Source organism: Streptomyces altiplanensis, assembly GCF_053591575.1.
In genome coordinates this window covers 57,375-115,045 of sequence record NZ_JBSFUB010000004.1, presented here as the reverse complement: position 1 = coordinate 115,045, position 57,671 = coordinate 57,375, and the positions used below count along the sequence as shown (strand labels likewise).

The 57,671-nt window shown below is 72.1% G+C and carries 46 protein-coding genes and 1 pseudogene (2 of these 47 cut by a window edge); 22 read left to right on the top strand and 25 right to left on the bottom strand.

What is annotated here, in order from left to right; translation table 11 throughout:
* From ACWD0Y_RS02995 to ACWD0Y_RS02970, 6 genes are all read right to left on the bottom strand, one after another.
* Positions 1–102: the beginning of a hypothetical protein gene (locus ACWD0Y_RS02995; RefSeq protein ID WP_450258726.1), read on the bottom strand. It extends 162 nt beyond the left edge of the window; 102 of the gene's 264 nt are visible here — the first part of the coding sequence; the start codon lies at positions 100–102; its stop codon lies beyond the left edge, outside the window.
* Between the two features lie 150 nt (positions 103–252).
* Positions 253–1,029, bottom strand: a complete 777-nt coding sequence (locus ACWD0Y_RS02990; RefSeq protein WP_450258725.1) for an endonuclease — start codon at positions 1,027–1,029, stop codon at positions 253–255.
* The gene (locus ACWD0Y_RS02985) at positions 1,026–1,367 is read right to left on the bottom strand and encodes a DUF3140 domain-containing protein (protein ID WP_450258724.1); all 342 of its coding nucleotides are present in this window, start codon (positions 1,365–1,367) and stop codon (positions 1,026–1,028) included. The genes ACWD0Y_RS02990 and ACWD0Y_RS02985 overlap by 4 nt, the downstream gene beginning before the upstream one ends.
* 155 nt (positions 1,368–1,522) lie before the next feature.
* Positions 1,523–1,975 carry a YchJ family protein gene (locus ACWD0Y_RS02980; protein ID WP_450258723.1) on the bottom strand — a complete coding sequence of 151 codons (453 nt, stop codon included), beginning with the start codon at positions 1,973–1,975 and terminating at the stop codon, positions 1,523–1,525.
* Positions 1,976–2,054: 79 nt separating this feature from the next.
* Entirely contained in the window at positions 2,055–5,354 is a 3,300-nt protein-coding gene (locus ACWD0Y_RS02975) for an NACHT domain-containing protein (RefSeq protein ID WP_450258722.1), read from the bottom strand.
* A gap of 235 nt (positions 5,355–5,589) precedes the next feature.
* Positions 5,590–6,582, bottom strand: a complete 993-nt coding sequence (locus ACWD0Y_RS02970) for a helix-turn-helix domain-containing protein (protein WP_450258721.1) — start codon at positions 6,580–6,582, stop codon at positions 5,590–5,592.
* Between the two features lie 52 nt (positions 6,583–6,634).
* Here ACWD0Y_RS02970 and ACWD0Y_RS02965 point away from each other — a divergent pair, with 52 nt between their 5' ends.
* The 3 genes from ACWD0Y_RS02965 to ACWD0Y_RS02955 all read left to right on the top strand — a co-directional run bounded on the left by ACWD0Y_RS02965 (position 6,635) and on the right by ACWD0Y_RS02955 (position 9,927).
* On the top strand, positions 6,635–7,057 hold the full coding sequence (locus tag ACWD0Y_RS02965) for a cupin domain-containing protein (protein ID WP_450258720.1): 423 nt from the start codon (positions 6,635–6,637) through the stop codon (positions 7,055–7,057).
* A 309-nt stretch (positions 7,058–7,366) separates the two neighbouring features.
* On the top strand, positions 7,367–8,689 hold the full coding sequence (locus tag ACWD0Y_RS02960; protein WP_450258719.1) for an MFS transporter: 1,323 nt from the start codon (positions 7,367–7,369) through the stop codon (positions 8,687–8,689).
* An 8-nt stretch (positions 8,690–8,697) separates the two neighbouring features.
* Positions 8,698–9,927, top strand: a complete 1,230-nt coding sequence (locus tag ACWD0Y_RS02955) for an anhydro-N-acetylmuramic acid kinase (RefSeq protein WP_450258718.1) — start codon at positions 8,698–8,700, stop codon at positions 9,925–9,927.
* Between the two features lie 142 nt (positions 9,928–10,069).
* Here ACWD0Y_RS02955 and ACWD0Y_RS02950 read toward each other — a convergent pair whose 3' ends face one another.
* Together ACWD0Y_RS02950 and ACWD0Y_RS02945 are read right to left on the bottom strand one after the other, a co-directional pair.
* Positions 10,070–12,871, bottom strand: coding sequence for a hypothetical protein (locus ACWD0Y_RS02950; protein WP_450258717.1), 2,802 nt, complete (start codon positions 12,869–12,871; stop codon positions 10,070–10,072).
* Positions 12,872–13,045: 174 nt separating this feature from the next.
* Positions 13,046–13,960 carry an IS982 family transposase gene (locus tag ACWD0Y_RS02945; RefSeq protein ID WP_450258716.1) on the bottom strand — a complete coding sequence of 305 codons (915 nt, stop codon included), beginning with the start codon at positions 13,958–13,960 and terminating at the stop codon, positions 13,046–13,048.
* A gap of 313 nt (positions 13,961–14,273) precedes the next feature.
* On the opposite strand from ACWD0Y_RS02945, the gene ACWD0Y_RS02940 reads away from it, so the two are divergent.
* Positions 14,274–15,140 carry a GNAT family N-acetyltransferase gene (locus tag ACWD0Y_RS02940; protein WP_450258715.1) on the top strand — a complete coding sequence of 289 codons (867 nt, stop codon included), beginning with the start codon at positions 14,274–14,276 and terminating at the stop codon, positions 15,138–15,140.
* A 69-nt stretch (positions 15,141–15,209) separates the two neighbouring features.
* On the opposite strand, the gene ligA is transcribed toward ACWD0Y_RS02940, so the two are convergent.
* The gene (gene ligA / locus ACWD0Y_RS02935; protein ID WP_450258714.1) at positions 15,210–17,303 is read right to left on the bottom strand and encodes an NAD-dependent DNA ligase LigA; all 2,094 of its coding nucleotides are present in this window, start codon (positions 17,301–17,303) and stop codon (positions 15,210–15,212) included.
* 69 nt (positions 17,304–17,372) lie between these two features.
* On the opposite strand from ligA, the gene ACWD0Y_RS02930 reads away from it, so the two are divergent.
* The gene (locus tag ACWD0Y_RS02930; RefSeq protein ID WP_450258713.1) at positions 17,373–18,593 is read left to right on the top strand and encodes an ROK family transcriptional regulator; all 1,221 of its coding nucleotides are present in this window, start codon (positions 17,373–17,375) and stop codon (positions 18,591–18,593) included.
* 6 nt (positions 18,594–18,599) lie between these two features.
* On the opposite strand, the gene xylA is transcribed toward ACWD0Y_RS02930, so the two are convergent.
* Positions 18,600–19,772, bottom strand: a complete 1,173-nt coding sequence (gene xylA / locus ACWD0Y_RS02925) for a xylose isomerase (RefSeq protein ID WP_450258712.1) — start codon at positions 19,770–19,772, stop codon at positions 18,600–18,602.
* Positions 19,773–19,901: 129 nt separating this feature from the next.
* Between xylA and xylB the strand changes: the two genes are divergently transcribed.
* A complete protein-coding gene (gene xylB, locus ACWD0Y_RS02920) occupies positions 19,902–21,380 on the top strand; it encodes a xylulokinase (RefSeq protein ID WP_450258711.1) in 1,479 nt (492 codons plus the stop codon).
* Positions 21,381–21,566: 186 nt separating this feature from the next.
* On the opposite strand, the gene ACWD0Y_RS02915 is transcribed toward xylB, so the two are convergent.
* From ACWD0Y_RS02915 to ACWD0Y_RS02905, 3 genes are all read right to left on the bottom strand, one after another.
* Positions 21,567–22,376, bottom strand: a complete 810-nt coding sequence (locus ACWD0Y_RS02915; RefSeq protein WP_450258710.1) for an SAM-dependent methyltransferase — start codon at positions 22,374–22,376, stop codon at positions 21,567–21,569.
* A 61-nt stretch (positions 22,377–22,437) separates the two neighbouring features.
* A complete protein-coding gene (locus tag ACWD0Y_RS02910; RefSeq protein WP_028815506.1) occupies positions 22,438–22,674 on the bottom strand; it encodes a DUF397 domain-containing protein in 237 nt (78 codons plus the stop codon).
* Positions 22,674–23,534 carry a helix-turn-helix domain-containing protein gene (locus ACWD0Y_RS02905; protein WP_450258709.1) on the bottom strand — a complete coding sequence of 287 codons (861 nt, stop codon included), beginning with the start codon at positions 23,532–23,534 and terminating at the stop codon, positions 22,674–22,676. The genes ACWD0Y_RS02910 and ACWD0Y_RS02905 overlap by 1 nt, the downstream gene beginning before the upstream one ends.
* Before the next feature lie 207 nt (positions 23,535–23,741).
* Between ACWD0Y_RS02905 and ACWD0Y_RS02900 the strand changes: the two genes are divergently transcribed.
* The 3 genes from ACWD0Y_RS02900 to ACWD0Y_RS02890 all read left to right on the top strand — a co-directional run bounded on the left by ACWD0Y_RS02900 (position 23,742) and on the right by ACWD0Y_RS02890 (position 26,057).
* Complete coding sequence (locus ACWD0Y_RS02900) at positions 23,742–24,182, top strand: ATP-binding protein (protein ID WP_450258708.1); 441 nt, start codon at positions 23,742–23,744, stop codon at positions 24,180–24,182.
* Between the two features lie 8 nt (positions 24,183–24,190).
* A complete protein-coding gene (locus tag ACWD0Y_RS02895) occupies positions 24,191–24,685 on the top strand; it encodes a hypothetical protein (protein WP_450258707.1) in 495 nt (164 codons plus the stop codon).
* A 121-nt stretch (positions 24,686–24,806) separates the two neighbouring features.
* Complete coding sequence (locus ACWD0Y_RS02890) at positions 24,807–26,057, top strand: SGNH/GDSL hydrolase family protein (protein WP_450258706.1); 1,251 nt, start codon at positions 24,807–24,809, stop codon at positions 26,055–26,057.
* A gap of 62 nt (positions 26,058–26,119) precedes the next feature.
* Here ACWD0Y_RS02890 and ACWD0Y_RS02885 read toward each other — a convergent pair whose 3' ends face one another.
* Positions 26,120–26,980, bottom strand: a complete 861-nt coding sequence (locus tag ACWD0Y_RS02885; protein WP_450258705.1) for an alpha/beta fold hydrolase — start codon at positions 26,978–26,980, stop codon at positions 26,120–26,122.
* 241 nt (positions 26,981–27,221) lie between these two features.
* On the opposite strand from ACWD0Y_RS02885, the gene ACWD0Y_RS02880 reads away from it, so the two are divergent.
* The gene (locus ACWD0Y_RS02880) at positions 27,222–28,496 is read left to right on the top strand and encodes an MFS transporter (RefSeq protein WP_450258704.1); all 1,275 of its coding nucleotides are present in this window, start codon (positions 27,222–27,224) and stop codon (positions 28,494–28,496) included.
* A 69-nt stretch (positions 28,497–28,565) separates the two neighbouring features.
* Here the strand turns inward: ACWD0Y_RS02880 and ACWD0Y_RS02875 are convergent, their stop codons facing one another.
* The 11 genes from ACWD0Y_RS02875 to ACWD0Y_RS02825 form a co-directional block, all read right to left on the bottom strand.
* The gene (locus tag ACWD0Y_RS02875) at positions 28,566–31,196 is read right to left on the bottom strand and encodes an ATP-binding protein (RefSeq protein WP_450258703.1); all 2,631 of its coding nucleotides are present in this window, start codon (positions 31,194–31,196) and stop codon (positions 28,566–28,568) included.
* A 133-nt stretch (positions 31,197–31,329) separates the two neighbouring features.
* Positions 31,330–32,646, bottom strand: coding sequence for an MFS transporter (locus ACWD0Y_RS02870; RefSeq protein WP_450258702.1), 1,317 nt, complete (start codon positions 32,644–32,646; stop codon positions 31,330–31,332).
* Positions 32,647–32,837: 191 nt separating this feature from the next.
* Entirely contained in the window at positions 32,838–33,404 is a 567-nt protein-coding gene (locus ACWD0Y_RS02865; protein ID WP_450258701.1) for a cysteine dioxygenase, read from the bottom strand.
* Positions 33,405–33,498: 94 nt separating this feature from the next.
* A complete protein-coding gene (locus ACWD0Y_RS02860; protein ID WP_450258700.1) occupies positions 33,499–34,404 on the bottom strand; it encodes a LysR family transcriptional regulator in 906 nt (301 codons plus the stop codon).
* Positions 34,405–34,557: 153 nt separating this feature from the next.
* Positions 34,558–35,622, bottom strand: a complete 1,065-nt coding sequence (locus tag ACWD0Y_RS02855) for a LacI family DNA-binding transcriptional regulator (RefSeq protein WP_450258699.1) — start codon at positions 35,620–35,622, stop codon at positions 34,558–34,560.
* A 300-nt stretch (positions 35,623–35,922) separates the two neighbouring features.
* A complete protein-coding gene (locus ACWD0Y_RS02850) occupies positions 35,923–38,661 on the bottom strand; it encodes an exo-rhamnogalacturonan lyase family protein (protein WP_450258698.1) in 2,739 nt (912 codons plus the stop codon).
* Between the two features lie 67 nt (positions 38,662–38,728).
* Positions 38,729–39,292: a hypothetical protein gene (locus tag ACWD0Y_RS02845; protein ID WP_450258697.1), complete on the bottom strand. Its 564-nt coding sequence runs from the start codon at positions 39,290–39,292 to the stop codon at positions 38,729–38,731.
* Between the two features lie 6 nt (positions 39,293–39,298).
* A complete protein-coding gene (locus ACWD0Y_RS02840) occupies positions 39,299–40,168 on the bottom strand; it encodes a carbohydrate ABC transporter permease (protein WP_450258696.1) in 870 nt (289 codons plus the stop codon).
* On the bottom strand, positions 40,165–41,169 hold the full coding sequence (locus tag ACWD0Y_RS02835) for a carbohydrate ABC transporter permease (RefSeq protein WP_450258695.1): 1,005 nt from the start codon (positions 41,167–41,169) through the stop codon (positions 40,165–40,167). The genes ACWD0Y_RS02840 and ACWD0Y_RS02835 overlap by 4 nt, the downstream gene beginning before the upstream one ends.
* On the bottom strand, positions 41,169–42,461 hold the full coding sequence (locus ACWD0Y_RS02830) for an ABC transporter substrate-binding protein (RefSeq protein WP_450258694.1): 1,293 nt from the start codon (positions 42,459–42,461) through the stop codon (positions 41,169–41,171). Before ACWD0Y_RS02830 ends, ACWD0Y_RS02835 begins: the two co-directional genes overlap by 1 nt.
* Positions 42,462–42,651: 190 nt before the next feature.
* Complete coding sequence (locus tag ACWD0Y_RS02825; protein ID WP_450258693.1) at positions 42,652–43,725, bottom strand: glycoside hydrolase family 43 protein; 1,074 nt, start codon at positions 43,723–43,725, stop codon at positions 42,652–42,654.
* A 488-nt stretch (positions 43,726–44,213) separates the two neighbouring features.
* On the opposite strand from ACWD0Y_RS02825, the pseudogene ACWD0Y_RS02820 reads away from it, so the two are divergent.
* The 12 genes and pseudogenes from ACWD0Y_RS02820 to ACWD0Y_RS02765 all read left to right on the top strand — a co-directional run.
* Positions 44,214–45,437: pseudogene (locus tag ACWD0Y_RS02820) on the top strand (immunoglobulin-like domain-containing protein); the annotation flags it as partial.
* A gap of 141 nt (positions 45,438–45,578) precedes the next feature.
* Positions 45,579–46,223, top strand: a complete 645-nt coding sequence (locus ACWD0Y_RS02815; protein ID WP_450258692.1) for a GntR family transcriptional regulator — start codon at positions 45,579–45,581, stop codon at positions 46,221–46,223.
* Positions 46,220–47,131 (top strand): dihydrodipicolinate synthase family protein, encoded by a 912-nt coding sequence (locus ACWD0Y_RS02810; RefSeq protein WP_450258691.1) that lies wholly within the window; start codon positions 46,220–46,222, stop codon positions 47,129–47,131. Before ACWD0Y_RS02815 ends, ACWD0Y_RS02810 begins: the two co-directional genes overlap by 4 nt.
* Positions 47,128–48,852 (top strand): L-arabinonate dehydratase, encoded by a 1,725-nt coding sequence (araD, locus tag ACWD0Y_RS02805; RefSeq protein ID WP_450258690.1) that lies wholly within the window; start codon positions 47,128–47,130, stop codon positions 48,850–48,852. Before ACWD0Y_RS02810 ends, araD begins: the two co-directional genes overlap by 4 nt.
* A 149-nt stretch (positions 48,853–49,001) precedes the next feature.
* Positions 49,002–49,934, top strand: coding sequence for a carbohydrate ABC transporter permease (locus ACWD0Y_RS02800; RefSeq protein WP_093797933.1), 933 nt, complete (start codon positions 49,002–49,004; stop codon positions 49,932–49,934).
* Complete coding sequence (locus ACWD0Y_RS02795) at positions 49,931–50,857, top strand: carbohydrate ABC transporter permease (RefSeq protein WP_450258689.1); 927 nt, start codon at positions 49,931–49,933, stop codon at positions 50,855–50,857. The genes ACWD0Y_RS02800 and ACWD0Y_RS02795 overlap by 4 nt, the downstream gene beginning before the upstream one ends.
* Positions 50,854–52,017 (top strand): Gfo/Idh/MocA family protein, encoded by a 1,164-nt coding sequence (locus tag ACWD0Y_RS02790; protein WP_450258688.1) that lies wholly within the window; start codon positions 50,854–50,856, stop codon positions 52,015–52,017. Before ACWD0Y_RS02795 ends, ACWD0Y_RS02790 begins: the two co-directional genes overlap by 4 nt.
* Entirely contained in the window at positions 52,014–52,868 is an 855-nt protein-coding gene (locus ACWD0Y_RS02785; protein ID WP_450258687.1) for a DUF6807 domain-containing protein, read from the top strand. The genes ACWD0Y_RS02790 and ACWD0Y_RS02785 overlap by 4 nt, the downstream gene beginning before the upstream one ends.
* Positions 52,865–54,412 (top strand): family 43 glycosylhydrolase, encoded by a 1,548-nt coding sequence (locus tag ACWD0Y_RS02780; protein ID WP_450258686.1) that lies wholly within the window; start codon positions 52,865–52,867, stop codon positions 54,410–54,412. The genes ACWD0Y_RS02785 and ACWD0Y_RS02780 overlap by 4 nt, the downstream gene beginning before the upstream one ends.
* A gap of 92 nt (positions 54,413–54,504) precedes the next feature.
* Positions 54,505–55,845: an ABC transporter substrate-binding protein gene (locus ACWD0Y_RS02775; RefSeq protein ID WP_450258685.1), complete on the top strand. Its 1,341-nt coding sequence runs from the start codon at positions 54,505–54,507 to the stop codon at positions 55,843–55,845.
* The gene (locus ACWD0Y_RS02770) at positions 55,824–56,588 is read left to right on the top strand and encodes a rhamnogalacturonan acetylesterase (protein ID WP_450258684.1); all 765 of its coding nucleotides are present in this window, start codon (positions 55,824–55,826) and stop codon (positions 56,586–56,588) included. The genes ACWD0Y_RS02775 and ACWD0Y_RS02770 overlap by 22 nt, the downstream gene beginning before the upstream one ends.
* On the top strand, positions 56,588–57,671 hold the 5' portion of the coding sequence (locus ACWD0Y_RS02765; protein ID WP_450258683.1) for a pectate lyase family protein. It continues 230 nt past the right edge of the window; 1,084 of the gene's 1,314 nt are visible here — the first part of the coding sequence; its start codon is at positions 56,588–56,590; its stop codon lies off the right edge, out of view. The genes ACWD0Y_RS02770 and ACWD0Y_RS02765 overlap by 1 nt, the downstream gene beginning before the upstream one ends.

Genomic DNA, 57,671 nt, shown 5'->3' with positions numbered 1-57,671 from the left:
CACGTCGCTGCCCGCGACGGCGTCCGTGTCGCCCTTGCCGGTCCGGGGCCGCGGTCCGCGCCGTTCCTCGCGGGCGTCGTCGTCGCGTTCCTGGCGTCTCATCGCTGCGCTCCTCTCCTGCGGCTTTGCCCGTGCGGACCGGCCTGGAGGTTCTCGTCGGCGTGCCGGTCGGGTACGCCGCCGTCCTCGGCCGCCTTCCGTGGCCGGGCCCGCCGGGTGACGTACTTCCCGCTGCCTGGCCGGGGCCCGTACTCACCTCTCCCGTCGGTCCCCGGACTCGTCCCGTACCCCACGCGCCCCGGCCGTAACAGCGCGCCCGCTGCGGGCTCGGCCGGCGCGCCCCTCCCCCGGGCCGTCCCGCAGTCCGTCCCGCAGCGTGTCCGCGCCGCGCCGGTCGAGTGAGACCCGTACCAGCGCCGCCGCCAGCGGGGCGTGCTCTCCCTCGCCGACGAGCCGGGACAGCTCGGCCGGGTCGGCCGGGAGACCGAGGCGTTCCGCGCCCTGGAGGGCCTTCCCGTCCAGGTACGGCGCGACCTGGGGCCACACCGCCTGCGCTTCGCGCAGAAAGATGTCCGCGCCGGCGGGCCCAATCCCCGGCACCTCCCGCAGCAGGCTCCGCAACGCCTCCGTGTCGCCGCCGGCGGCCTCGCGCATGCGGCGCAGGTCGCCGCCGTATTTGTCGAGCACCAGCCGCGCCCCTTCACCGAGCTGGGTGGCGGTCCGTTCGTCGTAGCGGCGGTAGCCGCCCGCGCCGAGGGCGTCGACGCGCTGCTGCCACGTGGCGGTCTCCATGCGGCGCGCGTCGCGCAGCCCCGCGTCGTGGAGCGCGCGGGCGGCCGCCACGGCGGTGGAGGCCCGGATCCGGGCGCTCAGCAGGCAGGACAGGACGAGGAGGCGGTAGAGCGGCTGCGGGGTGTCGCGCAGCCGGATGCCCGCCTCGGCGGCGTACGTCCGTCCGTACGCGTCGAGGAGTGTCCGCACCGTGCGCTCGTCCTGGGAACGGTCGCGGGTCCGGGCTCCGGAGGTCATGCCGGCTTGAGCGGGTCGTGTCCCAGCCGCATCAGCCGGTACCGCCAGGTCTGATCACCGGCCGTCGGCTCCAGGTCCTCGCGCCGCTGCGCGGTGACGGTGTCCACCACCTGCCGCATGACCGCGATGTCGCCGTCGGTCAGGTCCGTGCGCCGCTTGCTCAGGATCGAGAGCACGTGCCGTCCCGCCTCGGTCCCGGCGTGCTCGGGCAGCGGCTCGGCGTCCTCGTCCGCGTCGCTGGTCCGGAGCCAGGTGGCCAGTTCCTGTGACGTCATGTTCACCACACGGTGGAATTCGTCCCAGAGCGTTTCGAGTTCCGGGCCGGTGAGGTCGTCCATGGTGTGCCTTCCGGGCGGTTCGGGGGCGGTTGCCGTGTACGTCGGATGTGGATCGGGCGGCATGATCCGGACCGCCGCGATCCCGTCCGCAGTACCCCGCCCGCCACGGCACGAAACAGCACGTGAGAGGAGGAACCGGGCACCTCGGCGTGGTCTCAGCGCGTGAAGACCGCGTCCAGGTAGACCCACGCGCCCTCGTGGCGGGCGAAGCGGCTCTGCTCGTGAAGGCCGCCCGGCTCGCCCTGGTGGATGTAGTGGGCGCGGAAGGTGACCGTTCCCGTGGTGTGGAAGGCGCTGCCTTCCGTGGTCGCCAGGATGTCCAGGCCCTGCCAGCGCATGTCCGCGTCGAGGTCGAGGGTCCGCGGCCTGGTGCCGGGATGCCACGAGCGCAGCAGGTACGCCGCGTCCTGGACGGCGAAGGCGCTGTAGCGGGAGCGCATGAGGAGCTCGGCGGTGGGCGCGGCGGCCGCGGCGGAGTGGAAGCGTCCGCAGCACGCGCCGTAGGCGGCGGGGAGGCCGCAGGGGCAGGGCGATGCGGCGGAGAGGGGCGCGGGGAGGGACCGGCTCCGGGGATGGCGGCTCATGGCGCGTGAACTGCGTCGGGACATGTCCCCATTGTGCCCGCGCCCGGCGGGGCCCTTCCGCGCCGCTGATGCGGGGCGCCGGACCGCCGATGCGGGGCGCCGGTCAGGGTGGGCCGCCGGGTGAGCCCCGGTCGTGCGCGGCGATCAGGTCGCGCAGCCGGGCCACGGTCTCCGGCGCCACGTCGCGCAACTGGTGCTCGTTCATCCGGTCCAGCACCGGACGGACGGCGGCAGCGAACCACCCGCTCGCCCGGTGCGACGCGCCGGTCCGGATCCAGAGAGCCAGGACACGGTCGAAGGCGCGCCGCCCCAGGAGGGCTTCGACAGCCAGCTCCCAGCAGGCCCGGAGATCGTCGGCGTCCTCACCGGTGGCGCCCGACTCCAGTGCCGCCGACGCGGACCGCACCACCAGCTCCAGCATGGAGGGGCCGAGGATCTCCAGGGTCAGCGCGTCCAGCACGCTCTTCACCACGGACGCCGGCAACCGGGTGGCGTCCTGGGCCAGTTGCCCCAGGACCAGCCGGGCCGCGCGGTCGTGGGTGTCGTGATCGAGACGGGAGAACGGCTCCAGGAACGCCGCGCAGTGCTCGTACAGGGCGGCCAGGTCGCCGTCCGGGGCTTCGAGACCGCCGGCCAGCCACAGGTCCGTCAGGCTGTGCGCGACCGAAGTGGCGATGCCCCCGGGCGTACCGAAGAACGTGGTCACGGCGGATCCCATCCGGCGGAAGACGGGGTCCACGGCGTGCAGGACGACCGCGTCGTTGGTCCCGCCGGACACCGCCATCTTGTGCCGGATCTGGTCCGGGTACGGGCGGGACCAGCAGACCCTGGCGGCGCGGTCCGCGTGGCCCGGCGGGCGGCCGTACAGCCAGTACGCGTCGACCGGTTCGGGAACGAGGACATCCTCCGCCGGCCGGATGTCCAGGTCGCGCCGGTCGCCGTTCCAGATGTGGCGGAGGTCGAGGGCGATCGCGAAGTCCGTCCACTCCGGTTCGGTGAGGGCCGACCGCCACAGCAGCACGTGCCGGTGCCAGGTCCCGGCCGGGTTGGCGTCGCCGGGGAACGCTTCGCTCGCCCTGACTCCGTCCCTGACCAGCACCGTCAGCATCATGAGGTTCGCGCCGTAGAGGCCGTGCCGTGACGAGGTCGCGCGGACGGCCGGCCGGTACCCGGGGAACCGGTGCTCGGTGCGGTTGCGGTGGTCGGCCATCACGGTGAAGAGGAGTTCACCGAGCCGCTCACGGTCCTGCGGGGCGATGTGGCGGATCCGGGCACCGACGAAGCGCAGCATCTGGCGTGACGACAGCGGCGCGTACGACAGCAGGACGTACAGCAGGTCGTCGTCCGTGCCCGCCCTGCCGAGGGAGAGCGCCGGGCGCTGGTCGAGCAGGCCCACGAGCAGCTGCACGGCGAGACGGGCGGCCAGGTACTCACCGAAGGTGGCGTGCAGGAACTCGTACGTCGCCAGCCGCTGCTCGTCGCGGAGCGCCTGGGCCCGCTGGACGAAGAAGAACCGGCCGAGCGCGATCTCCGCCTGGTCGAGCGGCGCGTGGAAGCCGGTGGCGTGCGGCTCCCGGGGGCGGCCGAGCAGCGCGGTCAGGTCCTGCTCCAGTTCGGTGGCGGTGATCCACTGCCGGTGCCGGTTGAGCATGCCGAAGGAGATCAGGGAGAGCCGCTGGAGCTCCTGCTCGACGCGGCCGGCCAGTTGCTGCCCGGTCAGCGCCGGGGTGGACTTGCCGACCTCCCGGACGGCGAAGGACGCCAGCAGTTCCTCGTACAGCTCGGCCTCGTCCAGGGGTTCGTCGTCCTGGGCTCCGCACTGCAGCGCGTTCCCCGTCGCGTCGTACAGGGCGAGCATCAGCAGGAGCAGCGGCTGGGAGGCCAGGGCCTGGTGGCGGGCCGCGACGGCGGGGAGCAGGGGGCGTAGCCCGTTCGCGGTGAAGTACGGCTCGTTGAGGCGGTTCCACAGGCCGAGCCAGCGCTCGACCTGCTGCTCCCTGAAGGGTTCGAGGCGCAGCGCCACCGCGCCCTCGGGGCAGCGCGCACGGTCGGCGACGGCGGTGCGGCTGGTGACGAGCGCGAGCACGGGCCGTCCCTGGTCCGCCTCGCGCCGCTGGAAGCGGGCCACTCGTACCAGGTAGTCGGACTGGCTGACGCCGGTGGCCTGGAGCAGCTCGTCGAAGCCGTCGAAGAGGAGGACGGGGACGGCCCCTTCCGCCGCCCGGACCAGCTCCGGCCAGGAGACCCGCTCGCCGGTCGTGGCGCGCACGGCGTACTCGATCTGGTCCTGTACGTCGGCGTCGGCGGGCACTTCGCGCAGGACGACCCGGACGGGCAGGAAGCCGGCCTCGGGCAGCCGGGCCGCGAGGATCTTGGTCAGTACGGACTTCCCCGCGCCCGGCTGGCCGAGGACGACCAGGGGCGCGGCGGTGGAGGCGACCGAGGTGAGGGCGCCCGCGAGGTACTCGGTGAGGTCGGACCGTACGGGCACCGCGTCCCACCACTCCTCTTCGGCCGGCCGGTGCGGATCCCCGGCCACGGCCCGGACCCGGAAGTCCGGGTCGACGTAGCCCTCGCCGAGGGTGGGCAGGTACACGCCCGTCGGCGCGTCCCCCTCGGCCAGGATCGGGCGGGGCAGGGCCGCCCGGTAGCCGGTGGCGAGGGCGGCGGCGACATGGGTGAGCGGGCGTACCGGGGTCAGACCCGCCAGGGCGGTCTCGATGCCGGTGAGCGCCTGGCGGATGCCGGCGCGGGTGGCCTGGTGCTCGGTCTGTCCGGACCAGAATCCGAACTCTGGTACTTCCAGGGCCAGTTGGGCGTACAGACCCTGGTATCGCTCGATCGCCGCCGGATTCAGTCTGTCGGCGAGCGCGTCCAGGGTCGCGCGCCGCTGCGCCCCGTCCAGGCGGTCCCACACGGCGAGCCCGGTGATGAAGCGGTGCAGCCGGTCGGTGAGGCCCGTGTACCAGTACCGGAGTGCGCCGAGGACCTGTTCGTACGGCTGATGCGGGGCGGGCAGCGGGATGGCGGTCGCGGCCAGCTCGCGCACGAAGCCGTGCCCGCTGTCCGGCCCGCCCACGAGGCCGGTCTGCTCGCGCCGCGTCAACTGCAACTCACTGAACGGGAAGGGGAGTTCCAGCTCTCCGAGTGCTTCGAAGTACGCCGTGACCACGAGCACCGCGTGCGCCGCCGCGATCTGTTCCGTACGTTCCGCCCGCTCCGCGGACCCCAGTCGCTCGCGCAGCCCCGCCGTCAGGTCGCGCCCGAGCCCGAGCACTCCGCCCCGCGCCTCGAACAGGTTGAGCACCACGCTGCTCGCCCCGCCCGTCGCCATCGACAGCGCCCCGCCGAGCGCCCGGTCGGCCGCCGCCAGGGCGGCGCTGTCGCCGCCGAGAATCGCCACCGCGTCGCTGTAACTGAGAAGTCGTCGTCCCCGCACCGTTCCGGTGTACCACCACAAGCGCTCACAGACGTCCGGCTTCGACGATCCGCCGCGGAAGCGGGCCGCCGCGCGCCGGGAGGGCCGGGAGAGCCGGGAGGAGGGACGGGCCCGCTGCCGGCCCACCGGCCCGGAAGACCTCGGCGACGTACGCCGAACAGGTCGGCGTGAGCGCCGCGCCGCCGGGATTCCGGCCGGTTCAGGCACCCGGTCCGAAGCGCTCGCGGTAGGCGCTGGGTGTCAGCCCGGTGCGGCGGCGGAGCTGGGTGCGGAGGTTGGCGGCCGTACCGAGGCCGCTCGCCCGGGCCACGGACTCGACGGCGGGATCGCCGCGTTCCATCAGGCGGCAGGCCAGCGCGACGCGCTCGGCGGTGAGCCAGGCCAGGGGCGTGGTGCCGAGCTGGGAGCGGAACCTGCGGTGGAGCGTGGCCGGGCTGACGGCCGCGTGCGCGGCGAGCGCGGCGACGGTCAGCGGCGTACCGAGGCGTTCCCTGGCCCATTCCAGGAGCGGGCCGAGCGAGATGCCGGCGGAAGCGGCGGCGGAGGGGACCGGGTGCTCGACGAACTGGCGCTGGCCGCCGTCGCGGTGGGCGGCGAAGACGAGGCGGCGGCTGACCGAGACGGCGGCCTCCACGCCGTGGTCGCGGCGTACCAGGTGCAGTCCGAGGTCGAGGGCGGCCGCGCTGCCGGCGGCGGTCAGGATGTCGCCGTCGTCGACGAACAGCACGTCCGGTTCGAGCCGGACGGCGGGGAAGCGCGCCCGGAAGTCGTCCGCCCACTGCCAGTGCGCGGTGGCGCGGCGCCCGTCGAGTACGCCCGCCTCGGCCATGGTGAAGGCGCCGCTGCAAAAACCCACCAGCCGGGCGCCCCGCGCGTGCGCCCGCCGGACGGCGTCGAGCACCTCCGGGCGGCGCGGCACGTCGGTGTCCGGCCGGTTGGGCACGATCAGGGTGTCGGCGGTGTCGGCCGCTGCCAGGTCCGCGACTCCGGTGAGCGTGAAGAACCCGTCCCTCATGAGGGTGCGGGGCTCGGGGGAACAGAGGGCGAAGTCGTAGAGTTCGCGGCCGAGTTCGGGCCTGCGCAGGCCGAAGACCTCGGTGGCGCAGCCGAGTTCGAAGGGGTTGGAGTTCTCGTCGACGATCACGACGACGCGGTGGAGCCGGGGCGGGGTGTGCGAGTTTCCTTGCGGCATGTGTGATTACTAGCACTCGCGGTGGTCCGGTGCCAGGGACGACGATGAGGCCATGACTACGAACGAACCGCGCGGACGGCAGGGATCCCCCGTCGCGCTCGCCGACGCCCTCGGCTCCTTCGACGCGCTGTGGAGTCCGCGCATCGTGACGCGCGTCAACGACTACGACGTACGCGTGGCGAAGATCGCGGGGGAACACGTCTGGCACGTGCACGAGGACACGGACGAGTTCTTCCAGGTACTGGACGGCGAGCTGACCATCGCGCTGCGGGACCGGGAGGACGACGACGGGGAGCGCTCCGTGGTCCTGCCCACCGGGTCGGTGTACGTCGTGCCGCGCGGCACCTGGCACAAGCCGTCGGCGGCGGCCGGCGCGTCGCTTCTGCTGTTCGAGCCGACGGGTACGTCCTCGGTGGGCGACCGCCACGACCCCGTCCCGGCGCATGTGGACGCGACCACCGGCCACGCGCTCTGAGGGAGTCCGTCCTCCGCGTTCCAGGGGGCCGGAGACGGTCTTCAAGCGGAGGCGGAGGTCGTGGTGACAACGGCGGGCGGGGGCGGCTCCGGCCATCACCAGGTACCACGTGACGCGCGGCTCCGGCCGCCCTTCGCGGGTTCCGCCGGGCGCCTGAGCGCCCCCGCGCCGCATCGGATCCGGTGCCGGACAGCCCGCCCCGCTCCGCCTCCGCGGGGCGGGGCCGGCTGCCGTACACGGGCAGGTCACTCAGGTGACAGGCGGCGCACGGTACTTGTGGTGCGGCCGCCGGGTCAGCACCCTTTCCCCATGACCACCCCCGTCCATGGTCCAGCTCCCGTCCCCGTGGCAGCCGCCCGGCCGGCCCGCTCGCGCCGGGCGCTGGTGGCGGGGTCCGTCGGCAACTTCATCGAGTGGTACGAGTTCGGCGTCTACGGCTACTTCGCCACCATCATCGCCGCGCACTTCTTCACCCCCGAGGGCGGCAGCGACGTCGAGGGGCTCGTCAAGACGTACGCGTCCTTCGCCCTGGCCTTCTTCTTCCGCCCGGTCGGCGCCGCGGTCTTCGGGCGGGTCGGGGACAGGATCGGCCGGCGGCCCACGCTGATCCTGGTGATCTGCCTGATGACCGGCGCGACGGCCCTGATCGGCGTACTGCCGACGTACGCCACCATCGGCGCGGCCGCGCCGTGGCTGCTGACACTGCTGCGGATCCTGCAAGGGCTGTCGGCGGGCGGGGAGTTCGGCGGCGCGGTGTCGGTCATGACGGAGTTCGCGCCGCCGGGGCGGCGGGGCCGGTACGGGGCGTGGCAGTCGTTCACCGTGGCGCTCGGCCTGCTCGGGGGCGCCGGAGCGGCGGCGCTCCTGGCGACCGTACTGAGCGAGTCGCAGCTGACCGGATGGGGGTGGCGGGTGCCCTTCCTGCTGACGCTGCCGCTCGGGCTCGTCGCGCTGTGGCTGCGGCTGCGCCTGGACGAGACGCCCGCCTTCGCGTCGGCCGTCGCCGGCAGGAGCGGGCCCGTGCGGCCGCCGCCCGCCGGCGAGACGGCCAGGGCGATCGCGTTGGGCGCCGGGCGGCTGATGGGCTGGTCCGCGGCCGGTTACACCTTCCTGGTCGTCCTGCCCTCCTACCTCCAGAGCACGCTGGACGCGACGTTCCAGCAGGCGCTGACCGCCACCGTTCTGGCCAACCTCGGGTTCGCGGCGTCGATCCTGCCGGCGGGCGTGGCCAGCGACCGGGTGGGGCGGCGGACGGTGATGCTGGCCGGGGCGCTGCTGGTCGCCGTGCTCGCGCTGCCGCTGCTGAACCTGGTGCAGGACCCGGGCGCTTCGGCGTACGCGAAGGGGGCGGCGCTGTTCGGCGCGGGGGCCGCCGTCGGGCTGATGGCGGGGCCGGGGCCGGCGATGCTGGCCGAGATGTTCCCGACCACGGTGCGCTACACGGGGCTCGGCCTGGCGTACTCGCTGTCCAATGCCGTGTTCTCGGGCTGCGCGGGACTCATCATCACCGAAGTCGTGGAACGGACCGGTGACGCCGACATCCCCGCCTACTACGCGGCGGCGACCTGCGCGGTCAGTGTCCTGGCGCTGCTGACGCTGCGCGGCGACGACCACCGGCGGGCACTGCGGTGAGCGGCGGCATGCGGGTCATCGGTCTGATGTCCGGCACGTCGTACGACGCCGTCGACGCCGCTGCCGCCGATCTCACCCTCGACGGGGACACCCTGGTGCTCACCCCGCTGGGCATGATCAGCACGGTGTACGACGACGGTCTGCGGGCGGCGCTGGCCGAGGCGCTGCCGCCCGCCGGAACCACCCTGGCCGCCGTGTGCCGGCTCGACACCCGCATCGGGCAGGCCTTCGCCGGGGCGGCGGTCCGGGCCGACCGCGAACTGTGCGGCGGGCGGGCCGACCTGATCGCCTCGCACGGGCAGACCGTCTACCACTGGGCCGGGGACGGCCGGGTGCACGGCACGCTCCAGATCGGTGAGCCTGCCTGGATCGCCGAGGCCACGGCCCGCCCCGTCGTTTCCGGCTTCCGTCCGCGCGACGTCGCCGCCGGGGGCCAGGGCGCGCCGCTGGTGAGCATCGTCGACGTCATGTGGCTGCGCGGACGGCCGGGTGTCCCGGTGGCGCTGAACCTCGGGGGCATCGCCAACATCACCGTGGCCGGCGAAAGCCCGGACGAACCGCTGGCCTTCGACACCGGGCCCGCCAACGCGCTGATCGACGCGGCGGTGCGGGACCTGGCGGGCGGCGGGGCGGCGTACCCCTTCGACCGGGACGGCGCCCTCGCCGCCCGGGGCAGCGTCTGCGCGCCGCTGCTGCGACGGCTGCTGGACGAGCCGTACTACGCCGGGCCGGCGCCGAAGACGACGGGCAAGGAGCTGTTCCACCTGCCCTATCTGCGCGCCGCGCTGGCCGGTTTCGGTTCGCTGCCCGCAGAGGACGTGGTCGCGACCCTGACCCGGCTCACGGCACGGACCGTCGCCGACGCCGTCCGGCCCTTCGGGGCGACCGAGGTGATCGCGTCGGGCGGCGGCACCCGCAATCCGGTGCTGATGGAGTGGCTGCGCGAGGAGCTCGGCGGCGGGGCCGGCGTACCGCTGCGGACGTCGGACGAGCTCGGGCTGGCGTCGGCCGCCAAGGAGGCGTACGCCTTCGCCGTCCTGGGCTGGCTGACCGCGCACGGCCTGCCCGGCACGGTCCCTTCGTGCACCGGCGCCCGCCGCCCGAGCGTCCTCGGCTCCCTCACGCCCGGCGGGCCCGGCCTGCGCCTTCCGGAACCGGTGGCGACGGCGCCCGTCCGGCTCACCGTCTCCTCCACGGACAACCCGGCGCCTTTCACGCCGCGCCGACCGCGCCCGTAAGCTCCCGCCACCGCGTGATCACCAGCCGTACGACGGCAGGCCGGGCACGCCGCGTGTCGTGCCGTGGGACGACCCGGCACCGGAGTACGGCTCGCACACGGTCGAGTACCGGACCATCGGCGCGGCGGGCGGCGGGCCGCTCCTACCTGGGGCAGCCGGTGGCCGGGTCGCGCGGTTGCTGGGGGTCGAAGAGGTCGCCCTTCATGTACGAGCACGTGGGCGCGGCGTCCAGGTCGTGGATGTCGGAGATCCGCAGGACCGCGAGGTTGCGCTCGTTGCCGATGCGCGAGGTCCGGAAGTCGATCTCCCCGGTCGCGCCCTGGAAGATGGCTTCCCGGAGCTGCTGGGCGACCGCCGCCCGGTGCGGCGCCGCCCCCTCGGCCGGTGTGTCCAGCCGCTCGTGCAGCGTGGAAGTGGCTTCGACGAGCAGCCCCGCCACGTCGTAGGCCGTTCCGGTGCGCTCGGCCGGCCACGGCGTCTGGGGCGACTCCTCGGCGGGGAGCGTCTTCACGAGTTCCGTGCGGAGGTCCCCGTACCCCGCGCAGAACGCGTCCAGCGGCGTTCCCGCCCCCAGCAGGGACGCGGGGCGCCCCTCCTCGGCGCACGAGGCGCCCGCCAGCGTGACGAGGCTGCCCATCCCCACGTACGACATGGGCTGGCCCGCGAGCGAGTCGTGCCGGCGGTTCTCCTTCTGCGCGACGAACCGGGAGACCGCGTCGGCGGCCACGACGAGGGGCAGTTTCCGCCGGCTGGTGCACCCCTTGGTCACGGACCGGATGAAGTCCCCGAAGTCGTCCTCGCGCCCTGTGTAGTAGGCGATCTCGTCGCTCCGGTCCACGTCGTCCGCGCACAGGGAGGCCACCTCACCGGCCGACCCCTGCCACGTGGTCTCCGCCACGGGCACGCCCAGGGCGCCCAGTTCGGTGCCGGCCGCCTCGACCAGCGTCTCGATGTAACTGTCCGTTCTGCGGGGGTGGTACAGGGTGACCTTCCGCGCCTTGAGATGCTCCGCGTACTCGGCGATCAGCCGGGCCTGCACCGTGTTGTCCGGGACCACCTGGAAGTACAGCGGCGACCGGTCGCCCAGCCCCGAGCCGGTCAGCGTGGTGCCGATCGTCGGAACCCCGGCCAGACCGATCTCGGTGATCGCCCGCTCGGTTTCCTCGACCGTGCGGTCCAGCCCGATCACCCCCACCACCGAGGGGTCCGCGTCGAACAGCGGGCGGAGCATCTCGCGCACCACCTCCGGCGCCTTGCGCATGCCGTCCCCGCCGTTCGCCACGATGACGCGCAGCAGGGGCTGCGTCTTGGACTCGACGTTCTGTGCCCGCTGGCGCAGGAGCAGCCCTTCGAGTTCCTCGGCGGCGGCGTGGTCGGTGTCCGGGGCGGCATCGCGGTGCGTCAGTCCGACGAAGTGCACGATGCTGAGGTACGGGCGGCCGGACTGCTGCCGGCGCAGCTTTTCCGCCGTCTCGTTCTGCGCGAAGATGGCCTGCTGCGCCTTCCGCAGGCGCTCGTTGGTGCCGAAGACCTGCACGGCGTTGTCGCTGTAGCCGATGCACTGGCGGTCGTCCGGCTCGATCTCGACGGTCTTCACCGAGACGCCGTCGTGGAAGCCGGACCGGAAGTAGACGCACTCGGCGGCCCACGAACCGATCGCGTTCCGGGTCACGGGGAGCAGGACCAGCACCATCGCGAGCACCAGCAGGGTCTCGCCGACGCCCCGCCGGGACAGCAAGGGAGCCGAGGGCGGCCCGAAGTCCTCCTCGCCCTCCCCGGTGCCGTGGGCGCCGTCCCGGGGCGTCCGCGCGGGCGGCAGGCCGATCCACAGATAGCGGGCGTTCTCCGCCAGCCGCTGCCGTTTGCTGGGCAGGTTGTCCAGCCAGGTCTTCAGCGCGTCGCCGGCCTCCCGGGGGCTGTAGAGCCTGCCGGAGTCCCCCGCTTCGAGCGCCGCCGGGCGCTCGTTGCTCGCCGCGACGACGAGAAGCGGGTCGAGCTCCCCTGTCTCGTTGCGGACCTCGCTGATCAGCCGCAGGAGTTCCCAGCCTCCGTTCTCCTCCGTGACGTTGTCCAGCAGGACGGTGGTGTACGCCGTGCGGCGCCACCCGGAGCGCTTGGGGAAGACGACCCAGCGCCGACGGCGGTACGCCCGTCGCAGGTCTTCGAGGAACGCGTGCACCAGCAGCTTCTTGATCTGCTCCGGGTTCTCCGATTCGCGGCTGCGTGCCGTGAGCCGCTCCGCGAACCCCCGGAAGCTGGTGGAGTGGCGGGGAACCATGAAGGGCTGCCGGCGCATGAACCAGCGCGCCTCCCGCCCCAGGCCGGGGCTGCGCCGCCCCAGCCAGCGCAGCCCCATCCGGCGGCCGGCCTCCACGAACAGATACAGGGTGGACCCGATGACGTTCAGGGGGGACGGGGTGGCGGCCATGGCGGTGGTGAGCGCGGCCCGGTCCGACCGGTGCGTCCGGCCGCCCCACTGGCGCAGCAGGGCGGCCAGTTGCTGATCGCGGCGTCCCGGCGTGGGGGACAGCCGCTGTCCGGTCAGCCAGTCGGTCAGCCGGTAGTAGTCGAAGCGGAAGGGACGCCCGGGGCCGAAGCGGTCGGTGGCGAGCTCGGTCATCAGCTCGTCCAGCAGCGGGATCAGCGGAAGCGACCGGTCGGTCGTGCCTTCCCAGCGGGCCGCCACCGAACCGTTCACCGACTCGGCGTCGATACAGGCGTGGGGTACCCAGGACCGGTGGTCGGGCGCCTCCAGCCGCTCCTTGAGAACGGGGAGGAAGTCGTTCGGACCCCGCTCGCGCACCAGGCAGACCAATGGCAGTGGGCGTTCGCCCCGTACTTCGTCGTCCGAGGTCCTGGCCAGGAACCGGCGCCGCTGGGTCAACTCCCTGATCATGGAGAGCAGTTCGCGCACACCGGTGAAAGCCGTCCCCGTCTCTGGCATGCCAGGCAGGCTACCCGCGTCCATCACGTCCGATAAGGGATTTCCCTCAGGACGCGCATGATGCACGCGTGGCGCCGGCCGGCCCCGCAGAAAACGCTCCCGGACCGGCGCGGAGGCGCTCGCGGGGTCCGCGGCCTCCCGGGGCCAAACGCCTAGATGATCTATTCCAAGGGTTCAGTGGTCATAGGCGGTAAGCGAGCGTAGGACGGGCTGTCCGGTGTGGTCGTTGTGCCAGATCGCGACGGTCAGCGCGAGGATGCGCTGCATGACGCGGGCGACGACACCGCCGGGCGTGCGCCCTCGGTGCTGTTCGAGGTTGAGTTGGCCCTTGAAGGTCTCGTTGACTGACTCGATGACCTGCCGCAAGGGTTTGAACAGGGGAGCTCCGGGCCGCTCCGGCTCACCTTTGCGGGCCGGCCGCAGCAGCCGGATGTCCTGTTTGGCCAGCTCTGCTTCAAAGCCCCGGCCGAAGTAGTTCTTGTCGCCGATCAGCGTCTGGGCGGGACGCGCGGCCACGAGGCCGGGCTCGGCAGCAAGGAGGTCCAGCAGGGGCTCGCGCTCGTCGGCCTTGGCCCCGGTCAGGGCGAAGGCAACCGGCAGGCCCTGGAGAGTGCATACCAGGTGCAGGCGCAGGCCCCAGAAGAAGCGGCTGTGACTGGCGCAGTACCCGTACTCGGCCCATCCGGCCAGGTCGGAACGCTTGACGGTCTCGCGTGAGCGGCCGCATTCCACCGGTGTGGAGTCCACGATCCACACGTCGTCGTTCCAGACTTTGGTGTCGGTGGCCAGTAGCCGGGTGACCCGCCGAAGCAGCTCGGCGCCCTTGCGCAGCCGCTTGTTGTAGCCGGGCTGCTTGGGCAGGTACGGGAAGAGATGCCGCAGGTGGGAACGGGCGTAGCGGAGCCACTTGGCCTCGGAGTTGAAGCCGAGCATGGCCTGCATCATCGCCAGCGTGACGAGCTCGGCGTCGGTGAGCTGCGGGGCGATCCCCACGGCTGGCCGCCATGGCGCGAGATGCGCAGACGCCTTCAACAGGTCGTCAGTCTTCACATAAAGTGCGGTCGCGAGGGTGTCCGACTCTGTCTTCACACACTGACGTTGGACGCCCTCGTACCATGCGCGCAGGCGATTCGCCCGGAATCGATCCAGCGACTGAGCGCGTCGACCTCCGCGTAGCTGAGGATGTTGATGGGCAGGAGGCTCGCCTTCCCGGATCGGGACTGCCGTGGTGTCCATGGCGTTCAGGGCTGCGCGGAACATCAGGAGACCGGTGCTGAGCTCGACTTAAGGCACCGTTCGCATCCCGAAGATAACGAACAAGCCGAGTAGTTGTTTCCGATCCAGGAGCACGAGGCCCGGTAGTCGTGGTTGGGGTCCTATCACGCGATGGCAGACTGCTGAAATGATTGCTGATCTTCCTAACGGCCTCATAGTCAGGCACCCCACCGCCGAAGACCATCCGCGTGTGCTCGGCGTGCTGGACACATGGTGGGGTGGGTTCAAGGGTGACGCAGGGTCCTTGGAACGAGCGCTGCTGTTGCCTCGGTTGTACTTCCAGCACTTCACGCCCAGCAGCTTCCTGGTCGAACAGCCTGACGGTGAACTCGTCGCCTTTCTGGTCGGCTTCCTGTCGCAGACTGAGCCGGACGTCGCCTACATCCACTTCGTGGGAGTTGACCCGTCGTTGCAGGGTCAGGGGATCGGTCAGGTTCTGTATCGGGCCTTCTTCGCGCACGCACGATCACACGGCCGTCGCTATGTGCACTGTGTCACCAGCCCGGAGAACACCGGCTCGCAAGCCTTCCACACCCGGCTCGGCTTCGCGCCTACCGGCATCCGCAAGGATTACGACGGCCCCGGGCTCGATCGTGTGGCCTTCACCCTCGACTTGGGCGAGACGCCAGCCAGTTCGCCACGACGGCTGCGGGTACTGGAAGCATCCCTGGTCCTCGAACACCACCCCGGGGAGCGCGAACCGGACGACCGCGATTGGCTGGCCCTGATACGGGCTCCCGAAGGGCTGACGGTGATCCGTGCCGCGGACACGTCCGCCCCGCCCGGCGACCGTTGGATAGCGCTATACGACGCCGACCCGGACCATAGCCTCGACGAACCTGGCCTGCTGTCCGCCGTCTTGGCTCCGTTGGCTCGAGCCCGCGTCCCGGTGTTCACCGCTTCGACCTTTCACGCCGACATCGTGCTCGTTCCTGAGCAGCGCCGTGAGGCAGCGCAGGCAACCCTGCGTTCGGCCGGATTCATAATCGACTGAGCTTGGCCACCGCCCTCTCTGTCGAAGTAGCTAACCCAGCAAGCCACCAAACCCCTTGGAATCGATCATCTAGGTCCCCGGCAGCAGGTCCGCGACCATCGCCGCGAACTCGTCCGGGGTGGCGATGCGTACGCCGAGGTCCTCGGCCTTCGCACGCTTGGACCCGGCGTTCTCGCCCGCCACCACCAATGCCGTGCGCTTCGAGACGCTGGACGACGCCTTGCCTCCGGCGCGTTCGATGACCTCGTTCATCTGGTTGCGGCTGAGCTTCTCCAGCGGCCCGGTCATCGCACCGGTGACGACGACGGTCATACCGCCGAGCGGCCCCGCGGGCACGTCCTGTTCCGCCTGTTCCCGCGCGTCCGCGTCCTTGGCCGGCGGCGTCGCCCCGGGCTCCGTCATGTTCACGCCCGCGGCGACGAGCTTGCCGATCAGCGGTGCCAGTTCGGCGAGCTCGGCGACGATCACCGGCGCCTTCTCCGCCCCGATGCCCTCCACCCGCTGCACCGCCTCCGCGTCGGCGGCCCGCAGACGGTCCATCGTCGCGAAGTGCCGCGCGATGCGGCGGGACATGGAGCGGCCCGTGCCCCGCACGCCGAGTGCCGCCAGGACACGGGAGAGCGGCCGGGCCCTGGCCCGCTCGATACCGGCCAGCAGATTGTCGGCGCTGGTCTCCCCCATCCGGTCCAGTGTCAGGAGCTGCTCACGCGTGAGAACGAACAGGTCGGCGAAGTCGGCGACCAGGCCCGCGTCCACGAGCTGGACGACGCGCGTCGCACCGAGGCCCTCGATGTCGAGCTGGTCGCGCCCGACGGCGTACGCGATGGACGCCACCACCCGGCAGTCGCGACCGCGCACGCAGCGCCAGCGCTGCTCGCCGGCGTCGATCTCCGAGCCGCACTGCGGGCACGCCTCGGGGAAGGCGATCGGCTGTTCGTCGCCGGTCCGCAGGTGGACGACCGGCGCCTCGACGCGCGGGATGATGTCGCCGGCCTTGTAGACCATCACCTGGTCGCCGAGGCGCAGGCCGCGGCGGGTGATGTCGGCCGGGTTGTGCAGCGTGGCGTACGTGACGGTGGACCCGTCGATCTCCACCGGTTCGAGGACGGCGCGCGGCGCGATGATCCCGGTCCGCCCGACGTTCCACTCCACGGCGACGAGACGGGTGACCTTCTCCACGGCGGGCAGTTTGTACGCGATGGCCCACCGGGGCGCACGCGAACCGGCCCCCGCCTCCCGCTGGTCGGCCGCGGAGTCGGCCTTGACCACGATCCCGTCGATGCCGAACGGCAGCTCGGGGCGCAGGGCTGCGATCTCCTCGACCCGGGCCTGCACCTCCTCGACGGTGGCCGCCGTGCGCGGCGGCACCGCGGTGCCGGCAGCGGTGTGCACGCCGAGCGCGGCGACGCGCCGCAGGATCTCGCTGTGCGGCCACTCCCCCAGCCCCTCGCCGAGTTCACCCGAGCCGGCCAGCGGCAGGGCTCCGTACGCGAAGAACGTCATCTCCACGGTGTACGGGCGGTCCTTGGCCCGCAGCGTGCCCGCCGCGCCGTTGCGCGGATTGGCGAACGGCTCGCCGCCGTGCTCCGTGCGCACCGCGTTCGCCTTCTCGAACTGCTCGGTCGTCATGAGGACTTCGCCGCGCACCTCGAAGGTGGCCGGCTCCGTCAGCTCGTCGGGCAGGCCGACGACGGTGCCCTTCGCGTGCGACACGTCCTCGCCCGCCGTGCCGTCCCCGCGCGTGATGAGCCGGACCAGCTTGCCGTGCCGGTAGCGGGCGGCGACGGCGAGGCCGTCGAGTTTGGGCTCGACGCTCCACCGCTCCACCGGCCGGCCGAGTCTGCGCTCCAGGGAGGCCGTCCAGCCGGCGAACTGCTCGGCGGAGAACACGTTGTCCAGCGACAGCATCGCCGCGGTGTGCGGCACGTCCCCGACCGCGGCGCCGCCGGCCACCTTCCCGGTCGGGGAGTCCGGCAGCACTTCGTCCGGGTGGGCCTGCTCGTACCCCTCGATCGCCCGCACCAGCCGGTCGTACGCGTCGTCGTCCAGGGCGCTGTCGCCCCGGCCGTAATAGGCGGCGGCCGCGCGCGTCGCGGTCTGTACCGCCTCGGCGTACGCGGCGGTGTTTTCGAGAACGGCTGATGTGTTCGTCATGACCTGCATCCTGCCTCCCACCACTGACAACGCCCGGGGGGCCGCCCGCCGCACGGCGTCGCCTAGGCTCTCGGTGCCATGAAGAGCAACCCCCCGCGGCTGGAACCCAAGGCCGACAAGGACACCGTGCGCCGGCACAACCTGAGTCTGGTGCTGCGCGCCGTCCACGACGGGGGCGAGGTGACGCGTGCCGCCGTCGCGGCCCGGGTGGGGCTGACGCGGGCCGCCGTCTCCTCGCTGGTCGAGCAGTTGCTGGCCGGCGGGTTCCTCACCGAGTCGGGGAAGACGTTCAGCGGGCAGGCGGGGCGGCCCGGCACCGTCCTGGAGGTGGCGCGCACCGGCGTGGCCGGACTGGGCGTCGAGGTCAACATCGACTACGTGTCGGTGTGCGTGACGGACCTGTCGGGAAGCGACCGGGTACGGCTCACCGAGCACACCGACAACCGCGGCGCCGAGCCCGCCGAAGTCCTGGCACGCGCCGCCCTGATCGCGTCGCGGGCGTGGGAGTCGGCGGCCGGGCTCGACCTGCGGCCGGCCGGCGTGCAGCTGGCACTGCCCGGCCTGGTCTCCGGCGGTACGGTCCGCCAGGCGCCCAACCTGGGGTGGAACGGGGTCGCGGCCGAGGACGTCTTCGCGCGGGCGCTGGCGGAGCTGCTGCCCGGGCGGCGGGCGCTGCCGGTCGGCTCCGACAACGAGGCGAACCTGGCGGCACTGGCCGAGCTGTGGTTCGGCGATCTCGGCCGCGAGCGGACGTTCCTCTACCTCAGCGGGGAGATCGGCGTCGGCGGCGCGCTCGTCCTCGGTGGCGAACTGCTGCGCGGCGCGCACGGGTTCGCCGGCGAGATCGGGCACGTGGTGGTGGACCCGGAGGGGCCCGAGTGCCGCTGCGGATCGCGGGGCTGTCTGGAGCAGTACGCCGGCCAGCGCGCGGTGCTGCGGGCGGCGGGCATCGACGAGAGTGCCGGGCTGCCGGGGGTGACGGAGCTCGAATCCCGGGCGCGCGCGGACGACGCGCGGGCCGTGGCCGCGATCCGGCAGGCCGGGGCCATGCTGGGGCTCGTGCTGTCCGGCGCGGTGAATCTCTTCGATCCGGACGCGGTGGTGCTCGGCGGGATCTACCGGACGCTGATGCCGTGGCTGTCGCCCCCCGCCGACCGGGAGCTGAGCCGCCGGGTGGTGTCCGGCCTGTGGTCCGGGCCGGGCGGCCGGCTGCGCGCCGCGTCCCTGACGGGGGACGCGGCGCGTGGCGCGGCGGCGCTGGTGGTACGGGACGTACTGGCCGACCCGGCGGCGTACTGACCCCGGTTACGGGCGTACGCCCAGCAGGTGGTCCAGTGCCAGCTGGTCCAGCGTCTCGAAGGCCATGCTCCGCTCGGCCGCCTCCGTGACGTCGAAGTCCTCGTAGGCCCCGCGGTCCGCGAGGAGGGCCGCGAGGCCGTCCTCGGCGGTGGGCTCGGCGAGTTCGTCGAGCCGGGAGGCGCGCAGGGCGTCCTGGACCGCCGGGTCGGCGCGGAAGGCGGCGGCCCGCTCCTTGAGGATGAGGTAGTTGCGCATGCAGCCGGCGGCGGAGGCCCACACCCCGTCGATGCCGTCGGTGCGCACCGGCTTGAAGTCGAAGTGGCGGGGGCCTTCGTAGCCGGCCGTCTCCAGCAGGTCGACGAGCCAGAAGGCCTGGCGCAGGTCGCCGGCGCCGAAGCGGAAGTCCTGGTCGTACTTGATGCCGGTCTGGCCGTTGAGGTCGATGTGGAAGAGCTTGCCCGCCCACAGGGCCTGGGCGATGCCGTGCGGGAAGTTGAGCCCGGCCATCTGCTCGTGGCCGGTCTCGGGGTTCACACCGACCATTTCGGGGCGTTCCAGGCGTTCGATGAACGCGAGCGCGTGGCCGATCGTGGGGAGCAGGATGTCGCCGCGCGGCTCGTTTGGCTTGGGCTCGATGGCGAAGCGCAGGTCGTAGCCCTGCTCGGTGACGTACTCGCCGAGGAGGTCGAAGGCTTCCTTCATGCGGTCGAGGGCGACGCGCACGTCCTTGGCGGCGCCGGACTCGGCGCCCTCACGGCCGCCCCAGGCGACGTAGGTGGTGGCGCCGAGTTCGACGGCGAGGTCGATGTTGCGGATCGTCTTGCGCAGGGCGTAGCGGCGTACGTCGCGGTCGTTGGCGGTGAACGCGCCGTCCTTGAAGACGGGGTGGGTGAAGAGGTTCGTGGTGGCCATCGGCACCTTCATGCCGGTGTCGTCCAGCGCCTGGCGGAACCGCTTGACGTGCGCCTCGCGCTCGGCGTCCGTGGAGCCGAAGGGGATGAGGTCGTCGTCGTGGAAGGTGACGCCGTGGGCGCCGAGCCCGGCGAGGCGCCGGACGGACTCGACCGGGTCGAGAGCGGGGCGTGTCGCCGTACCGAAGGGGTCGACGCCCTGCCAGCCGACGGTCCACAGACCGAAGGTGAACTTGTCGTCAGGGGTGGGGGTGAAGCGTTCCGACATGTGACCGGCCTCCATTTGTTTGTTGACATGACTAATACTGCACGACCAACCTGTTCCACAGAAGACCAAGAAGGCCGAGAAGGCGCGGAAGCCATGAGAAGACACGCAGCCGAGGAAGTGAGGGGTCCCATGCAGCCGAGCAGGGTCGTCATCGGAGTGGACAGTTCCACGCAGTCCACGAAGGCGGCGTTCACCGATGCCGCCACCGGCCGGCTGCTGGCCGTCGGGCGCGCGCCGCACCGGGTCACGGGCGAGGGGGGCGCGCGCGAGAGCGACCCGGAGGAGTGGTGGCAGGCCCTGGTCGCCGCCGTCGCCGCCGGGCTCCGCGAGTCCGGCGTACCGGCCTCCGCCGTCACCGGCATCGCGGTCGCCGGCCAGCAGCACGGTCTGGTCGTCCTCGACGGCGCCGGGCGCCCGCTGCGGCCCGCCCTGCTGTGGAACGACACCCGTTCGGCCCCGCAGGCCGCCGCCCTCACCGAGGCGCTCGGCGGCCCGGCCGCGTGGACGGCGCGCACCGGATCCGTGCCCGTCGCCTCCATGACGGCCGCCAAGTGGCGGTGGCTGCGCGAGAACGAGCCGTACGCCGCCGAGTCGGCCGCCGCCGTACGCCTGCCCCACGACTTCCTCACCGAGCGCCTCGCCGGGGTGGCCGCGACCGACCCGGGCGACGCCTCGGGCACCTGCTGGTACTCCACCGCCACCGGCGCGTACGACCCGCAGCTCCTCGGCCTGGCCGGCCTGGACGAGAAGCTGCTGCCGCCCGTGGCTCCCACCGGAGCCACCCGCATCGGCTCCCTCACGAACACGGCGGCAGGACAGCTCGGCCTGCCCGCCGGGATCGCCGTCGCGGCGGGTACGGGCGACAACATGGCCGCGGCGGTGGGGCTGGGTCTCGGCGGCGCCGGGCTGCTGGACCATCCGGTGCTCAGCCTGGGCACGTCCGGCACGGTGTTCGCGGCGACCCGCACCCGGCCGGACTCGCCCGCGCTGGCCGGCTTCGCCGCCGCCGACGGCGGCTACCTGCCGCTGGCCTGCACCCTGAACTGCACCCTCGCCGTCGACAAGGTCGCCGCCCTCCTGGGCCTGGACCGCGACGACGCCGCGCCGGGCGGCGAGGCGGTGCTCCTCCCCTACCTCGACGGCGAACGCACCCCCGACCTGCCCGCCGCCTCCGGCCTCCTGACCGGCCTGCGCCACCACACCACCCCGCAGCAGCTCCTGGGCGCCGCCTACGAGGGCGCGGCGGTGACCGTGCTGCGGGCCCTGGACGAGGTACTGCGCTCCTGCGGCCTCGACCCCGCCGATCCGGCGGTGGCGTCGCGTCCGCTGCGACTGGTCGGGGGCGGAGCCCGGGGACGTACGTGGGTGGAGACCGTACGACGCCTCTCCGGGCGCCCACTGCTGATCCCCGAGGCCGGCGAACTGGTCGCACTCGGCGCGGCGGCGCTCGCCGCGGGGGCGGCGAGCGGGCGGGACGCCGTGGCGATCGCGGCGGAGTGGGGTGCCGGGGGCGGCGCGGAAGTCCCGCCCCTGGAACGCGACTTCGCCACATGGACCCGGGTCACGTCGGTACTCGACGGCCTCACCGACGCCGGATTCCCCGGCTAGGGCGGGCGGGCCGCCTTCCCCACGGGTCTGTTCCCCTGCCCGCCGCTTCCCGCTGCGACACTTTGCGGCTCCGCCGCGCGGGGGCTCCGCCCCAGACCCCGCTCCTCAAGCACCGGAGGGCGTCCAGGGGTCTGGGGGCTTGCCCCGGACCGGTGAGGGGCGGGCAGCAGGGGGGGGAGGCCGTCGTCAGAGCTTGCGGGCCACGCCCGTGTAGCCCGGGATCGGGTCGTCGCCCGCGGTCTCGACGACTTCGCCGAGCTCGGGATGCCAGTCGGCGGCCAGCGAGACGCCCGGCTCGACCAGCTCGAAGCCGTTGAAGAACGCGGCGAACTCCTCACGCGAGCGCGGCCGCAGCGTGAGGCCCCTCGCGGAGTACATCGCGGCCGCCTTCGCCGCGCCCTCGGGGTCGAAGTCCCCGGTGACGTGGGAAAGGACCAGGTAGCTGCCGGACGGCAACCGGTCCATGAGGCGGTTCACCAGCGCGTGCGCACCGTCCTCGTCGCCCACGAAGTGCAGCAGCGCGACGAGGGACAGCGCGACCGGCTGGGTGAAGTCGAGCGTCTTGCCGGCCCGTTCCAGGATGAGGTCGGGTTCGCGGGCGTCGGCCTGGATGTACTCGGTGGCACCCTCGGGGGTGGAGCGCAGCAGCGCCTCCGCGTGGGCGAGCACGATCGGGTCGTTGTCGCAGTAGACGACGCGCGCGTCGGGCGCGGTCCGCTGGGCGACCTGGTGGAGGTTCGGCTCGGTCGGTATGCCCGTGCCGACGTCGAGGAACTGGCGTACGCCGTTCTCGGCGAGCCAGCGCGTGGCACGGTGCATGAACGCCCGGTTGACCCGTGCCATGTCGCGCCCCCGGGAGTCCAGGGCCAGGAGCTGGCGCGCCATCTCCTCGTCCACCGGGTAGTTGTCCTTGCCGCCCAGGAACCAGTCGTACATGCGCGCCGGGTGCGGTTTGCTGGTGTCGATCTCGACGGCTGTGTGGTCTTGCCCGGTCATACGGCGCTCCGTGGGTAGCGGTGGACGGTGGACGGTGAGGAACGGGGGGCGGCACGGTGGTTCAGGTGAGCAGGAAGTCCGCCTGGCCGGCCTTGGCTCCCTGGATGAAGGCGGCGATCTCACCGGGGGTGTAGATCAGCGCGGGGCCCTCGGGGTCGGCGGACTGGCGGACCGCGACCCTGCCGTCGGCCAGCTTCATGGCCTCGATGCAGTTGCCGCCGTTGCCGCCGCTCCACGGCTTGTACCAGCCCTCGGCGGGCAGGTCGTTCGCGGGCATGCCGTTGTATATCCGGTCCATCACAGCTCCTTGCGGAGATCCTTGAGGATCTCCTTCGTGCGTTGTGCAGTCGCGGCCTGGGCCGCCATGCGATCCATGACTTCGAGGTGGGACGCCACCTCGGAGCGCGAGTCGAGATAGACCGCGCCGGTCAGGTACTCGCTGTAGACCATGTCCGGGAGTTCCGGCACGGCGAAACGGAAGAGGACGAAGGGGCCGTAGGTTCCGGGGTGGTGTCCCGTCGCGAACTCGGCGATCTGCAAGGTGACGTTGGGCATGTCGGCGGCCTCCAGGAGGCGGTCGATCTGCTCCCTCAGCACGTCCGGGCTGCCGACGGGCCGGCGCAGGACCGTCTCGTCCATGACGACCCACAGCTTCGGGGCGTCGGGGCGGGTGAGGAGGCTCTGGCGCTCCATGCGCAGGGCCACGTGCCGCTCGATGGCGTCGGGCCTGGTCTGGCCGACGGCTCCGCCGCGCATGATGGCGCGGGCGTAATCCTCGGTCTGCAGGAGACCCGGTACGAACTGCGGTTCGTACGCCCTGATGAGTGACGCGGCACCCTCCAGGCTGACGTACATGCTGAACCAGTCGGGCAGGATGCCGTGGAACCGCTGCCACCAGCCGGGCCTGTTCGCCTCCTCGGTCAGCTCGACGAAAGAGGCGATCTCCTCCCCGGGGAGCCCGTACGCCTGCAGCAGGAGCTGTACGTAAGGGATCTTGAGCGCGACCTCGGCCGTCTCCATCCTGCGGACGGTGGCCGGGGTGACGCGGAGCACCCTGGCGGCCTCTTCGCGGCTCAGGCCGGCTCTCTCGCGCAGGTCCAGCAGACGCTTGCCGAGGACGACCTGTCCCACCGTCGGGGCGGACCGCGGTTCACTCACTTCAGACCTCCCCATGGGCTGTTGCGAGCAGTGTGCCACGCGGCCGCGAGCAAAGAAATGACACTCTGCAATTTTCACAGTGCCCCTTGCCAAGTGTCGCGTTCAGGAGGAGAGTTGAGTGGCGAACCAGTTCACGCGGATGCCGCACGCCGCCCCCGGGGGGAGGCAGTTGTCCGGCGCTGCCCCCCACACCGTGAGGAAACGCTCGTGGCACCAGGCACTGCGCTCGTCCCCCAGCTCATGGACCTATGCCGGGGGACAGCCATACGCCGGTACGGATTCGAATTACCCGCACGAACGGAGTGCGTGGCCGCCGCCCGACGCCTGACCAGGCAGCAGCTCACGCAGTGGGACGTCGACGAGGACGCCTGCGACACGGCGGCTCTGATCGTCACCGAACTGTTCACCAATGCCGTGCTGCACACCGCGAGCGAGCACGTCGCGTGCGAACTGCGCGACAGCGACGGCCGGCTGCGTGTCGCCGTGAAGGACCAGGGAATGCGTCCCACCGGGCCGCAGCTGCGCCAGGCCGGCCACGAGGAACACGGGCGCGGGCTGCAGCTCGTCGACGCCCTGAGCAGCTTCTGGGGAACGCGCGACGTCGCGGACGGCCCCGGACGGATCGTCTGGGCGGAGCTTCCTTGCTGAGGTCCGTGATGACCAGCCTGCCGGCCGGCCGCCTTTCGCGTGCCCGCCGCCGTGCGAACCGCGAGCACGGCGGGCCCGGTGAGCACGGCGGGCCCAGTGAGCACGGTGAGCACGGCGGGCCCAGTGAGCACGGTGAGCACGGCGGCGGGCGGGTCCGGCTCCCCGTGCCGCCCGGTCTCTCCGCACCGCTCGGCTGCGACGCGGTGGGCCTTCCCGCGCGGCACGGATTCCGGATGATGGCGCATCTGTCCCGGCCCGGCTGCGTCTTCGCCGACGCCGACTGGTGGTGGTGGGTCGTGCCGGCCGAGTCCGACCACGGCCTCCTCTGGCCGCAGCCGGCCCAGTACGTTCCCGGGGTGTACGTACCCGCGACGCGTCCGCGCCTGATCCACTCGCCGGAAGGCAGCTCGCCGTACACGCCGCCGATTCCGCTCTACCTGATGGCGTGCCGCGTCGCGGACACCGCTCCGGCGTGGTCCACTGTGCCGCACCAGAGTCCCTGACCCCCTTCGCGCGAGCCACCGCTGCCGGTTTCGCACCCTGGACAACACGCGCCGTGCCGGGAGTCAATTCCCTGAGTGCCGTTTCCGGCACGCCCATGCCCAGGGGAGGGATCTCCGCGCCATGAACAGACCCGTGTCGCGCACACACGCCCCACGCTCCCTGGCGGCCGTCGCCGTCGCGATAGGGACGCTCCTCGCCTCGGGGCCGCCGTCCACCGCCGCCCCGTCCCCCGGGGCCTCCGCCGCGCGCGGCACCACCCCCGTCGTCACCTGGGCCGCCAGCACGGACCGGCTGTCCACCGCGGGCGCGGCCCCCGAACGCACGTACCGGCTCGTCGTGCACACAAGCGCGGGCGGCAGCGGGCTGCGGATCCGGCTCTCCAACGCCTTCGGCGACCAGCCGGTGACGTTCGGCCGCGCCTACGCCGGGCTGCGCGCCACCGGCGCCGCGCTGGTGCCGGGCACCAACCGGCCGCTGACCTTCGCCGGATCGCCCTCGGTCACCGTCCCGCCCGGCGGGTCCGTCCACAGCGACCCGCTGCCCGGCCCGGTCCGGCCGCGGTCGGACCTGGCCGTCAGCGTGTACGTGCGGCAGGCGGGCGGCGCCGCGACCGGCCACAAGATGGCCCTGCAGACCTCGTACGTCGCCCCCGCCGGAGACCACGCCGCGGACGACTCCGCCACGCCCTACACCCAGAAGATCACCTCGTGGTTCTACCTCGACGCGGTGACGGTCGACGCCCGGCGCGGCACCGGCGCCGTGGCGACGCTCGGCGACTCGATCACCGACGGCGCCGTCTCGACCCGCGACACCAACCGCCGCTGGCCCGACTTCCTGGCCCGCCGGCTGGACGCCGACCCCGGCTCGCGCATCAAGGGCGTCGCCAATGAAGGCATCTCCGGCAACAAGGTCCTCAGGGACGGCGCCGGCGAGAGCGCGCTCAGACGCCTCGACCGGGACGTGCTCTCGCAGCGGGGCGTGCGCACCATGGTCCTGCTCGAAGGGGTCAACGACATCAAGGCCGTGCCCGCGCCGACGGCCGCCGACCTGATCACCGGTTACCGGCAGCTCGTCGGCAGGTCGCACGCCGCGGGGGTGTGCGTCGTCGGGGCGACCGTCATGCCGTACGAGGGCTGGCGGGAGTGGACGCCGGCGGGAGAGGCCGTACGGCAGGAGGTCAACGCCTTCATCCGCGACAGCGGCGTTTTCGACGCGGTCGTCGACTTCGACGGGGCGCTCAAGGACCCGGCCGCGCCGTCACGGATCCTTCCGGCGTACGACAGCGGCGACCACCTCCACCCCAACGACCTCGGGATGCGGACGATGAGCGACACCGTCGACCTGAAGAGCCTGCGCTGCTCCAGGCGTTAGCGCCCCGGCCGGACCTCCCCGAGCCGGGCGGGAGGCGGCCGGGGCGGTCGTTCCCGCCCGGGTCAGCCGCCGAAGAAGTCTCCCAGGGAGGCGGCGAGCGCGTCCGGGGCCTCTTCGGCCACGTGGTGCCCGGAGTCGATGCCGTGGCCGCGTGCGTCGGGCGCCCAGCGCCGCCAGATCTCCAACGGGTCTCCGTAGAGCTCTTCGAGATCGTCCTGGAGCGACCACAGGATCAGTGCGGGGCACCGGACCCGTGTCCCGCCGGCCCGGTCGGCCTCTTCGTGGTGCCTGTCGACGGTGAGGCCGGCCCGGTAGTCCTCCAGCATCGCCCGCACCACGTCGGGGTTCCTCGTGGCCTCCCGCCATTCGTCGTAGTTCTCCTGCCCCATGCTCCGCGGGTCGCCGCGGTACCAGCTGTCCGGGTCCGCGTTGATGACCCGCTCGGGTATGTCCGGCTGGGCGAAGAAGAACCAGTGCCACCACTGCGTGGCGAACTCGGCGGTGATGCGGGACAGGTGCTCGGTGACGGGCAGGCAGTCGATGAACGCCGCCCGGGACACCGCTCGGGGGTGGTCGAGGGCGAGACGTAACGCGACGGCGCCCCCGCGGTCGTGTCCGGCGAGCGCGAACCGGGCATGCCCGAGGGAACGCATCACCGCCACCATGTCGTCGGCGACGGCACGCTTGGAATGACCCGAGTGGTCCGCAGTGGGCGCCGGACCGCGGGACCGGCCGTATCCCCGCAGGTCGGGGCAGACGACCGTGAAGCCCCGTTCGACGAGCAGCGGGGCGACGCGGTGCCAGGTCGCGGAGGTCCGGGGGTGGCCGTGCAGCAACAGCACCGGCGGACCCTCCCCGCCGTGGCGGACGAAGACGGATGCCTCACCGGTCTGGACCCGCCCGGTTTCGAAGCCTTCGAACATTGTTTCAGCCTCCTTCGCAGGTGCACCAGGAAGCTGCCCCTTCGACCGGCCGGCCAAAAAAAGTCCCGCGGACGGCACCCGTGGGGGCCACGCGCCGGCAGACGCCGCCGGCGGCCCGGGCGATGACGAGCACGTCCCGGCGGTACGAGGCGGCGCGGAAGCGACCGGCACCTCGGAGAGCTGAGCGCCGGCGCCGCAGTGGGGCGATTGACGCCGCTTCCACCGGGGGAGGGTCATGATCATGACACAGACCCTCGCCCCTGCGCGCCGCCCCGTCCGGCAGTTGCTCGCGGCCTCCGTGGGCAATGCCGTCGAGTGGTACGACTGGTACGCGTACACCTTCCTCGCCACCTACATCGCCGGCCAGATCTTCCCCCCGGGCACCGGGAACTCCCTCGTCCCCCTGCTCTCCACCTTCGCCGTCTTCGCCGTCGGCTTCTTCATGCGGCCCGTCGGCGGCCTGCTGATGGGCGCCGTGGCGGACCGGCACGGGCGGCGTGCCGCGCTCACCGTCACCATTCTCCTGATGGGCGGCAGCAGCCTGCTGGTCGGCCTGACACCGACGTACGCGTCCGCGGGGATCCTCGCCCCTGTGGTGCTGGTCGGTGCCCGGCTGCTCCAAGGGCTGTCCGTCGGGGGTGAGTTCGCCGCCTCGACCACCTTCCTGGTGGAGTCCGCCGGACCCGGCAGGCGCGGTCTCTTCTCCAGCTTCCAGTACGTCTCGACCACCGTGGGCCAGCTCGCCGCGTCCGGCATCGCCGCCGCGCTCGTCGCCGGTCTCGGCGAGGGGGCGATGGAGGGCTGGGGGTGGCGCGTTCCGTTCGTCGTGGGCGCGGCGCTCAGCCTGGTCGGGTTCTGGATCCGTCGCGGGGCCCAGGAGACGCTCGCCACCGAGCAGGTGCGCAAGTCCCGTCCGGGCCTCTTCGACGCCCTGCGCCACCACCCGCGCCAGTCGCTGCTGATCTGCGGCATCACGGCGGGCGGCACGATCGCGTACTACACGTGGACGTCCTACCTGCCGACGTACGCCGAACTGAACGCGGGCATCGCCAAGTCCGACGCGCTGCTCGCGGGCACCGTCTCGCTGGCCTTCTTCGCGCTGCTCCAGCCGGTCGGCGGACTGCTCTCCGACCGTTACGGCCGCAAGCCGCTGCTGCTGTTCTTCGGTATCGGCTTCGTGCTGCTGAGCGTGCCGCTGCTGCGCTCCGTCAACGGCTCCTTCATGTCGCTGCTGCTCGTGCAGTGCGCGGGGATGGTCCTGCTCACCGGCTTCACCTCGATCTCGGCGGCGGTCAACGCGGAGATCTTCCCGGCCAGGGTGCGTGCCGCCGGCATCGGTTTCCCGTACTCCCTCACGGTCGCGCTCTTCGGCGGGACGGCGCCGTACGTGGGCACGCTGTTCAAGGAGCTGGGCCGCCCGGGGCTGTTCCCGTGGTACGTCGCCGCGCTCTGCCTGGTGTCCACCGCGGTGTACTTCCGGCTTCCCGAGAGCGCGCACAAGGAGCTGGAGCGCTGATCCCGGGGAACGACGGTCCGAAGCAGTCCCGAGCAGGCCGGAACAGGCCGGAACAGGCCGGAACAGGCTTCAGAGCGAACTCAGTGCCTCCCCGGCCCGCGTCACCAGTCCGTCGGCGCTGCACTTCTCCGCGAGGGCCAGGCCCCGGGCCAGCTCGTCCTCGGAGCGCGCTGCGATGCCGTACTCGACGCGGGCCAGGGCGTGCTCGTACGCGCAGGGGGAGTTCTCGAGGAACGCGACCGCCTTGGCCAGCAGTTCCACGGCCCGCTCCCCCTCCTCCAGGGCCGCGGCGCAGCGCAGTGACTCCCCGATGGCGGTGTCCGTGCCGAAGCGCTCCGCGCGGTCGCGCACGTAGGCGGCGAGGGCGGCCGCGCGGCCGGGGTCGTCGGCGGCCACCGCGCGGGCGAGGTCGCCCGCCCAGGGGGCCATGACACCGTTGTGCCGGCCACGCGCCGCCAACGCCTGCCCGGCGGCTTCGAGTTCGACGACGGCTTCCTTGGTGCGGCCCTGGGCCAGCAGCAGTCTTCCGCGTACGCACCGCGCGTCGGGGACGACGATCGACGACGGGTACGGCGGGGCGAACCCGTGGCGGTCGGCCGCTTCCTGGGCCTCTTCGGTCCTGCCCCGCGCGAGCAGCGTGTCGATGAGCATGCAGGCGGCGTCCCAGTGCATCGGCAGGCCGTTGCCGACGCGCTCGGCCAGGCGCAGGCTCTCACGCAGGTACGCCTCGGCCTCGGCGAGCCTGCCGCGCCTGCGCTGGAGGTAGCCGACGAGGGCGTGCGCGAAGGCCAGGTGGCCGCCGCTCCAGCCGGAGATCTCGAAGTCGCGCAGTGCCTGGTCGAAGAGGCTCTCCGCCCGGTCGAGGCGGTCGGCGAAGGCGTACGCGAGGCCGAGCAGGGCCGGGGGCTCGAAGCCCCATTCGGTGTTGGTCCAGCCGAGGCCCGGCGCGAGCCGGCCGTCCAGCAGGGCGCGGTCGCAGATCTGGACGATCTCCTCCGCGTTCTCCCCGCGCGCGGCCGCGTCGAAGGCCCTCAGTATGAGCAGCGCGCGTTCGGAGTTGTCGCGCCCCTGGAGGCCGTCGGTCATCTCGGCGAGGCGCCGGGAGCGTCCGGGGCCGTCGTCCTCGGCCGCCTGCACGCCCTCCCACAGGAAGTGCACGGCCTGGAGGCGCATCCGGGCGGGGCCCGGGGCGGTCCTGGCGGCCTCGGCGGCCACGACCTGCGCCGCCTCCCGCGTCTGGTTGTTGTGGGTGAGGGCCTGGGACAGCCGGAAGACCGCGTCCACGCGCCGGCCGGCGTCGAGACCGCGCATGCCGAGAGCGGCCGTCAGGTGGCCGACGGTGGTGGCGGGTGAGGTCAGCAGGGTGGCACAGCCCAGTTCGTACAGGACTTTCGCGTGCTCTTCGGGCAGCGGCGGCTCCAGGAGGGCGCGCTCCAGGCAGCGCCTGGCGGCGTCCGGGGCGCCGACGGCGAGGTGCTCGGCGGCGGCCTCGCGCAGTTGGGCGACCAGCTCCGGGTCGTCGTCCGGGTGGACTTCGAGGAGGTGCCTGGCGGCGGCAGCGGCGCCCAGGCCGGCCCGGGTGAGTGTCCAGGCGGCCCGGCCGTGCATGGCGGTGCGGGTGGCCGGCGGCATGGCGCGGTAGACGGCGCCCGCGATGAGCGGGTGGACGAACTCCATCGGGTCGCTGCCCGCCAGGATGCGGGCCGCGCGCAGCCGCTGTGCGCAGTCGGCGGCCTGGTCGCGGTCCAGGCTCGCGAGCGACGCGGCGAGGTCCAGTGAGATCTCGGTGCCGAGGATGGCGGCCGCCCAGGCGAACCTGGTGGCGGCGGTGCCCAGTTCTTCGAGCCTGGCGATCAGGCCGGTGCCGCGCGCGGACGCGCCGAGGGCGCGCAGGGCGCCGGCGGAGCCCTCCACGGGGTCCAGGTTCTCGTCGCGCACCTTGGCGACGAGCTCCACGGTCTCGTAGAGGTTGCCGCCGGTGACCGCCCACACCTCACGGCAGAACGGGTCGTCCGCGTGCTGCCCGAGCGCGGCCCGTGCGAGGCCGGCCACGGCTTCGGGGGTGAGCGCCCGCAGACAGACGCACTGGCGGGCGACGGCCTCCACCGCCCGGATGCACTCCGCCGTGTCGCCGGTGGGTTCCTCGGGGCGGTACGCGATGACGACGAGCACCGGGAGGTCCTCGCGCTGGACGAAGGACGCCAGCCAGCCGAGCGTTTCCAGATCGGACCAGTGCGCGTCGTCGACCACCATGACCAGCGGCCGGTGCGTGGCCGCCAGCCGCAGGACGAGGGCGTCCAGGCCGTCACGGACGCCCTGGGGATCCGCCCGCCCGTCGGGCGGCGCCACGCCGAGCGCGGGCCCGATGATCTCGTACCCGTCACCGAGCAGCTCCCTGGCGTCCACGACGCCGGACAGGGCGAGGGCGGGCTGCAGGAGTTGCCGTACGACGTGGAAGGGGACGGAGATGACGGCCTCGCCGCCGCGCGCGGACCACACCGTGCACCGTCCGGCGGCGAGCCGCCGGATCTCGGACAGCAGCGCTGTCTTGCCCAGGCCGGCCTCGCCGCTGCAGACGAGGACTCCACCGGCCGGCGTGTCCGCGCAGAGCGCTTCGACGGCGCGCGTGGCGGCGGCGAGTTCCGTCTCCCGTTCCAGCAGCGGGACGGTGACCGGGTGCTCCGGGACGGGCACCATCATCCCTCCCCAAAAGATGGCGGAACCCGAGCGTAGCCCGGCAGCACCTCGGTGCGGAATCGATCGGCGCACTTTGATCCAGGACGAGTGAACGACCGTTACCCGCGGGCCCGGTCACCGGCCGGCGTCCCGCCGGTCAGGCGGCCGCCGCCGCGGCCGCGGCGCCGGCTCCGCTCCGCTTGCTCCGGCGGGCCGCCAGCGGCACCAGCGAGATGGCCACGGCTCCGCAGAGCCCGGCCACCGCGAAGGCGGTGAATCCCCAGTCCTGCATGCCGTTGGCCACCAGGGCCCCGCCCAGCGAGGGGCCGACGACCGCCCCGAGCCGGCCGACGCCGGTGACCCAGCCGAGGCCGGTGGCGCGCTGGCCGGGTGCGTACACCGTGTTGGTGGCGGCGTAGACCATCACCTGGGCGCTGAACAGCCAGACACCGGTGAGGAACACGACGCCGTACATCAGGGCCAGTCCCAGCTCCTGACCCATCAGCAGCGCTCCGGCGGCGGTCAGGACGAACCACAGGGCGGAGACGCGCACCGCGCCGAAGCGGTCGGCGGTGCGTCCGGCGACCAGCATGCCGACGATGCCGCCCGCGTTGACGACCATCAGGAAGCTGATGGAGGAGGTGAGGCCGTACCCCGAGGCGCGCATCAACTGCGGGAGCCAGGTGCTGACTCCGTACACGAGGAGCAGACCGCAGAAGGACGCGGCCCACAGCAGCGGGGTCGCCCAGCGGCAGCCGGGGGCGAACAGCGCGAGCACCGAGTCCCAGCGGCCCTTGGCCCCGGCGGCCGGCGCCTCGGCGGGCTCGGGGCGCTCCAGTCCGTACCGGTCGGCGATCGCGTCGGCCTCGGCGCGGCGGCCGCGGGCGAGCAGCACGCCGGGCGACTCCGGCAGGTGGCGCACGAGGAGCGGTACGGCGACGATCGCGGGAGCGACACCGGCCCAGAACACCCAGCGCCAGCCGAACGCCGGGGCGAGGGACAGGCCGAGGCCGGTGGCCACCATGCCGCCCGCGTGGTACGAGGTCATCAGCAGCCCGGTCGCGAGGGCGACCCGGCCGCGCGGGGCGAACTCCATGACCATGGCCAGGCAGGTGGGCATCAGTCCGCCGAGGCCCAGGCCCGCGACGAAGCGTCCGGCGCCGAAGAACGCGGGCCCTTCGGCCAGCGCGCAGAGCGCCGAGCCGAGCGAGAAGAGGATCACGGACCAGATCACGACGGGCCGCCGGCCCAGCCAGTCGGTGAGGTTTCCGGCGGCCAGCGCGCCCAGGAGCATGCCGAAGGTGGTCCAGCTGCCGATGGTGCCCGCACTGGCCGGGGTCAGTCCCAGGCCCTGGTCGTCGAGCATGTGCGGCATGACCGCGCCGTAGATGTTGACGTCCATGCCGTCGAAGAAGACGGCCAGCCAGCACAGGCCGAGTACGAGCGCCACGGGGCGCAGGGATCTCTGGGGCATGGGGAACCTTCGGGTCGGATCGGGGCGGGCGGATCGGGGGCGGGCCGGATCAGGGCGGAGCGGGGCGGAAAGGGCGGAGCGGGGCGGAAAGGGCGTGCGTTCGCCCAGTGAACTTAAGTTCGTGATCAGTTCGCCCCGCAGTTTCCGCCCGCCCTCCGCGCGTGTCAATGGGTCTGCGGGCAGCGGCGTACTCAGAGTCCGGGGCTCATCGCGTACACCCGCCGGACGCTCGTGCCGAGGCGCGACAGGTCCGCGCCGTACACATGCAGGGAGATCGCCACGTCCGTGCCCGTGTTCCAGACCTGGTGGATGTCTCCGGGCGGCGCGAACCCGCACACCGTTCCCCGTGGGTTGACGACGTCCTCCGTCGCGACCAGCCGCGCCGCCGTGCCGTCGCAGGACGGGACCAGCCGGTAGCGCCGTTCGTGTTCGGCGCCCGCGTGGACGCCGGTCGTGCACCACGCCACATGGTCGTGCACGGGGGTGCGCTGGCCCGGCAGCCAGACGAGCGCGACGAGCGAGAAACTCCCGTCGCGCTCGGCGTGCAGCAGGTGCTGGCGGTAGCGCTCGGGATCGCCCGCCCGCTGCCCGGCGGTGAGCAGGTCGTGGGCGCCGAGGTGCGGCGCGATCCGCTCGCCGACGAGGTACGCCGTCGGGTCGGGCGGCAGGCCGAGGGCTACGGCCTCGCGGACTTCGGAGATCAGTACGGCGAGACGCGTGGTCGTGCGTCCGGTCATGGCTGTGGTCTCGGTGGTCATACGGGCAGCCTCGCGCCGCCCGGCCCGCGGCGTCCAAGGAGGATTCGTGCGGCAACGGCCAAGCTCCGCTTATGGGTTTACGGGCGGGGCGCCGTCAGCAGCCGATCTTGTTCGCCGCGACCGTCCTGAGCTCCCCGAGCACCAGCGCCGTGGCCGGGATCCGCAGCCGCTCGCGCAGGACATACGCCGAAATCCGGCGCCGGGACGCCGGCTGCAACGCCCGCCCCGCCACTTTCGGGTGGCGGAGGAAGTTGAGGACCAGGCCCGGCATCATGGCCACTCCGAGTCCCTCCGCGACGAGGCTCTGCACCACGAGGTTGTCGTCGGTGGTGAAGGCGATGTCGGGGGCGAAACCCTGTTCGGCGCACTCGTGCAGGAAGTGGACCCGGCAGCGGGGACAGCCGGTGATCCAGCGTTCGTCCGCGAGGTCGGCGAGCCGCACCGCGCGCCGCCGCGCGAGCGGATGCCCGGCCGGCAGCAGGACCAGCAACTGGTCCTCCATCAGCGGTACTTCGCCGACCTCCTCCGGCACGTCCTCGTGCGGCCCCGGATAGGTGAAGGCGAGCGCGATGTCGCATTCACCGCGCACGAGGCGCCGCAGTGACCGGGGCGGCTCGTCCTCCAGGAGTTCCACTCCCACCCCGGGGTGGCCGGCGGCCAGCAGGGCCATGGCCTCGGGGACGAGGGTGGCGTTGGCGCTGGGGAAGGCGCAGACGCGTACCCGTCCCGCGCGCAGCCGGGCGAGGGAGTCCATCTGCTGCCGGGCGGCGGACATGTCGTCGAGGATGACGGCCGCGTGCCGCGACAGCGTCTCCCCCGCTTCGGTGAGCCGCAGGCCACGGCCGGCCCGGGTGAACAGGGGCGTACCGGCGTCGCGTTCGAGCGCCTTCATCTGCTGGGTGATCGCGGGCTGCGTGTACCCCAGGGCACGGGCGGCGGCGGAGTACGAGCCGGTCCTGACCACTTCGTGGAAGGTCCTGATGTGCCGCGTGTCGAACACCCGTGAAGCATAAGCAGGTTTTGGGGCCTGCGGACATTACTCATTCAGCCGTGATGGACGGCCCGGCCGACGGCGGCCCGGCCGGTGACGCGGACGGCGACGCGCAGGTGCCGGCCGCCAGGGTGGCCGGTGGTAGGGAGCTTGGCCGACGGGTCAGCCTGCGCGGGGTGGCAGCGTGGAGCGGCGTACGACCAGTTCGGGCTGGAGCACCACGCGCTGGTGCTCGTGCTCGTGCTCGTGATCGGGGTCGGGGTCGGGGTCCAGCGCGGTGGCGGTCCCGGTCTCCTCCAGGAGGAGACCGGTGGCCATGGCGCCCATGGTCGAAGCGGGCCGGCGCACCGAGGTGAGGGGGACGGCGGCAGCGGCGGCGAATTCGATGTCGTCGTACCCGACGATCGCCAGCCGGTCCGGCACGCCGACACCCGCCGCGTACATCGCCTGGAGCACGCCGAGCGCGAGCAGGTCGTTGGCGCAGAACACGGCGGTGGGCCGGTGCGCGTCGGGCAGGCCGAGCAGCCGGGCGCCCGCGTCGCGGCCCGCCGCCACGTCGAGGCGGCCGGTGGGGATCTCCTTGAGCGCGCCGGGCTCCAGGCCCGCCTCGGCGAGTGCCGTGCGGGCGCCGTCGCGGCGGTCCTTGACCTGCTGGAGCCGGGCGGGGCCGCCGACGAACGCGATGTCGCGGTGGCCCGCGTCGACCAGGTGGCGTACGGCGAGTGCCCCGCCGGTGACGTCGTCGACGGAGACGGAGCACCCGTCCCGCCCCCCGGCGACACGGTCGACGAGGACGAAGGGGATGCCGTGGCGGCGGAAGTCCTCGATGGTGCGGCCGGTGGCATCGGCGGGTGTGAGCAGCACGCCGCGTACCCGCTGTTCGGCGAAGAGGCCCAGGTAGTCGGCCTCCTCGGCGGGGCTCTGGCCGCTGTTGCAGAGCATGACGCCGAGCCCTGCCGCGCGCGCCGCGCGTTCGGCGCCGCGCGCGACCTCCACGAAGAACGGGTTGCCCATGTCGAGGACGAGCAGGGCGATCATGCGGCTGCGGCCCGCCCGGAGCTGGCGCGCGGAATCGCTGCGCACATAGCCCAGTCGGCTGATCGCGGACAGCACCCGGATCCTGGTCGGCCCGGCGACGGTGTCGGGCCGGTTGAGGACGTTCGACACCGTGCCGACCGAGACCCCGGCGGCGCGGGCCACGTCCTTGATGCCCGGCAGCTGTGCCATGGCCAAGACCCTGCCTTCTTCCTTCGGCCGGCGGGCGTCGGACCCGGCCTCCGCCGCGCCACGCCCGCCCGCCCCCGAGTCGTTGTGAATGGTTCGGTCCGCAGAGCCCGCCGGCCCCACAGATACTGACGCCGCGTCGGATGTTGAGCCGTACGCCCCGCACCGCGGCGGCCAGGGCCGGGCCCGCCTCGGCCCCCGGGCGCCGAGGCGGGCGGAGACGTCCCGGGCGGTGCCCTTGCCGCGCCGGTGCCGGACGACGGCGGGGCGCCCGGCGCGGCCTGCGGCGTCCGGTCGTACGGCCTACGGCATCCGGTCGCCGATCAGCGCCAGGTTCTCGATGGCGGCGAGGCCGTACAGCGCGGTGTCGTTGGTGTAGACCCAGTTCGCCTCGCTGCCCGGCACGAGCGTGACCGGCCCGCTCACCTTCTCCGTGGTCCACGGCGACGACTCCTTGTAGCCGTCGCTGTTGTAGAACTTCTCCCAGGCACGCTTGGCCAGCTTCTCGTCGCCGCTCTGCACCGCCGCGTACGCGTCGAGCCGCGAGTGTCCCTGGAAGAGGATCAGCGAGCCGAAGTTCTTGCCGTAGCGCGCGGCCTGTTCGGCCTTGGTGGCGTTGAAGTAGCGGCAGTAGTCGAGGTACGCCTCCTTGAACTCCGGCATGTCGACGAGGTGGATCAGCTCGGCGCACAGTTCGTTCAGCCCGAAGACCGCCGACAGGTGCGAGACCTCGACCTTGGGCTCCTTCGCGACGGCGAACCGGCCGGTGTCGAGGTCGTACAGGCCGCTGCCCTGGACGAAGCCGTTGGGCTGGGCGGCGATCGTCTCCATGGTGGACAGCACCCGGGCCTTGGCCTTCGCCGCCTTGGGGCCGCCGCGTTCCCACTCGGTGAGCCAGGCCGAGACCAGTCCGCTCCAGTCGGTGCCGAAGCCGACGGACAGGGCGTGCCGGTCGGGGGTGTACGGCTCGGTGCGGATCTTGCGGATCGGGTCGAGGGCGAGGAAGGTCTCGTCGGAGTCGACGTTGGCGTGCATGAGGTCGCCGGTGCGTTCGTCGGCGGTGAGGAAGTAGTAGAAGCGGCGGTAGGTGGTGTTGGCGATGCGCTGCTGCTTGGCGCTGTCCGCGTAGTGCTGGATGCCGTGCCGGGTGCCGAGGCCCGCCCAGGTGCCGAGGTGGTAGACGTCGACCTCACCGGTGTGACGGGTCATGGCCTCGGCGAAGCGGAAGATGTCGGCGCGGCCGGAGCGCAGGTAGGCGTACCAGAGCCAGAGGTCGGGCGAGAGCTCGGAGTTGTCCCAGGCGTAGCCGCCGACGTCGTAGCGCCACTGGTGGCGGGCCGGGTCGTAGCTGTGCATGACGTCGCCGTAGTCCCAGAAGCCGTACCAGCGCCGCATCTCGACCTGGTCCTTGTAGTAGGTGAAGAGGAAGTCCAGGTGGTCCTCGATCTTCGCCTTGGCGGGCACGGACCGGTCGGGCTCGGAGAACAGGCCGCCGAAGACCTTGGCCTTGATCAGCTGCCTCGGCGGGGCGGCGAGCTGGGGCGGGGTGCGGACGGCCGTCACCTCCTGCGCCAGCGCGGCGGCGTCCGGTGTGGAACCGTGGGCCCAGAAGAGGAGTTCGCTGGTGCGGGCGATGCCGTACGGGGTGCCGAAGCCGGGCTCGTAGTCCTCGTAGGTGATGTTGAGACCTTCGAGCTGTTCGGCGTAGGTGTCCTGGCCGAGGCCGTCGTGGTAGAAGCGCAGGTCCATGGGCGGGGCCTCGGGCGACCAGAGCCAGAGCGTGACCTCGGCCTCGTCGGTGTGCGCGCCGCGGATGTCGAGTCCGGCGGGGTGCTTCTCCCAGAAGTCGCGCAGCCCGAAGGAGAGTCCGCCGCTCGCCCCGCCGACGTAACCGAAGCCGGAAGCGCGGCGTCCGCCGCCGGCCGGGATCCAGCCGTGACCTTCCTTGGTGCGCTTGCGCAGGGTGAAGCCGTCGGCGGAGAGCTGGCTGAGGGTGTAGTCGCCCCAGGTGGGGATGAGGTGGAGGCGGCTGGTGACGCGCTGGTCCCAGGTGGCCGGGTCGGGCAGCTTCTTCCCCTCGAACTGCGCGGCCTGGACGGCGGCCCCCGGGTCGCGGCGCAGGCCCGTGATGCCCTTGACGGCTTCGCGCAGCAGGCCCGTGCCGTCGCCGCCGATCCGGATGTGGCGGTCGTACGCCTCGTCACGCATCGGCACGGTGAAGCGGACGCCGAGGCCGCGGATGAAGTCACCGCTCGCCTTGCCGGGCTCCTGGGTGCCGTCGTACGTGATGGTGTGCACCATGCGGAACGACTCGGCGCCCGCGTAGAAGTAGAGCCGTACGGAGAACGGCAGCCAGCTGCGGTTCCCGCGGCGGTGCCTGCCGTCGATACGGACGACGGCGCGGACGGGTCCGTCCTGTTCCACCTCAGCCCCGGAGATGGCGCTCTCGAAGCGTTCGTACTTCGTGCTCCCCTGGTCGCCGTCCTCGATCTCGCCCTGTCTGAGGAGGACGAGCCGTCCGTCCTTGGCGATCTCGGTGGCGCCACGGCGGACGGACTTCACCAGGGTCGAACCGCTCTTGCCGATCTTCGCGGTGATGACGCCCGTGGACACGTCGATCGTGCCGCCGCCGGCGGAGACCGTGACCTTGCGGGCGGGCGCGGCCGGCGTCCCGGCGCTGAGCGTGAACGCGGCGGCGGTCGCCTCGGGGCCGACGGCGTGCGCGGTCCACTTCAGCGAGCCGTCGGGCCAGTGGGCGAGCGGCCAGGACTGGACGGGGACGTCCTCGCCCTCGGCGGTGGTGAGCGTGAACGTCTGGTCCTTGTCGTACGCGCCCTTGGGCCACGGCACTCCGAGGGTGGCGCCGGGGGCGGCTCCCAGACCGGTGTCCTCCAGCCACTTCAGGGTCACCGGGTCCGTGTCGGCGGCGTCGGCCCGGGGCGCGGCCTGGGCGTCGGCGGTACCCAGCGCCCAGCTGAACTGGGCGGCGGCGCCGGCGACCGCCGCCGCCTTGAGGAGGGACCTGCGGGGGATCGGAGACATCGTTGTGCCCTTCCGTTGGGGGGGAAGCGTGGTGTGAGGCGTGGTGGGGGTGAGGGATGCGGCGGCCTCAGCGGGTCGCGTACCGCTGCTCCACGGCGACGGCCGCCGCCGTGACGGCGCCGATCACCGGCACTGCCAGCGGCGCCACGAACCAGGCGGAGGCGGCGGTCACCGCGAATCCGCCGACGATCAGGAGCGATCCGGCGGGGTCGAGGACCGTACGCCGGCCCGCCGCCCCCAGCAGGACGCGCCAGGAGGCCGACGGCTGCCAGTCGGCGGCCGCCCGCAGCCCCGCCACCGCGCAGCCGATGAAGGCGAGGATGCCGACCGTGCCGACGAGGGGGCCGCCGGGCAGGCCCGCCCGTACCGCCGCGAGGTCCAGCCACAGCAGCCAGGCCACCGCCCAGCCGGCCAGGCCCACGGCCCAGCCCCGTCGGGCCGCGAGACGGAAGTCGGCGGCGAACTCCCGCCACCCGGCGCTCTCCTCGCCGGCCAGATGGCGGCGCAGGTGCCGCGCCCCGGCGGCGAGCGCCGCGGGCCACGTCACCAGCGGGAGCGAGGCGAGTGCGATCCACACGCCGGTGAGCAGGCACTCGGCGAAGACCCCGAAACGCTCCTGGAAGCGGGCCATGGCCGCTCAGCCCTTCAGGCCGGAGGTGGCCATGCCGTCGATGAGGTAGCGCTGGAAGGCGAGGAAGAACGCCAGCACGGGCAGCAGCGCCACCAGCGACATGGCGATCATGCCGCCGTAGTCGGCGACCGCGTCCTGGTCGACGAACATCTTCAGCCCCAGCGAGACGGTGTACTTCTCGGGCTCGTTGAGATAGAGCAGCGGGCCCATGAAGTCGTTCCAGGCGTTGATGAAGGTGAAGATCGCGCTGGTGATCAGGGCGGGGCGGCACAGGGGCAGCACGATCGACCAGTAGATCCGGAAGTGTCCGCAGCCGTCCAGGCGCGCCGCCTCATCCAGTTCCTTGGGCAGGGCGCGCATGAACTGCACCATGAGGAAGACGAAGAAGGCATCGACGGCGAGGTACTTGCCGAGCAGCAGCGGGACCATCGTGTTGATCAGTTCCAGCTTCTGGAACAGCACGTACTGCGGGATCATCAGGACGTGGTACGGCAGCAGCAGCGTGCCGATCATCAGGGTGAAGAGGAGGTTGCGCCCCGCGAACCTGATCCTGGTGAAGGCGTAGGCGGCCAGCGAGCAGGAGATCACCACTCCGCCGACCGAACCCACGGCCAGGACGGTGGAGTTGACGAAGAAGGTGGAGATGGGGATGCCCGCGATGCCTTCGGTGAGCCGCGTGTAGTTGGCCACGATCGGATCGGTCGGCAGCAGGTCGAGGCTGCCGATGATCTCGTTGCCGGGCTTGAAGGATCCGCCGAGCACCCAGACCACCGGGTAGAGCACGACGGCGAGTACCGCCAGCGCGCCCAGGTGCCAGCCGAGTGATCCGGCGCGCCTGCGCCGGCTTGACGAGGTGGGGTCGAGAGTAAGGGTCACCGGGCGTTCTCCTCGTAGTGCACCCAGCGCTTCTGCGACCAGAACAGCACCGCCGTCACCAGGCCGACCGCTATCAGCAGCATCCAGGCCATGGCGGAGGCGAAGCCCATCCGGCTGTTCTCGAAGCCCTGCTGGTAGAGGTAGCAGGTGTAGACGAGCGTGGCGTCGGCGGGCCCGCAGGGGTTGCCCTGGCCGCCGAGGATGTACGCGGAGCCGAAGATCTGGAAGGAGTGGATGGTTTCCAGCAGGACGTTGAAGAAGAGCACCGGGGAGATCATCGGCAGGGTGATGTTCCAGAACCGGCGCCAGGGACCGGCGCCGTCCATCTCGGCCGCTTCGTACAGCTCGCGCGGCACCTGCTTCAGCCCGGCCAGGAAGATGACCATGGGCGCGCCGAACTGCCAGACGGTGAGCGCGACCAGGGCGTACAGGATCATGTCGGGGTCGCCGACCCAGCCGCCGGCGTCCATGCCGAAGAGCTGCTGCGTACGGTCGACCACGGCGTCGTCGGTGAACAGCGCCCGCCACACGACGGCGACGGAGACGCTCGCGCCGATCAGCGACGGGGCGTAGAACGCGGCCCGGTAGAAGGCCTCGCCCCGGCGGCTCTGGGCGAGCAGCAGGGCGACGCCGAGTGCGGCGGCGAGTTTCAGCGGCGTACCGATGACGACGTACTTGACCGTGACCTCGACCGACTTCTGCCAGCGGGGGTCGGCGAACATGTCGCTGAAGTTCTGGAGGCCGATCCACCGGGGCGCGTCGAAGAGGTTGTAGTCGGTGAAGGCGAAGTAGAGCGAGGCGGCCATGGGGCCCGCGGTGAGGAGCAGGAAGCCGGCGATCCAGGGCGACATGAAGAGGTAGCCGGCCAGGTTCTCGCGGCGGTTGCTGCGCCGCAGTTGGGCGGGGCGCTCCGTGCCGCCCCGCCCGGCACCGGGCGGGGGCTCGGTGCGGGCGGCCGCCGGCGGCGGGGCGTGTCCGGTGTGCGTCACTGTCCGCCCCATCAGGCGTTCGCGGTGAAGGCCGTCTTCGCCTCCGTGAAGAACTTGTCGACCGCCTCGCCCGGTGACGCCTTGTCGAGGCTCATCTCGGTGGCGAGGCGCAGGAAGGCCGCCTCGATGACATCGGCGCCGGCGGGGTGCGGGGTGATGGGTTCGAGCACGCCCGTCCCGGCGATCTTCGTCTCGTACTCCGAGATCTGCTTGCTCACCTTGTCGGTGGGCTCGAACGCCTCGAACTGCTCGGTGGTGGAGAGCACTCCGCGGTCGTACCCCATGATCCGGCCCACCTCCGGGTCGTGGACCATGAAGTTGATGAAGGTGGCCACTTCCTTGGGGTGCTTGGTGCGGGCGGTGCCGCTGAGCATCAGGGAGCCGAGGTACTGGCCCGTCTTCTTGCCGTCGGTCGTCGGGATGGGCGCGATGCCGTACGAACTCTTCCCCTCGGCGGCGTAGCGGACGGTGAAGTTGTCCCAGGTGAACTCGCCCGCCGAAAGCCCCCCGGCGGTCGCGGCCTTGGGCTTGATCTGCTCGACCCTCTTGGCGTCGCTGTAGACGCCGGACCTGATTCGTTTCATTGCTTCGGTCCACTCGGCTTCGAGGTCGCTCTCCTGGAAGCCGAGTCCGTCCTCGGTGAAGAACGCCTTGCCCTGCTGCCGCAGCTTCAGGTCGTAGTAGTACATGATCGAGTGCGGCCCCGAGTCGCCGGGGACGCCGGTCCTGTTCTTGATCTTCTGCAGACCGGCGTACCACTCGTCCCAGGTCCAGCCGAACTCGGGCGCGACACCGGCCTTCTCGTAGACCTTCTCGTCGATGATGTAGCCCATCGAGTTCGAGCCGACCGGCAGGCCGAGCAGCTTGCCGTCGATCTCGGCGAACTTCTCCAGGCCGGCGCGGAAGTTGTCGGTGCTGAGGTTGCCCGCCTGGACCTGGGGATTCAGGTCGAGGAGCACGTTGCGGGCGGCGTACTTGCGCAGGAAGGTCACCGCGTTCTGGATGACGTCCGGCGGGTTCCCGCCCGCCGCCTGCGTGTTGAACTTCTTCCAGAAGTCGACGTAGGGCTGGAAGTCCGTCTTGACCTTGATCTTCGGGTGCTTCTTCTCGAAGAGGGCGATCGACTCGTTGATCTTCTTGGCGCGGTCGTCGGCGCCCCACCAGGCATACCTGATGGTGACGGGACCGCCACCGGAGGAGCCGCTGCCGCCCCCGCACCCCGCGGCGGTCAGCCCCACGGTCGCCAGTGAGGCGCCGGCCGCCTTCAGGAAGGTACGCCTCTCGACATGCCTGGTTGTGCGCATGGTTCACCCCTTCGGCTGGCGATTGAATCGTTTTAGGAAAGCGCTTGCCGGGGCAATGTACGAGTGCCCGCCGGGCCCGTCAACGGTTTGCGCAGGAGGTCGGTGAATCAGCTGCCGGGCGCACGGCCCGGCACTGCGCCCGCGTCGGCGGCGGAGCCGCGGACGCGGGCGGGAGAGTGGCGCCGGCGCGTCAGGGGCGCCCCTTGCCGATGAGCCTGACCGGTCCGTCCGCGACGGGGACGCCGAAGTCCGGGGTGCCGTCCGGCTTCCAGCGCAGACGCTGGACGCGGGTGTGCCGGTTGGGGTCGTGCAGCGGGTCGCCGCTGATCTCCTTGTACTGCCGGGCGTGGTAGACGAGGACGTCGGTACGGCCGTCCTCGGCGACGGTGAAGGAGTTGTGCCCCGGGCCGTACTGACGGGTCGTGTCGTTGCTCGTGAAGACCGGCACCGGCGACTTCGCCCAGGCTCCGGGGGCGAGCAGGTCGGCGTCCTCGTCGGCGGTGAGCAGGCCCATGCAGTAGTTCGCGTCGGTCGCGCTCGCCGAGTACGTCATGAAGAGGCGGCCGTTGCGCCGGATCACCGCGGGCCCCTCGTTGACCTTGAACCCGATGCGCTCCCAGTCGTACTCGGGCGTGGTCAGGCGCACCTGGGGCCCCGTGAGGGTCCACGGGTTCGCCATCCGGGAGAGGAAGACGCCCGTGTTGTGGTCGATTCCGGGCTCGTGCTGCGCCCAGGCGAGGTAGCGGCCGCCCCGGTGGGTGAAGGTGGTGGCGTCGAGCGAGAAGGTGTCCCAGGCGGTGGTGAGCTGCCCCTTCTCGGTCCAGGTCCCCTTGAAGGGATCGGCGTTCCGGTTCTCCAGGACCCAGATGCGGATCTTCCAGACGTCGTCGGCGGGCGCGGCGGCGAAGTAGATGTACCAGGCCCCGTCGATGTGGTGGATCTCGGGCGCCCAGATGTGCGCCGCCATGTCACCGGTGGTGTGCCGGCGCCAGATGACGGACTCCTCGGCCGTCGCCAGACCGGCGAGGGTGCGCGAGCGGCGCAGGATGATCCGGTCGTACTCGGGCGAGGTGGCGGTGAAGTAGTAACGGCGGTCGGTGTGGCGGTGGATGTGCGGGTCGGCGCGGTGGCGGACCAGGGGGTTGGCGGGGGCGGCGACGGCGTGGGCGGGGGTCGCGACGGCGGGAACGGCGGCGACGGCGCCCAGCGCGAGGGCGCCCTTCAGCACTCCTCGGCGGGTGGCCGGTATGTGATCGCGGCTCACGGAGCCCTCCTCAGGGAAGCGTTCGACATGTCGAACGATGTACGAAATCCTGTGCAGCGGAGACGGTAATCGGCGGCGGGCGCGCACACCAGCCCCCTTGGAGCGCGACCGAAGGGTTTCCCGTTCGACCACCCGAACGCCGCGCTTGATTTCGAACGGATTCCGTCCGGGGCCCTTGTCGGTACGTCGGGCGAGGGGTTAGCGTCCCGCACCGTCAGGGCGTCGCGCCCTGCGGGGCTCTTCCCTCCTGTCCGTCCCTTCCCGAACCGGGGCAAGTCCCGGACCCCCGACGCCCTTCGGGCGTGTCCCCGACCTCCCCCGGGCTTCGTCCGGGGGACCCCCGACGGGCCCGACGCCGCCGCTCGCGGCACCCCCCGAAAGGACCCGCGCCCTTGCGCCCACGCATCCTGTTGCCCCTGCTGTCCCTGCTGGCCGGCCTGCTGGCCGTACCGGGGAGCGGCCTCGCCCACGCGGAGCCGGCACCCGGCGACGACATCGCGGCCACCGCCCTGGCCGCCCGGGAACTCACCGTCCACCACCTCGACGACGTACGCGGAAATCTCACCCTGCCCACCGCGGGCTCCCACCGCACGGCCGTCCACTGGGCCTCCGACGAGCCCTCCGTCATCGACGCCACCGGTCTCGTGCACCGGCCCAAGCACGGCAAGGGCCCCCGCGCCGTGGAGCTCACCGCGACCGTCACCCGCGGCGAGGCCCGGACGCGCCGCACGTTCACGGCCACCGTTCCCGCGCTGCCGAAGAAGCGGAAGTACACCGGCTACGCCTTCAGTTACTTCACCGGTGAGGGAACGTCCGACGGCGAGCAGGTCCGGATGGCGCTCAGCCGGGGCAACGACCCCCTGCACTGGCAGGAGCTGAACGGCGGCAAGCCGGTGCTCACGTCCACGCTCGGCACCAAGGGGCTGCGCGACCCGTTCGTCATCCGCTCCCCCGAGGGCGACAAGTTCTACCAGATAGCCACCGACCTGCGGATGCACGGCGGCAGCGGCGGCAGCTGGGACCAGGTGCAGCGCACCGGCAGCAAGTCCGTCATGGTGTGGGAGTCCACCGACCTCGTCCACTGGACCGACCAGCGCCTGGTGAAGGTCTCCCCCGACACCGCGGGCAACACCTGGGCGCCGGAGGCGTACTACGACGAGAAGCTGGGTTCGTACGTCGTCTTCTGGGCGTCCAAGGTGTACGCCGCCGACGACCCGGACCACACCGGCGCCACGTACAACAAGATGCTGTACGCCACGACGCGCGACTTCCACACCTTCAGCGAGCCCGAGGTGTGGCACGACCCCGGCTACTCCGTCATCGACTCGACGGTGATCCGCCACGACGGCAGCTACTACCGCTTCACCAAGGACGAGCGGAACAACTCCTCCACCACCCCGTGCTCCAAGTTCATCACCGCCGAGAAGTCCGGCGACCTGCGCTCCACGTCGTACGGCTTCGTCGCCGACTGCATCGGCAAGGGCGCGATCGCGCGCGGTGAGGGGCCGACGGTCTTCAAGTCCAACACCGAGGAGAAGTGGTACCTGTTCATCGACGAGTTCGGCGGTCGCGGCTACATCCCCTTCGAGACCACCGACCTCGACTCGGGCAGGTGGACGGTGTCCGAGAACTTCGAGCTGCCGGCCAGTCCCCGGCACGGCACGGTACTGCCGGTGACGAAGGCGGAGTACGACCGGCTGCTGGACGCGTACGCCCGCTGAGGCAACTCACCGGCCCGGCGCGGAAGTTCTTTTGCGCGAAACATTGACGGCACATGGCTGCGGGCTTAGCTTCATCGCGTCGTACTTCGTACGTCATATATGAGACGCGATACACGAGATATGTGAGTGCCCATGGCTTTCGCTCCGAGCCCGATCCCCTCCCGCACGCAGTACGTGCTGGAGGGGATCAAACACGCCATCCTCACCGGCGGCCTCAGCCCCGGGCAAGCCCTGGTCGAGACCGAACTGGCCGCCCAGTTCGGGGTGTCCAAGACCCCGGTGCGCGAGGCGCTCAAGACCCTGGCCGGCACCGGGCTCGTCGTGATGAACCAGTACAAGGGCGTCACCGTGCGGACCGTCGACGCGGCCATGGCACGTGAGGTGTACGACGTACGGCTGCTGCTCGAACCGGAGGCGCTGCGCCGCACCATCGCCTCGCAGGCCTCCCTGGAAGCGGCCCGCGAGGCGCTCGTCAGGGCCGCCGAGGCCACCGACCGGGCCGAACGCTCGCTGGCCAACCGGGAGTTCCACCGCGCGCTCTACCTGCCGTGCGGCAACCCGCTGCTCGCCAGGATGCTGGACGAGGTGCGCGACCAGGCGGCCCTCGTCTCGGCCGTCGCCTGGGCCGCCGTCCCGTCCTGGGAGCAGGAGGCGCGTGAGCACATGGAGATTCTGCGGCTCGCGCTCGACGGCGACGCCCCGGGCGCCGCCCGCGCCCTGCACGCCCACATCGCCGACTTCGTCCAGCGCGCCTTCCCGGAGGGGGACCTCATATGACCAGCGCAGACTTCTCCGCCCTGCGGAGCGCCCTCGCCGATGTGGTGGCGATCCCGGTGACCCCGTTCGCCGCCGACGGCTCCCTGGACACCGCCGCTCACCGCGCCCTGCTCGGCCGGCTGCTGGACGGGGGCGTACGGACCCTGACGCCGAACGGGAACACGGGCGAGTTCTACGCGCTGTCCCCGCAGGAGCGCCGCGCCGTCACCGAGCTGACCATCGAGGAGGCGGGCGGCCGGGCCATGGTCCTCGTCGGTGTCGGGCACGACGTGCCGACCGCCGTCGCCGCCGCCGAGCACGCCCGGGACGCGGGCGCCGAGATGCTGATGGTGCACCAGCCCGTCCATCCGTACGTCTCGCACGACGGCTGGACCGACTACCACCGCGCCATCGCCGACGCCGTCCCCGGGCTCGGGGTCGTGCCGTACGTCCGTGATCCGCAGCTGAGCGCGGAGAGCCTCGCCGCGCTGGGCGAATCCTGTCCCAACGTCATCGGCGTGAAGTACGCCGTGCCGGACACGGCGCGCTTCGCCGCCTTCGCGCGGGACGCGGGCCTGGACCGTTTCGTCTGGATCGCCGGGCTCGCCGAGCTGTACGCCGTTCCCTACTTCGCGGTCGGCGCCACCGGGTTCACCTCGGGCCTGGTCAATGTCGCCCCGTCCGTGTCGCTGGGCCTGCTCGACGCGCTGCGCGCGGGCGACTACCCGGCCGCCATGAAGACCTGGGAGCAGATCCGCCCCTTCGAGGAGCTGCGGGCGGCCCGGCAGTCCGCCGACAACGTCACGGTGGTGAAGGAGGCCCTGGCCTCCCTCGGCCTGTGCCGGCGCGAGGTGCGCGCGCCCAGCCGGGTCCTTCCCGAGGACCGGCGCGCCGAGATCGCGGAGCTCGTGGCGGGATGGTCCGTATGAGCGCCAGGGCACCGGAGGAACTGCGCAGCCATCAGTGGTACGGGACGGACGGGCTCCGCTCGTTCAGTCACCGCGCCCGCACCCGCCAGCTCGGCTACCTCCCCGAGGAGCACCTGGGCAAGCCGGTCGTCGCGGTCCTCAACACCTGGTCCGACATCAACCCGTGCCACGTCCACCTCCGGGACCGGGCGCAGGCGGTGAAGCGCGGGGTGTGGCAGGCGGGGGGCTTCCCGCTCGAATTCCCGGTCTCCACGCTCTCCGAGACCTTCCAGAAGCCGACCCCGATGCTCTACCGGAACATGCTCGCGATGGAGACGGAGGAGCTGCTGCGCTCCTACCCCGTCGACGGTGCCGTGCTGCTCGGCGGCTGCGACAAGTCGACGCCCGCGCTGCTGATGGGCGCCGCTTCCGTCGACCTGCCGGCCGTCTTCGTCCCCGCGGGGCCCATGCTGCCGGGCCACTGGCGCAACGAGGTGCTCGGCTCCGGTACGGACATGTGGAAGTACTGGGACGACAAGCGGGCCGGGCTGATCGGCGACACCGAGATGGCCGAGCTGGAGAACGGGCTCGCCCGCTCACCCGGCACCTGCATGACCATGGGCACGGCCTCGACGCTGACCGCCGCGGCCGAGGCGCTGGGCGTCACCCTGCCCGGCGCGTCCTCCGTACCGGCCGTGGACTCCGGGCACGACCGGATGGCGGCGGCCTCGGGCCGCCGGATCGTCGAGCTCGTGCACCGCGACCTGAAGCTGTCGCGGATCCTGACCCGCGACGCGTACGAGGACGCGGTCGCGACCGTGCTGGCGCTGGGCGGTTCGACGAACGCCGTGATCCATCTGATCGCGATGGCGGGGCGCTCCCAGGTGCCGCTCACGCTCGACGACTTCGACCGGATCGCGCGGACCGTGCCGGTGCTCGCGAACCTGCGGCCGGGCGGCCAGTACCTGATGGAGGACTTCCACTTCGCGGGCGGGCTTCCGGCCTTCCTGGCGCAGCTCACGGACGTACTCCACCTGGACCGGCCGACCGTGGCGCACGACTCGCTGCGCGAGCAGCTGGCGGGCGCGCTGGTGCACAACCCCGAGGTGATCAGGCCGCGTTCCAGGCCGCTCGCCCAGGAGGGCGGGGTCGCGGTACTGCGCGGCAACCTGTGTCCGGACGGCGCGGTCATCAAGCACATTGCCGCCGAGCCGCACCTGCTCCGCCACACCGGCCCCGCAGTCGTCTTCGACGACTACAAGACCATGCAGCGCACCATCAACGACCCGTCGCTCGGCATCACCGCCGACACCGTGCTCGTGCTGCGCAACGCCGGCCCCAAGGGCGGTCCCGGGATGCCCGAGTACGGGATGCTGCCGATCCCCGACCACCTCCTCAAGGAGGGGGTCCGGGACATGGTGCGGATCTCCGACGCCCGGATGAGCGGCACGAGTTACGGCACCTGCGTGCTGCACGTGGCCCCGGAGTCGTACGTGGGCGGGCCGCTCGCGCTCGTACGGACCGGGGACTCGATCACCCTCGACGTCGCGGCCCGGTCGCTGCGGCTCGAAGTGACGGACGAGGAGCTGGAGCGGCGCAGGGCCGAGTGGAGCCCGCCGCCCGCGAAGTACGAGCGCGGCTACGGGGCGCTGTACAGCGAGCAGATCACCCAGGCCGACACCGGCTGCGACTTCGCTTTCCTCTCCCGGCCGGGAGAGGTTCCCGATCCGTACGCGGGCTGAGCCGTCCGGCCGCACCGCCCCGCACCGCACCGTCCCGCACCGCACCGCACCGCACTGTCCTGTCCTGTCCAGCGATGGCCGGTATCTCGAACGACATCCGGAAAGCGCTTCACCACCCGCACTTATGACTTGAGAACGGAGAAGCAGTCATGGCCTCAGCCTCAGCCGTGGCCGACAAGCCCAGGGCGCCGGGGCGCCGCGTGGGGGCACCACCCCGCCGGCTCCCGTATCTGCTCATCGCGCCCGCCGGGCTGCTGATGCTGGGCTTCATCGCCTATCCGGTCATCAGCGTCTTCTACTACAGCCTGCAGAACTACAACGTCACCAAGCCGTGGCGCAACGGCTTCGCGGGCTTCGACAACTTCACCCGGATCTTCACCGACGATCCGCAGTTCTGGACCACCCTCGGCTTCAGCGCCCGCTGGGTCGTCGTCCAGGTGAGCCTCCAGCTCGCCCTCGGACTCGTCCTCGCCCTGCTGGTCAACCAGACCTTCGTCGGACGCGGCATCGCCCGCGCGATGGTCTTCTCGCCCTGGGCCGTGTCGGGCGTACTGACCACCACCATCTGGATGCTGCTCTACAACCCGTCCACCGGCGTCAGCCGCTACCTGGCGGACGCGGGCATCGGCTCGTACGGCACCTCGGTGCTCTCCGACACCGGCACCGTCTTCTGGGCCGCCGTCCTCGCCGAACTCTGGCGCGGTGTCCCCTTCTTCGCGATCCTCATCCTCGCCGACCTCCAGTCCGTCCCGAAGGAGCTGTACGAGGCGGCCTCCGTCGACGGTGCCGGCCGGATGCGGCAGTTCTTCCACATCACGCTGCCGCACCTCAGGGACGCGATCGTCCTCGCCACGCTGCTGCGCGGCGTGTGGGAGTTCAACAACGTCGACCTGCTCTACACCCTCACCGGCGGCGGACCGGCCGGCGTCACCACCACGCTCCCGCTGTACGTCGCCAACACCGGCATCGAGGGCCACGACTTCGGCTACGCCTCCGCGCTGACCACGGTCGCCTTCGTGATCCTCCTCTTCTGCTCGATCCTCTATCTGCGCCTGAGCAAGTTCGGAGGCGACACCAAGTGACCGCAGCACTCGCGGAGAAGGACCCCCGCTCCCCCGCGGCCCCGGACTCCGCCACCGACGCCCCCGCACCACCGGGCCGCGGCGCGCGCCGCAAGAACCGGCGCGAGCGCGCCTTCGACGACATACCGCGCTGGCAGATCTACCTGCCGCTCGCCCTCTACCTCCTCTTCACGCTCGTCCCGTTCTACTGGATGCTGCTGTTCGCGGTACGGCCCGCGGGCTCCACCTCGCTGGTGCCGTGGCCGATCACGTTCGAGCACTTCGAGAAGGTCTGGACCGAGCGCAGCTTCGGGATGTTCTTCGAGAACAGCATGATCGTCGGGGTGGCCACCCTGGTCATGACGACGGGGATCGCGCTGGCCGGCGGCTACGCCCTGGCCCGGTTCGAGTTCCGGATCAAGAACGGCTTCATGCTGGCCCTGCTGTGCTCGCAGTTCATCCCGGGCGCGCTGATGCTCGTACCGCTCTTCGAGATCTTCAAGAACCTCCAGATGATCAACTCCCTGGGGAGCGTGATCATCGCGGAGACGGTCTTCCAGCTGCCGCTGTCGATCATCCTGATCAGCGGATTCATCAAGAACGTGCCGGTCACGCTGGAGGAGGCCGCCTGGGTGGACGGCTGTTCGCGCTTCCGGGCCTTCTGCGCGGTGGTCCTGCCACTGCTGCGGCCCGGCCTGATCGCCGTCGGCTCCTTCGCCTTCGTCCACAGCTGGAACCACTTCCTGTTCGCCCTGATGTTCCTCAGCGAGCAGGACAAGCAGACCATTCCGGTCGGCCTCAACACCCTGATAGGAGCGGACAGCGTGGATCTCGGAGCACTGGCCGCGGGCGGTGTCATCGCCGCGGTTCCGGTCGTGATCGTCTTCGCCTTCATCCAGAAGTGGCTGATCACCGGCTTCAGCTCCGGGGCGGTGAAGGGATGAGCCCTCTGCCCCTGCCCCTGCCCGTCGTACTCGCCGGCGCACGCGGTCACGGCCGCTGGCACCTGCACAACATCCGCCGCCTCGAAGCACTGGGCCTGGTCCGGCTCGCCGGGATCTGCGAGCTGAAGCCGCTGGACGCCGAAGAGCTGGACGGCTTCGGTACGCCCGAGCAGTCCGCCGACTTCGGCGGGCTGCTGGACTCCACCGGCGCCCGGATCGCGATCGTCTGCACGCCCATCCAGACCCACACCGACCTGGCGCTGGCGGCGGCCTCGCGCGGGGCGCACCTGCTGCTGGAGAAGCCGCCCGCGCCGTCGTACGCGGAGTTCGAGCGCATGGCGCACGGGGTGCGGGCGGCCGGCACCCGCTGCCAGATCGGCTTCCAGTCCCTGGGCTCGCACGCCCTGCCCGCGATCCGGTCGCTGATCGACCAGGGCGCGATCGGCGAGCTGCTGGGCGTCGGCGCCGCCGGGGCGTGGGTACGGGACACCGCGTACTTCACCCGGGCCCCGTGGTCGGGGCGCCGCCGGCTGGGCGAGACCGACGTGGTGGACGGCGCGCTGACCAATCCGCTGGCGCACGCCGTCGCCACCGCCCTCGCGGTGGCCGGGAGCTCGCGGGCCGAGGACGTGGCGGGCATCGAGTCCGAGCTGCTGCGGGCCAACGACATCGAGTCGGACGACACCTCCTGCGTACGGATCACGACGGCGCGTGGGATCCCGGTCACGGTGGCCGCGACGCTCTGCGCCGAGGAGCCGGACGAGCCGTACGTCGTCGCCCACGGCGAACTGGGCCGGATCACCTTCTGGTACAAGGAGGACCGCGTGCTGGTGCAGCGCGCCGGGCGTGGTCCCGAGGAGTCCGTGTACGGCAGGACCGACCTGCTGGAGAACCTGGTCCGCCACCTCACCCAGGACGCGCCGCTCCTCGTCCCGCCGGAGCTGACCGGTGCCTTCATGCGGGTCGTCGAGGCGATCCGGCTCGCTCCCGACCCCCTCGCGCTGCCCGCGTCCGCCTGGCGGACCGCGCCCGGTGAGCGGGCGCCGCGCCGGATCGTCACCGGGGTGGACCGCGTGGTCGCCGCGAGCGCCGAGACCCTGACCCTCTTCTCCGAGCTGGGCGCCCCCTGGGCGCGCTCCACCGAAGCGAGCACACCGTGAACCCGACACTGACACTGCGCTGTTCGGGGCGTCCCGTCGGCCGTTACACCTACCGGCCCGCGCTCGGCGCCCGGCTCGCGCCGCGCCCGTACCTGCACCCCCTGTCGACCCTGGGCGGCACGGCGGTCACCGAGGAGATGCCCGACGACCACGTCCACCACCTGGGGGTGGGGCTCGCCGTGCCGGACGTGGCGGGACACAACTTCTGGGGCGGGAGCACCTACGTACGCGACCGGGGCCCGACGGAGCTCGACAACCACGGCGCGCAGCTCCACCAGGGGTGGCGGCAACGCGACCCGGACGGCTCCGGCTTCGTGGAGGAGCTGAGCTGGCGCACCGGTACGGACCACGCGGACGAGCTGCTGCACGAGCGGCGCACCGTCGCCGCCGTCGCGCTGGACGACACCGCCTGGGCGCTGGACCTCACCTTCTCCCTCACCAACACCTCGGGCGGCGACCTGTCCATCGGCAGCCCGGCCACCAACGGCCGGGCGGGCGCGGGGTACGGCGGTTTCTTCTGGCGCGCCCCCAGGCAGGCCGCGGCGCCGACGGCCTTCACCGAGACCGCGGAGGGCGAGGACGCCGTGCACGGACGGGCCGCCGACTGGCTGGGCCTGGCGGGCGACGGCTGGACGCTGGTCTTCGCGGGGGCGACGGCCGACACCCGCCGCGACCCGTGGTTCGTACGGACGGCCGAGTACCCGGGCGTCGGGTCGGCGCTCGCCTGGTCGGACCGGCTGCCCGTGCCCGCCGGGGAGACGGTCGTGCGCCGCGTGGTCACGGTGGTGGCCGACGGCCGGCTGGACCGGGACGCCTCGGCGGCGTACGTCCGCAAGGCGGTGGGCGCGTGAGCCGGCCGTGGACCGCCGACCGGGGCGACGGCACGTACCGCAATCCGGTGCTCGCCGGTGACTGGTCCGACCCGGACGTGGTGCGGGTCGGTGACGACTACTACCTCACCGTCTCCAGCTTCGGCCGGGTGCCGGGACTGCCGCTGCTGCACTCGCGCGACCTCGTCAACTGGACGCTGACCGGGCACGCGCTGGAGCGGCCGGTGCACCCGGAGGACGCAAAGGAGGGGCAGGAGGCCGCGGAGCCGCGGCACGACGGTGGCGTCTGGGCGCCGTCCATCCGGCACAGCGGCGGCCGGTTCTGGATCTTCTGGGGCGATCCGGACGTGGGCATCTACCAGATCAACGCGGAGGACATCCGCGGGCCGTGGACCGAACCGCACCTGGTGAAGGCGGGCAAGGGCCTGATCGACCCGTGCCCGCTGTGGGACGAGGAGAGCGGCCGGGCGTACCTCGTGCACGCCTGGGCCAAGTCCCGGTCGGGGGTGAAGAACCGGCTGACCGGACACCGGATGAGCCCGGACGGGCGCACCCTGCTCGACGAGGGCGAGGTGATCGTCGACGCGGACCTGATCCCCGGCTGGTTCACCCTCGAAGGACCGAAGCTCTACCGCCACGACGGCTGGTTCTGGATCTTCGCGCCGGCCGGTGGCGTGGAGACCGGCTGGCAGGGGGCGCTGCGGTCGCGGGAGTTCTTCGGCCCGTACGAGGAGCGGGTCGTCCTGGAGCAGGGCCGCACCGAGGTCAACGGCCCCCACCAGGGCGGCTGGGTGCGCACCGGGGCCGGCGAGGACTGGTTCCTGCACTTCCAGTCGCGCGGCGCGTACGGGCGGGTGGTGCACCTCCAGCCGATGCGCTGGGACGACGCGGGGTGGCCGGTGATGGGGGACGCGGGCGAGCCCGTGTCCGTACACCCGAAGCCGGACCTGCCGCCGCAGCCGGTCGCGGCTCCGGCCACCGACGACAGCTTCCCCGGCGGGCGTTACGGGCGGCAGTGGCAGTGGACGGCCGCCCCGCGGGCGGGATGGACGGTGCCGCACTCCGGGGACGGGCTGCTGGCCACCTGCCTGCGGACGGCCGACGCGCACGACCTGCGGCGACTGCCGAACGTGCTGGTGCAGCGGCTGCCCGCGCCCGAGTTCACCGCGACGGTCGAACTGACCCTCGACAGCCCGGAGCCGGGGGCCAGGGCCGGGTTCGCCGTGCTGGGAGACGCGTTCTCCTGGATCGGCCTGGAGCGGGGCGCCGACGGCGGCGTACAGCTGGTGCACCGGTACGCCGAGACGGTCGCCGAACGCGAACGGGACGCGGAGTACGCCCGCCCGGCGCCCGGGGGGAGGGCGCGGCTGCGGATCGAGGTCTCGGCCGGCGCGCGCTGCCGGTTCGCCGCCGACACCGGGGACGGGTTCCTCCCCTCCGGCCAGGTCTTCGCGGCCGTGCCGTGGCGCTGGGTCGGGGCGCAGCTCGCCCTGTTCGCCGCCGCGCCGGCCGGGGCGGGCCCCGCCGGCACCGCCCTCTTCAGCAACTTCCGTATCAACGCCTGAGCACGGCCCGGACACGGCCTGATCAGGGCCCGACCACCGCACGACATCTCCGAGGAGCCGCAATGACGCACACCGAGAGAGAAGAGCAGCCCATGAGAGTTTCTTCCGGCCGACGCCCCCGGGGGCGGGCCACTGCCGCGGTCGCACTGACGGCCGTGCTCGCGCTGACCGCGACGGCCTGCGGGGACGACGGCAGCGGCGCGAGCGGCACCGAGGGCTCGGGCAAGGGTGAGATCACCTTCTGGGACAACAACGGCGGTCCGCGTACCGCCGTCTGGAAGGAGATCATCAAGGACTTCGAAGCGGCGAACAAGGACATCAAGGTCAAGTACGTCCCGATCCCGATCACCGACGTGCAGTCGAAGTACGACACCGCGATAGCGGGCGGCGGTCTGCCCGACGTCGGCGGCGTCGGCACCGCGTACCTCTCCAACATCGTCGCGCAGGACGCACTGGAGCCGGTCGGGGACCGGATCAAGGACTCCTCGCTGGACGGCAAGCTGGTGGAGTCGATGGTCGAGGGGGTGCGGACGGCCGGCGGGCGCGGGGACGAGATGTACACCGTGCCGACGTCCGCGAACAACGGCACCCTCTGGTACCGGACCGACCTGTTCGAGAAGGCGAAGCTCGAGGCGCCGACGACGTGGGACGCGTTCTACACGGCGGCCGAGAAGCTGACCGACGCGGACAAGAACGCCTTCGGGTACACGATCCGCGGCGGCGCCGGGTCCGTCGCCCAGGCGCTGGACACGATCTACGGGCAGTCCGGCATCACCGAGTTCTGGAAGGGCGAGAAGTCCACCGTCAACGACCCGAAGAACGTCGCGGCGCTGGAGAAGTACGTCGGGCTGTACAAGAGGACGACGCCCGAGGCCGACGTCAACAACGACTTCGCCAAGATGGTCGCCCAGTGGGACTCCGGCACCATCGGAATGCTCAGCCACAACCTCGGCTCCTACCAGGACCACGTGAAGGCGCTGGGCGAGGACAAGTTCGCCGGCATCCCGAACCCGACGGGTCCCGGCGGTGTGCGGGTCCAGGTGTCCAACCCCGTGGACGGGCTCGGTCTGTTCAAGGGGAGCAAGAACAAGGCCGCGGCGTGGAAGTTCATCGAGTTCGCCGCGTCCCATCAGTCGAACAGCAAGTGGAACGAGGCGGCGGGCGCCATCCCGGCGAACACCGAGGCGGCGAAGGACGAGTGGATCAACGAGTCCGAGCCGACGAAGCTCGGCGCGCAGTCCCTCACCGACGGCTCCACCAAGATCGTGCAGCTGCCGTACTACCTGCCCGACTGGAACTCGATCACCAAGGCCGACAACGAGCCCGAGTTCCAGAAGGTCCTGCTCGGCAAGACCACGCCCAAGGCGTTCCTGGACAAGCTCGCCGATGAGCTGAACGAGGCGCAGGCCGAGTGGGAGCAGCAGAACCAGTGACCCCGCACACCCACCGCGCGCGCACGGTCTTCATCGCCGGAGACTCCACCGCCGCCGACAAGCACGTCACGGCCGCGCCCGAGGCCGGCTGGGGCATGGCACTCCCCTTCTTCCTGCACGAGCACCTGACCGTCGCCAACCACGCGGTCAACGGCCGCAGTTCGAAGAGCTTCATCGACGAGGGGCGGCTCGCGCCCGTCCTGGAGGCGATCCGCCCCGGCGATCTCCTGCTCGTCCAGTTCGGCCACAACGACCAGAAGCACGACGACCCCGCCCGCCTCACCGAGCCGTGGACCGGCTACCAGCAGCACCTGCTCCAGTACGTCGCCGGGGCGCGGGACCGCGGCGCGCGTCCCGTACTGCTGACCTCCGTCGAGCGCCGGCGGTTCGACGCCGCCGGCACGGCGCTGGCCACGCACGGCGCGTACCCGGAGGCGGTGCGGGCGCTCGCGGCCGCGCACGAGGTGCCGCTGCTGGACATCGCGGCGCTCTCGCTCGCGCTGTGGCAGAAACTCGGCCCCGAGGCGAGCAAGGGGCACTTCCACTGGCTGGAACCGGGCGAATCCCCCAACTATCCGGACGGTGTCGCCGACGACACCCACTTCCACCCGCGCGGCGCCGTCGAGGTGGCCCGGCTGACGGCACGCGCCCTGGCAGCGGAGGGCGTGCTGGCGGCGGACGAACTGCGGCGCCTGGACGCGGACATACCCGAGACCTGGCTGACCTGGCACGAGGAGTCCTGATGCGCAGAACACAGACACGCCGCACACAGACACGCCATACACGTCTCGTCTCCCTGGTCGCCGCGGTGGTGACGCCGGGCGTGCTCGTCGCCCTGCCCGGCGCGAGCGCCCACGCCTCACCGGTGCGCGACGCCCACGTCCTGCCCGCGCACGACGGCTGGGCCTCGGCCGACGGCGGCACCACCGGAGGCGCCGGGGCCGACGGAGCGCACACCTACACCGTCACCACCTGGGAGGGGCTCAAGCGCGCGCTGAAGGACGGCGGCGACGCCCCGAAGGTGATCAAGGTCAGAGGCACGCTCGACGGCATGGGCGGCCGGAGCTGCGAGGACTTCGCCACCGGCGGCTACTCCCTGGACGCGTACCTGGCGGCGTACGACCCGAAGACCTGGGGCACCGCGCCGCCCGCCGGCCCGCAGGAGGAGGCCCGCGCCGCTTCCGCCGCCGCGCAGGCCCAGCAGGTCAAGGCGTACGTCCCGGCGAACACGACGATCGTCGGCGTGGGCGGCGGCGCGCGGCTGCTCGGCGGGTCCCTCCAGATCAAGGACACCGACAACGTCGTGGTCCGGGGCCTCACCTTCGAGGACGCCTTCGACTGCTTCCCGCAGTGGGACCCCACGGACGGCGACGGGGGCGCGTGGAACTCCGAGTACGACAACCTCGTCGTGCACGGCTCGACGCACGTCTGGATCGACCACAACACGTTCACCGACGGCCGCCGCCCGGACAGTGAACAGCCGCTCTACTACGGCCAGTTGTTCCAGCAGCACGACGGCGAGCTGGACGTCGTCAGGGGCGCCGACCTGGTCACCGTCTCCTGGAACGTCTTCGCCGACCACGACAAGACCCTGATGATCGGCAACAGCGACAGCGCGGGCGCCACCGACCGGGGCAAGCTGCGGGTCACCCTCCACCACAACCTCTTCCGGAACATCGTCGAGCGCGCGCCGCGCGTGCGGTTCGGGAAGGTCGACGCGTACAACAACCACTTCGTGGTGGCGAAGGGGTACGCGTACTCCTTCGGCATCGGCTTCGAATCCCAGCTGTACGCGGAGAAGAACACCTTCGCGCTGCCGGCGGGGG

Coding starts and splice junctions, on each gene's coding strand:
- ACWD0Y_RS02990 (WP_450258725.1), bottom strand. CDS start 1,029: ATGACCTCCGGAGCCCGGACCCGCGACCGTTCCCAGGACGAGCGCACG.
- ACWD0Y_RS02985 (WP_450258724.1), bottom strand. CDS start 1,367: ATGGACGACCTCACCGGCCCGGAACTCGAAACGCTCTGGGACGAATTC.
- ACWD0Y_RS02980 (WP_450258723.1), bottom strand. CDS start 1,975: ATGTCCCGACGCAGTTCACGCGCCATGAGCCGCCATCCCCGGAGCCGG.
- ACWD0Y_RS02970 (WP_450258721.1), bottom strand. CDS start 6,582: ATGCCGCAAGGAAACTCGCACACCCCGCCCCGGCTCCACCGCGTCGTC.
- ACWD0Y_RS02965 (WP_450258720.1), top strand. CDS start 6,635: ATGACTACGAACGAACCGCGCGGACGGCAGGGATCCCCCGTCGCGCTC.
- ACWD0Y_RS02960 (WP_450258719.1), top strand. CDS start 7,367: ATGACCACCCCCGTCCATGGTCCAGCTCCCGTCCCCGTGGCAGCCGCC.
- ACWD0Y_RS02955 (WP_450258718.1), top strand. CDS start 8,698: ATGCGGGTCATCGGTCTGATGTCCGGCACGTCGTACGACGCCGTCGAC.
- ACWD0Y_RS02950 (WP_450258717.1), bottom strand. CDS start 12,871: ATGCCAGAGACGGGGACGGCTTTCACCGGTGTGCGCGAACTGCTCTCC.
- ACWD0Y_RS02940 (WP_450258715.1), top strand. CDS start 14,274: ATGATTGCTGATCTTCCTAACGGCCTCATAGTCAGGCACCCCACCGCC.
- ligA (WP_450258714.1), bottom strand. CDS start 17,303: ATGCAGGTCATGACGAACACATCAGCCGTTCTCGAAAACACCGCCGCG.
- ACWD0Y_RS02930 (WP_450258713.1), top strand. CDS start 17,373: ATGAAGAGCAACCCCCCGCGGCTGGAACCCAAGGCCGACAAGGACACC.
- xylA (WP_450258712.1), bottom strand. CDS start 19,772: ATGTCGGAACGCTTCACCCCCACCCCTGACGACAAGTTCACCTTCGGT.
- xylB (WP_450258711.1), top strand. CDS start 19,902: ATGCAGCCGAGCAGGGTCGTCATCGGAGTGGACAGTTCCACGCAGTCC.
- ACWD0Y_RS02915 (WP_450258710.1), bottom strand. CDS start 22,376: ATGACCGGGCAAGACCACACAGCCGTCGAGATCGACACCAGCAAACCG.
- ACWD0Y_RS02910 (WP_028815506.1), bottom strand. CDS start 22,674: ATGGACCGGATATACAACGGCATGCCCGCGAACGACCTGCCCGCCGAG.
- ACWD0Y_RS02895 (WP_450258707.1), top strand. CDS start 24,191: ATGACCAGCCTGCCGGCCGGCCGCCTTTCGCGTGCCCGCCGCCGTGCG.
- ACWD0Y_RS02890 (WP_450258706.1), top strand. CDS start 24,807: ATGAACAGACCCGTGTCGCGCACACACGCCCCACGCTCCCTGGCGGCC.
- ACWD0Y_RS02885 (WP_450258705.1), bottom strand. CDS start 26,980: ATGTTCGAAGGCTTCGAAACCGGGCGGGTCCAGACCGGTGAGGCATCC.
- ACWD0Y_RS02880 (WP_450258704.1), top strand. CDS start 27,222: ATGACACAGACCCTCGCCCCTGCGCGCCGCCCCGTCCGGCAGTTGCTC.
- ACWD0Y_RS02875 (WP_450258703.1), bottom strand. CDS start 31,196: ATGATGGTGCCCGTCCCGGAGCACCCGGTCACCGTCCCGCTGCTGGAA.
- ACWD0Y_RS02870 (WP_450258702.1), bottom strand. CDS start 32,646: ATGCCCCAGAGATCCCTGCGCCCCGTGGCGCTCGTACTCGGCCTGTGC.
- ACWD0Y_RS02865 (WP_450258701.1), bottom strand. CDS start 33,404: ATGACCACCGAGACCACAGCCATGACCGGACGCACGACCACGCGTCTC.
- ACWD0Y_RS02855 (WP_450258699.1), bottom strand. CDS start 35,622: ATGGCACAGCTGCCGGGCATCAAGGACGTGGCCCGCGCCGCCGGGGTC.
- ACWD0Y_RS02850 (WP_450258698.1), bottom strand. CDS start 38,661: ATGTCTCCGATCCCCCGCAGGTCCCTCCTCAAGGCGGCGGCGGTCGCC.
- ACWD0Y_RS02845 (WP_450258697.1), bottom strand. CDS start 39,292: ATGGCCCGCTTCCAGGAGCGTTTCGGGGTCTTCGCCGAGTGCCTGCTC.
- ACWD0Y_RS02835 (WP_450258695.1), bottom strand. CDS start 41,169: ATGGGGCGGACAGTGACGCACACCGGACACGCCCCGCCGCCGGCGGCC.
- ACWD0Y_RS02830 (WP_450258694.1), bottom strand. CDS start 42,461: ATGCGCACAACCAGGCATGTCGAGAGGCGTACCTTCCTGAAGGCGGCC.
- ACWD0Y_RS02815 (WP_450258692.1), top strand. CDS start 45,579: ATGGCTTTCGCTCCGAGCCCGATCCCCTCCCGCACGCAGTACGTGCTG.
- ACWD0Y_RS02810 (WP_450258691.1), top strand. CDS start 46,220: ATGACCAGCGCAGACTTCTCCGCCCTGCGGAGCGCCCTCGCCGATGTG.
- araD (WP_450258690.1), top strand. CDS start 47,128: ATGAGCGCCAGGGCACCGGAGGAACTGCGCAGCCATCAGTGGTACGGG.
- ACWD0Y_RS02800 (WP_093797933.1), top strand. CDS start 49,002: ATGGCCTCAGCCTCAGCCGTGGCCGACAAGCCCAGGGCGCCGGGGCGC.
- ACWD0Y_RS02790 (WP_450258688.1), top strand. CDS start 50,854: ATGAGCCCTCTGCCCCTGCCCCTGCCCGTCGTACTCGCCGGCGCACGC.
- ACWD0Y_RS02775 (WP_450258685.1), top strand. CDS start 54,505: ATGAGAGTTTCTTCCGGCCGACGCCCCCGGGGGCGGGCCACTGCCGCG.